Genomic DNA, 57,671 nt, shown 5'->3' on the forward strand with positions numbered 1-57,671 from the left:
GCTCGTCGGCGGCACGATTCTTGGCGCCTGCGGAGGCGGCTCGGGCGATAACGCCAATGCCGCGACCGGCCCAACCGATGCCGAGATTCTCAACTTCGCATTGAATCTCGAATATCTCGAAGCAACGTTCTATGCCTACGCAACGACCGGCGCAGGACTCCCCGCCAATCTCATGAGCGGCGTGGGCACGCCAGGCAAGGTCGTGGCCGGACAACAAGTCCAGTTCTCCGATCCCGTCGTCGCCGCTTATGCACGCGAGATTGCCAAGGATGAACTGGAGCACGTGGCGTTCCTTCGCACGGCGTTGGGCGCATCCGCCGTGGCCATGCCCGCGCTCGATGTCGGCGGTGTCGATCCGAATGGGGCCTTCTCGCTCGCGGCCCAAGCGGCGGGCCTGGCTCCGGCTGGCACGGCGTTCAACCCTTATCTGAACGACAACAACTTCCTCCTCGGCGCCTATATCTTCGAGGACGTGGGCGTGACCGCTTATAAGGGCGCGTCGCCGCTCATTACGAACAAGACCTATCTGGAAGCGGCAGCGGGCATTCTCGCGGCCGAGGCCTATCACGCGGGTCTCGTTCGCACGGTGCTCTATACGAAGGGAATTCAGACACCGAGCCTCGTGACCGCGACACAAGCCATTTCCGATGCGCGCGATTCGCTCGATTCATCCAGCGATGTCGATCAGGGTATTGCGGGCGCGTCGTCGCAAATCTCGAACATCGTCCCGCTCGATAGCAACGGCATCGCGTTCAGCCGCTCGTATGACGATGTGCTCAACATCGTTTATCTGAGCAAGGCGGCAGTGAACAAAGGCGGCTTTTTCCCGGCAGGCGTCAATGGCAGTCTGAACATGAGCAGTGCCTTCGTGTAAGTCTTCGCATCACGGGTAGGTTCATCGCGCGGCTCGCTTGCATGGGAGTCGCGCGGAATTGCTTTTACCGCTCAAAGGAGCGCCGAATCATGGGTGACACATCGGTCGAAGACTGGAGAATGCGCGTGCGGCTCAGCGTCGTCGTGTGTTTTCTCGCTGGCGGTGCGCTGTTGCAATGCATGGCGTCGCTGCACTTGTTGCGAGGCGGCTTTTAGCAGATTCGCGCGCCTTCTCGCAAGTTCAGGCGCCGAGCATGGCGCGTACGCGATCAAGCAGCGCCTCCGTCGAAAACGGCTTGGTGAGCATCTGCATGCCTGTATCCAGCGAGTTGTTCGCGGTCGCCGCTTGCGCATAGCCCGTGATGAACAACACCGGCAACGCGGGATGATGCATACGGGCGGCATCGGCCATCTGTCTGCCGTTTAGGCCAGGCAGGCCCACGTCCGTAATCAGCAAGTCGACCGGCGTCTTGCTCTGCAAGACAGCGAGCCCCGAGGGACCGTCGTGCGCGGTCATTGTCCTGTAGCCCAGGCGCTCGAATAAATCCTGGAGCACCTGGCGAACGGTTTCGTCGTCATCGACGATGAGGATGGTTTCGCCCGCGCCCGTGCCGATCTCCTTGCGGTGGACCGACGCGTCCGGTGCAGCGTCCGCCTGTTCCATCTCTTCAGGAAGAAACAGTCGCACCACGGTGCCGACGCCGACGCTGCTATCGATGGTCACGAAGCCGCCGGACTGGCCGACGAAGCCATAGACCATCGACAGTCCGAGGCCCGTGCCCTGCCCGAGCGGCTTGGTCGTAAAAAACGGCTCGAACGCCTGATTGACGACGTATTGCGGCATGCCGGAGCCGGTGTCCTTGACCGCGATGCAAACGTACTGTCCGGGGCGCGCATCCTTGTGCATGCGTGCCTCTTTCTCGCTGATCGTCTTGCGCGATGTCTCGATGGACAACGACCCGCCGTCGGGCATGGCGTCGCACGCGTTGATCGCGAGATTGAGCAAGGCGCTTTCGAGCTGGTTCGTATCGCAGAGCACGAAGCACGGCTCGGCATCCGCGACGACGGAAAGCGCGATGGTCTCCTTCGCCATCTGCTGAATCAGGTCTTCGAGCGATACGACGAGCTCGCGAATATCCACCGACTTCGGCGCGAGCGGCTGCCTGCGCGAAAACGCAGCAGACGATGCGTGAGCCCCGCCGCGCGCTTGGCCGAAGAGATCGCCATCTCGATGAAGCGATCGAGGCCAGCGGTATTGCCCTTCGTGACGAGATGCCGGATGAGTTCGAGCGGTCCGATCACGCCTTGCAGCATGTTGTTGAAGTCGTGCGCGATGCCGCCGGTCAGATGCCCGACCGCTTCCATTTTCTGACTCTGGCGCAGCTGCTGTTCGAGGTCCCGCTGCGAAGTCATGTCGATGCCGACGCCCGTGCGCCGCACCGGCACGCCTGCGTCGTTGAAATGCGTATTGCCGCGCGACAAGACCCAACGGGTAGAACCGTCGGGATGACGAATGCGGTACTCGAGTTCGAGATCGCCGCTGCGCACGAGGCCGCCCGACATCGTGGACTGCAACGCGGCGCGGTCGTCCGGATGGACATTCGCGAGAAATCCCTCGCGCCTGATGCCGCGCGCGGCTTCCTTGGCGTCGATGCCGTAGAGCTCCGACACGGCTGCATCGCAGAAGAAGCAGTCGCTTGCGACCTCATACGTCCACGCGCCCACGCCGCTGACCGCCGACAGCGCAAGCCGCGCGAAGTCTCGAGAATCGTTCAGTGCGATCTCGCGCTCGCGCAGTTCCGTGATGTCGCGCGCCACGATGAAAATGCGTCCGCGCATGCGATCCACTCGACCGTCCAGCAGACGATAACTGCCCGAAGCCGTGCGCATGCGACTTTTGAATTCAGCGGTGGAACCGTCGCGATCGAGCTTTTGCAGTGCATCCAGCGTTTCCTCGCGATCTTCCTCATGCACGAACTCGCCGAGATTCTGGCCGATGATTTCGTCGAGCGACCAGCCGAGATTGCGCGTCCACGCGGGATTGACGTTCGCGAGCGAGCCTTGTTCGTCGGCGACGGCCAATAGATCGCGACTGAGTTGCCACAGCACTTGTTCGTGCGCGTTGTCGCGTGAATTCAGTTGCGCACGCAAGGACTCGATTTCGGCCTGAAGCGCCGCAACGTCCTGATGCGAGGAAGATTCGTCTGTCATCGACTAAAGGCTAAAGGCTTTCAAAAGAAACTCTGCGTGCCGAATGCAAGCGATTCGCCGACGATAATACCGTTTTGTCGGCAACGTGAAGGCGTGCGTCGCGGCAACCGACGAGTTTAAGCGGATATGGGTTTTCGCGCGGGATTCGGCCGGCGCGTGGCGCGACTTACCGTCGCATGCAATCGATGTCATACGGCGCGTTCGCGTCGAATACGCGGCGGCGGTCAGCAGAATTCAAGGCGCGGTTGATACCATGCACGCCATTCACACTCGCACTCTCGCCTGTCTTCTTATGTCGCTCATCAGTTTGCTCGAACCGTGGGAGCCGTCGTACGCGCTGGTTGCCGTGTTTATCGTCGTGGCCGGGCTGTTTGCGCGCGGCGCGCGAAAGGCGCGCATGAGCGTGGCGCGGCGCATCGCGTTCTGGACCGGACTCGTCCTCTTCTACATCGCGCTGCACACGAAAGTGGACTACTACGCCGAGCATCAGTTCTTCGTGCATCGGCTGCAGCATCTCGTGCTGCATCATCTGGCGCCGCTCGTTCTCATGGCTTCGTATCCGGGCGCCGCGCTGCGTGTGGGCCTGCCGTTCGCCTGGCGGCCCCTGCTACGGAACTGGCAACGCAGTCGCGGCGCGCGTCTGCTCGGAGCGGTACTGCTGAATCCTACGGTCATCGGCATGGCGTTCATCGTGTCGGTGCTCGTGTGGCTGCTGCCTTCAATCCAATTCGTGTCGATGCTCGACTGGCGCATTTATCGCTTCATGAACTGGTCCGTCGCGATCAGCGGACTCATGTACTGGTGGATGATCCTCGATCATCGCCCGAGCCCGCCGAGCCGCGCGCGGCCTGGCTTGCGCGTGCTGTCGCCCGTCATCACCATGACGCCGCAAATTCTGGCGGGTGCGTTGATCACCTTCAGCTCGCGCGATCTCTACCCAGTGTTCGAAGTTTGCGGTCGCGCGTTCACGTCCGTTCCGCCCGCGCTCGATCAGAGCCTCGGCGGACTCATCATGTGGGTGCCAGCCGCCGTACTGGAAACCGTCGGCGCGATGATGGCGCTGCGCTTGATGATGCGTCTGTCGAACTCGCCGCGCGAAAAGGCGCGTCAGGCATCGAGGAGAAGGTCGGCACGACAGGACCGCGTTCACCCGGTCACACGCTAGGCCGCGTGCCCGTGTTTGCAGAAAAGCGCGACGCCACGAAGGCCGGGATGTTTTCGGGCGTGACCACCACGACCGACGACGACAGCGCCACGCCCGAAGCAGGAAGCAGCTTGTGAAACTGCATCACGTGCTGACAGGCCGAACGCATGTCTTGCCGAAGATCGTGGTGCAGCACAGCGGAGATCGCGCCCTCGCGCAGCAGATGCGTGTTCTCCCGGTCCAGATCGTGCGCGACGAAACACTTCGGCCGAAGCCCCAATGCTTCGAGCGCTCGGAGTATCGCGACATTGCCACCGCCGATCGAATAGACCGCCGCGATTTTTTGGCCACCGCCGACAGCCTGCCTCACGCGTTCTTCCGTCGCCGCGTCGAGACCGTGGCCACCGCTGGCATCGATCAAGGCGAGCCGCGGGTTGCGCGCGCGTAGTGCCTGCCGGAAGCTCAGTTCGCGTTCCTCTTCGCCGCGAAAACGTTCGTGGCTCAACGTGACGAGCACATTGCCCGGCCGCCGACCCAGCCACTGTCCGATGAGATACGCCGCCGTGGCGCCTGCCGCGCGGTTATCGAGGCCCGCGTAGGTGATTCGGCCGGACGACGGGATGTCGGTGAAAACCGTCACCACCGGAATGCCACACGACTGAAGCTCGGCAATCGCGCTCGAAATCTCCGGCACATCGCGCGCTTTCAGGAAGACGCCGTGACTGCCCCGGCGCGCAATGTCGCGCAGCGCCTGAACCACCTCGGACGCAACCATGCTTTCGCGCATGAGATAGCGCATACGGAACACGGCGGGATGCAGGCCCGGCACTTCGGCTTCCAGCGCCTCGCGAATCTCGTCGGCGAATCGGCGCGGCGCTTCCACGACGACATCGACGACGATCTTGCGGCCCGTCGTCGCCAACTGGAATTGCTGCTGTTCCAGTTCCCTGATCGCCTGTTCGATACGCCGCCGCGTATGTTCGCGCACGTGCGCCCGCCCGTTCAGCGCGCGGTCCACGGTGGCGGTGCCGACACCCGCCTGAAGCGCGATTTCCTTGATCAGAAACGGGTGAGACATGGCTTCGCGTCCCGGCGTTTTGATGTGTTTTTGATGTTTCGATGATAACGCAGCCCGCGTCGATAAGACTAAGCTTGTCGCCAGAGTGGAGGAGACACCATGACGTCGGCACAGCGGTCGGGCTGGTATCGGGAAGAGGATTGTTCGGTGAGCGACTTCGTGGCGCAGGTCGAAGCCGCGGATGACATTGAAGCGCTCGAGTACTGCGCCGAAGTGCGCGAGCGCATCCCTGTTTATGCGTGCTCCGAACTCGAGGACGTGCTCGGCGATGCCGCGCGTCGCCGGTCCTTGCTCGCGGAATGGGCGCACGTGCTGTCGAAGGGCGCCGGTGTTTTCGTGCTTCGGGAAGCGTATGCGGATACCGCGCCCATCGACGAAGCTACCGAAGTCTTCGAGGCAATCATTCGCGAGGAACGCGCTGCGGGCGGCGGCAAGGCGGACCACTTCGCCAAGGCCGGAGCGAACGACCGCATCTGGAACGCGCAGGAAAAGCTCTGCCTGAAAGCGCCAGCCGTCTTCGCTCGATACTTCGCCAACCCCGTCATCGCGGCTGCATCGGAAGCGTGGCTGGGGCCGGGTTATCAGATGACATCGCAAGTCAATGTCGTGCGGCCGGGCGGTGCGGCGCAGCAAGCGCATCGCGACTTCCACCTCGGTTTCCTCACGGTCGACGAGGCGCAGCGCGTTCCCGCGCACGTTCACGCAATGTCGCCGTTTCTCACTTTGCAAGGCGCGGTCGCGCATGGCGACATGCCGGTTGAAAGCGGTCCCACCAAGCTGCTGCCCTGTTCGCAGCGCTATGTCGAAGGCTACGTCGCGTGGCGGCGGCAAGACTTCCGCGACTACTTCGAAGCGAACTTCGTGCAGTTGCCGCTGAAAAAGGGCGATGCAATCTTCTTCAGCCCCGCGCTATTTCATGCGGCCGGCTCGAACCGGACCACGGACGTTCAGCGCATGGCGAATCTGCTACAGGTGTCGTCGGCGTATGGACGTGCGATGGAGTCGCTCGACCGCAACCGCATGTGCGCCGCGCTTTATTCCGTGCTGCGCGAGATGCGTGCCGAAGGACGCATCACGAATACGGAAACGCGGACGATCATCGCTTCCTGCGCGGAAGGCTACGCGTTCCCGACGAACCTCGATCTCAATCCGCCGCTCAACGGTCTTGCGCCGGCCACACAGCAGGATCTGTTCAACCAGGCAATCGAAGAAGCCTGGTCCGCGCAACGGTTCGATGACGCGCTCACCCACTACGCGTCGCTCGGGCGCACCGCTTGACCTTCCAACGGGACTCGACAATGACGATCGACATCATCGGACGGCGCATCCGTCTTGGACTCGTAGGCGGCGGACCGGGCTCGATAATCGGCGAGACGCATAGGATCGCGGCGCGGCTCGATGGTCAATACGAGGTTGTCGCGTGTGCGCTGACTTCGGACGCCGTGCGCTCGCGCGAGGCGGGCATTGCGCTTGGCATCGTTGCAGAACGCGCGTATGGCTCGTGGCAGGAGATGCTGCAAGCCGAAGCTCAACGTCCCGACCGGATGGACGTGGTCGCCGTCATGACGCCCAACGACTCGCACTACGACATCTGCATGCAGGCGCTGGATCGCGGATTTCATATCATCTGCGACAAGCCGCTCGCGCACGGGCTCGCCGCCGCGCGGGACATTGCGCGCAAAGTCGCCGAGACACACGCCGAATTCTGCGTGACCTACTGCTATACCGGTTACCCGATGGTGCGACAAGCGCGCGACATGGTGGCGGCGGGCGAACTGGGCGAGATCAGGCAAGTGCATCTGCAATACATCCAGGGCTATTTCGCGGACCACGACTTGCCCTCGGGATGGCGCACCGAGGGCAAACGCGGTGGCGAGTCGCTCGTCCTCATGGATATCGGCACGCACGCGTTTCATCTTGGCGGCTTCGTCACGGGACTCGACGTCACGCAAATCTGCGCGGACCTCGGCTCGGCCATTCCCGGCCGCCAGGTGGACGACTATGTCGGCGCGTTGACGCACTACGGCAACGGCGCGCGTGGCTCGTTATACGTGACCAATGCGGCCGCGGGTTCCGAGCATGGCCTGAGCTTTCGAATTCATGGCGACGCGGGCGGCCTGGAATGGCATCAGGAAGAGCCGAACCGGTTGATCCATCGGCGCAAGGATGGCTTCGAACAGATCATCACGCGCAGACTCGGGCCCGCCACGAGCCAAGGCGCGCAGCAATCGACACGCATTGCGATAGGGCATCCCGAAGGTTACTTCGAGGCGTTTGCGAATCTGTACACCGAGTTCGCGAAGCGCGTCGCCAACCGATTGGCCGGGCGCGATGTCTCCGGCGAAGCGACGCTCTACCCGGGTGTCATCGACGGCGTGAAGGGCCTCGCTTTCGTCGCGGCGGCGGTGCAAAGCGCGAACGCCGGACGCTGGACGGATGTGGCCATCTAGAGCGTCTTATCCGGCACGACGATAAAGCCTCCGGCCTCGTCGCCGAAGGCGCGCGTGTTGCCTTCGACAAAGCGCTGCGCCGTGACCGCGCAGAGCGCTGCATCCACGAAGTCGATCGATTTCAGCCGCGTCGTTTCAAAGCCCAGGTCTTCGAGAAGGCGTCGGCGCTGCACGCGCTTCAGCTTCGCCGACGCGACTTCGCGCCCAAGGAGCGCACATGTCGTCGCGTGCGGAAACGTCTCGATGGCGACTGCCTTGCCCGAGTATCGATTCGTTTCGAGAATGGGATGAGTGTTCGCGAATGCATCGTACACACGCGCGCCGTTGATCATCCAGTCGAAGAACCCGCTCGGATTCGATTCCGCGCGTTCGAGCGTTGGCGTCGAGAAACAGGAGATGCGTTCGCGCGCCAGTTGCCGCTCGGCCGTGCGCCCAACGCCTTCCGCTCCCCAACGACAAGGGGCATCGATGGCGACGACAGCGACGCCGAAGCGCAGGCACTGCTCGTGTAATTCGAGCGGATGCGTGCTGGTCAAAACGCATTCGATCCCGCGGTCCCTCACGATGACCAGATGAAACCCCTTCTTCGTCCCGCCGACATCGATACCGGCCACGAATTTTTGATCGACAACGCTCAACTTGTTCCTCTACTCTTATCAGGAAGTACTGCCGCGTGCGCAAATGCGACCTGCTGGTGCCTGTTTGCGCGGTATGACGATTGCTACGGATTACGAATAAGCCTCGCCGCGAAATAAAGGCGAAGCTCAAGAGCCGACCTGAGAGACCGGCTCGGGATGTCAGACAAAGAGCGAAAGCCGCATTGAAATGCGAAGTTTTCGCCTATTCCGAGGACAGTGACATGCGTACCAATATCGGCCCGCCATCCGACATGGCTAATCGGGTGCGCTCGTCCGGAGGTCTTCAATGACCGGCGCCGCCACGTCCTCCAAAGACGCATCCGACGAAGTTTCGAGACATACCCCCGACTTCCAGACCGCGCGCCGGCGACTCATGGCCGCGCTCGTCACCTCCGTTACGGTTCCCCTGCTGTGCGCGGCATTGTACGGCTACGTTACGTACGATCGCGCCATTCACGAAAAGCAAATTGCGCTCGACCGTCTTGCGTGGATCGCCGAGTGCAAGCTCGTCAACCTTCTCGATCTGAATCGCGAACTTTTTGCACGTGTCGGAGAGGCAATCGGCTCGACCGACGAGGTAACGCTGCGCACCCAACAGGTGCAGTTGCACGACACGCTGAGTGCGCTCGTCACCAAGCTGCCGCACGTGGCGGCGCTTTCCGTGGTTGGACGAACCGGCCAGATACTCGCGACAAGTAAGCAGACGCCCGCGCCTGCCGTATCGATAGGCGACCGGGACGACTTTCTGGCCACGCGCGCCGCTCACGCACCGCTGTATGTGTCGATGCCGGTGCGCGGCCGGATGGCAGGCCTTGATATCGTGAACGAACTCGTTGCGCGGACCGCGAGCGACGGGCGCTTTATCGGCGCGGTGGTCGTTTCGCTCGACCGGAAATATCTGCTCGACTTCTATCGCCAGCTGCTCGTGGACAATCCTCGACTTACGCTCGGTCTGTATCGACAGGACGGCGGCATCCTCGTGCGTCTGCCGGCGCCGAAGCTCATGAATGCGCCGACGCATCATGTGCCGCTCGCCAACGCGTTCGCGCGCAAGGTGTCCATCGGCTCCCTGCGAGGCGACTCACCGCTCGATGGCGGCCAGAGCATGATGGCGTTTCGCGAGGCATCGAACTACCCGGTCTATGTATCGGCGAGTTATGCGATGAGCGACGTGATACACGACTGGTGGCACGACGACATGCTGGTGGCCGGACTTGCGCTCGTGCCATGCGTCTGCCTGTGGTTTCTCGTCGTATTCTCGCTGCGCCGCCTCAAGGCGGAAGAGGCGGCTTGGCTCAACTGGCGCCGCGAACTGGCGATGCGCCAGCGCGCCGAAGACGCGACGCGGCATCTGCAACGCATGGGCGCGCTCGGTAATCTCGTGGCGAGCGTGGCACACGACTTCAACAACCTGCTGATGGTCGTCACGGCCAACATGGAGCTCGTGCGGCGCAAGAACTATATCGGCGTCAGGAACGAGGTGAACGCGGTCGAGCGCGCGTCCATCAATGCGCGAGTCTTGGCTCGCCGGCTGATGAGCGTCGCACGCAAGCAGCCGTTGCAACAGCGCGTGCTCAATCTGAACCGCTGGCTCGAACAGGCGGAGCCGCTGCTCCATTCGGCCATGAGCAGCAAGATCACGGTGCAAATCAATGCGCCGGACGCGCTCTGGATGGTCAAGGTCGATCCTGTCGAGCTCACGTCCGCGCTCGTCAATCTTGCCGTCAATGCGAAAGACGCGATGCGTGGCGGCGGCCATTTCATCGTCACCGCGCGCAATACCTCGTTCAGCAGCCGGCGCTACAGCGTTCCGCCCGGCGATTACGTGGTGATCGAAAGCCGCGACACCGGAACCGGCATGAGCGACGAAGTGGCGCACCAGGCTTTCGAGCCGCTCTTCACCACGAAGGCAGCGGGCGCGGGCACGGGCCTCGGACTCGCTCAGGTACTGGCCATGGCCGAGCAAGCCGGAGGCACGGCGCGACTGGAGACGACATGGGGAAAAGGCACGACCGTTTTCATCTACCTTCCACGCTGGACGGGCGCCGCGCCGCTCGAAGCAGACGAAGCGGAACCGGTCAGCGTGCCTTTGATCGACAATGAGACGTCCGTGCTGCTGGTCGAGGACAACGAGGAAGTGGCTGCGGGACTCGTCGCGGTGCTGGACGTGCTCGGCTGGCACGCGCGCCACGAGTCGGACGGAGACGCGGCCATGCGCGTATTAAAGGAGGGAAACCGATTCACTCTGGTACTGTCCGACATTCAGATGCCGGGCTGCGACGGAATTTGCCTGGCCGAATGGATAAGAAAACATTTGCCCCGGCAAGCGGTCGTGCTTATGACAGGTTACGCTGATCATCTCGCCGAGGCGCGTCGCCTGGGTGTAACCGTTCTGGCGAAACCGTTTAATACCGACGACCTCAGGGCGCTCCTTACCGGAGTACCGATGACTTACCCGGAATGAGCGCCGGCACATATGCTTTACTACACAGATACGCCCCTGTGATAACAATTTTTAGGCGAATAACGCAAGTCGAGGATGGCCGCTATGTCACAAGTCGAACATGAAATTCAATCCGCATTCTTGGATGCCCTGATAGCCGAACGAAAAACCGTCTGGGTTTTTCTCGTGAACGGTATAAAACTCACCGGCGTCATCGAGTCTTTCGATCAGTACGTCATTGCCGTGCAGTCGCCGGTAGGCTCGCAGGCCATTTACAAGAACGCGATCTCCACGGTGTGCGAGCCGCATACGCTGCCGCCGAGAAGGACGGACGAACGTACGCCGATGGCGCGCGTGCAGCGTCCGCGACGCGCGTAACCAACAACGCGTTGCGCAATTTATCCGTGAAGACCGGCTCCCTGTTTGTTTTACTGTGGTTGTGGGCCGGCGCGGTCCGGGCCGACGTGGCGTGCTATCCGGTCGGCACGGCAATCACGCTTTTCGGCACCGCCGTGCGTGAAGACGTGGAATCGAGCGATGGCTCCGTCAGGACCGCCTGGATGCTCGCAATGGACCCGCCCCTGTGCGTCGTGGACAGGCGGTTTTCGCAGGACGCGCTGGGACGGCTCATGGTCCCGCGCATACAGCTCATTGGCGTGCCGCCGCCTCCGGTGCGGGTTCCTATCGCCGTTACTGGCACGCTCTCCACGCGCAATGCGCCGCAGTATTTCATCGTGCCGAGCGCCATGTGGGTAACGCCACCCCGGCCACCCCGGCCACCCCAGCCGCCCGTATCGCGATAAAACCGCCAAAGCCGCATCCAGCGGTCGTTTCAGGGCCTGTGGGATAATATTGGGATTGCCCGCGGCGAAGCTCAAAAGGTCGTTCGCACGGGCGCATGTCCGGCCGCTCATCCCCTGGCCCGCATTCTTCCCCGCGACTCCTCGAAATTACAATGCCCGCATACCGTTCCAAAACCTCCACCGCCGGCCGCAACATGGCGGGAGCGCGCTCGCTGTGGCGCGCCACCGGCATGAAAGACGAAGACTTTTCGAAGCCGATCATCGCCGTCGTCAATTCGTTCACGCAGTTCGTTCCCGGACATGTTCACCTGAAAGATCTTGGTCAGCTCGTCGCGCGCGAGATCGAGGCGGCGGGCGGCGTCGCCAAGGAATTCAACACCATTGCGGTCGATGACGGCATCGCCATGGGTCACGACGGCATGCTGTATTCGCTGCCGAGCCGTGAAATCATCGCGGATTCGGTCGAGTACATGGTCAACGCGCACTGCGCCGACGCCATGGTCTGCATTTCCAATTGCGACAAAATCACGCCGGGCATGTTGATGGCCGCCATGCGCCTCAACATTCCGGTTGTCTTCGTGTCCGGCGGACCGATGGAAGCCGGCAAGACGCATCTTGCCAATCCGAAGACCAAGGCAATCGAGTTCAAGAAGCTCGATCTGGTCGATGCCATGGTGATCGCCGCCGACGCCTCCTACTCCGACGCCGATGTCGCCGAGGTCGAACGCTCCGCGTGCCCGACGTGCGGTTCGTGCTCGGGCATGTTCACGGCCAACTCGATGAACTGCCTGACCGAAGCGCTCGGTCTGTCGCTGCCGGGCAACGGCACGGTGGTCGCCACGCACGCGGATCGCGAGCAGCTTTTCAAGCGCGCGGGGCGCCGTATCGTCGGTCTGGCGCGGCAGTATTACGAGCACGAGGAAGACCGCGTGCTGCCACGCTCGGTCGGCTTCAAGGCGTTCGAAAACGCGATGACGCTCGACATCGCCATGGGCGGCTCGACCAACACGATCCTGCACTTGCTGGCCATTGCGCGCGAGGCGGAAATCGACTTCACCATGACGGACATCGACCGCCTTTCGCGCGTCGTGCCGCAACTGTGCAAGGTCGCGCCGAACACGAACAAGTATCACATCGAGGACGTGCATCGCGCGGGCGGCATCATGGCTATCCTCGGCGAACTGGATCGAGCGGGCAAGCTGCATACCGACGTGCCGACGGTCCACGCGCACACGCTCAAGGACGCGCTCGACGAGTGGGACATCAAGCGCAATCCCGACGATGCCGTGAAGACCTTCTACATGGCCGGTCCCGCAGGCGTGCCGACGCAAGTGGCGTTCAGCCAGAACACGCGTTGGCCGAGTCTCGATACGGATCGCGCCGAAGGTTGCATCCGCTCGTATGAACACGCGTTCTCGCGCGAAGGCGGACTGGCGGTGCTCACGGGCAATATCGCGCTGGACGGCTGCGTGGTGAAAACGGCTGGCGTGGACGAGAGCATTCTGGTGTTCGAAGGCACGGCTCATGTCACCGAATCGCAGGACGAGGCGGTCGAAAACATTCTGAACGACAAGGTCAAGGCGGGCGACGTGGTGATCGTGCGCTACGAAGGTCCGAAGGGCGGACCCGGCATGCAGGAGATGCTTTATCCGACGAGCTACATCAAGTCCAAGGGTCTCGGCAAGTCGTGCGCGCTTCTCACGGACGGGCGTTTTTCGGGCGGCACGTCGGGGCTGTCCATCGGTCATTGCTCGCCCGAAGCGGCGGCGGGCGGCGCTATCGGCCTCGTGCGCAATGGCGACAAGATTCGCATCGACATTCCGAATCGCACCATCGACGTGCTGCTGTCGGATGACGAGCTCGCGCGCCGCCGCGAAGAGCAGAACGCCCGAGGCTGGAAGCCGGCCGCGCCGCGTCCGCGCAAGGTATCGACCGCGCTCAAGGCTTACGCCAAGCTCGTGATGTCGGCGGATAAGGGCGCGGTGCGGGACCCTTCGCTGCTGGACGATTGAGGTCGTCGCGGGCTTCGGCGGCGGCGTGCGGTGCTGCCGCGCGAAGCCCGCGATGTATCAAGGCGTGATCCCGTCGACGCCATTGGCCGGTTGCTCCGGCCGTGCGACCGCGCGGGCCGCGTAGGATTCGACCGCCCGGTACGCCACCGTCGAACCCGCAATGCCGAGCGCAGCCGGAATCAGAAAGTCCTGGCTGAAACGCGTGAATTCGATCATCAGCACGATGGCCGTCAACGGCATCTGCATCGATGCCCCCAGGAACGCCGCCGCCCCCACCACAGCGAACGCGCCAAGCGACGTTCCCGGCCAGAGCACATTCCACACGCTACCGAGAATCACGGCCAGCAGCGCGCCATTCGTAAGCCCCGGCGTGAGCAGACCGCCCTCCGCGCCCGCGCGCAACGTACTCACTTCGACCATCACCTTGAGCACGAGCAGCACGGCGGCGAGCCCGAGCGTCATCTGATTGTCGAACGACAGGCCCGCCGGCCCCTTGCCGTTGCCGACGAGTTGCGGGAAATACATGGCGAGCGCGCCGATCATCGCGAAGTTGATGAGTGCGAGCACCGGCAATGCATTGCCGCGCGGTGCGGCGTTGCGCGCCGCCGATGTCAGCCGCACGAACACCCAGGCAGCGACGCCGAAAAGCGGTCCCGTGACCACGGCCCACACGACGATCTGCGCATTGAAGGCGAGCGCGGGCAACCGATACTGATGTTCATCGCCGAGACCGACCCACGCCACCAGCGCGCCGATTGCCGAGGTCGCGAACGCCGCCGCGACGATGGACCATTCGAAGGTGCCGAGCAGCACTTCGAGCACGAACACCGCGCCGCCGAGCGGCACGTTATAGACCGCCGCGAGCCCCGCACCCGCGCCGCACGCCACCATGATGCGCGACTGCGCGGGCGTGAGTCCCGCGTAATGCGCGAGCCATCCCGCCCACAGCGAACCGATCTCGCGCGGCGCGACTTCACGGCCGAGCGGCGAACCCATGGCTACCGTGACAATCTGCAGCACCGTATGCGCCAGCGTGCTGATCACCGGCATACGCGGATCGTCCGATTTGACGGCCTTGCGGATACTCACGAGCGGCTTGCCGAAGCGATACACGCACCACCAGCCGATTCCCGCCACGAGACCGCACAACGTAAGCACGACGAGCCGGCGCTCGGGTGGCGCGGCCGTCACGCCTTCGAGAAAGCTCTCCCGGCTGATGACCGCATCGAGGCTATAGCCGAACGCGATGTGCTGGATGGCGTGCAGCAACAACGCGAGCAACATGCCGCCGATGCCCGCGCCCACACCCACGAGCACGGTCACGACGATAAACCTGCTGGCCGAAGCCAAGCCGTTGCCAGGCGAAGTCGGTGTCATCTCGGTCACGTTGAGCGCAAAAACCATAGAGTATCGCGCCTGACTTGCAGGCTCTCCGAACCAAGCGCGTTGTTTTTCTATTCGCACGGCTTTGCGCGATTCACTGACGTGTTGGCGAGAGACCGTTAGTAGCTATTTTGGGATGAAGAAAAGCCGGGCCACGATGAATGGACCCGGCTTGCATCACTTCGCTTCGAACAATCTCGCGATAGGCAAGGTATGCGCGTAGACCGCGCCCGCACGCAGAATGATCGCGACCGCGTAGGCTTCTTCGAGCGCCTCGGATGTGACGCCTGCTTCGATGGCAAGCGCGTGCAGCGACCGCCGCAACGGCTCGTGATTTTGCGTTTGCGCGACAGCGGCGGCGGTCACGAGGCGCAATTCACGCGGCAAGGTATCGTCGCGAAAGACGGTGCTTGCGAACGTATCGCGGCCCGCGCCGATAGCCGTGCCGTTGATCACCGACTCGCGTTCTTCGAACGTGAAGGCGGCATCGATCTTCACTTCACCGCGCCCGAAAGTCTCTAGCGCCGCAGCGATATACGAAGCGGCAAGCAACTCATCGAGCGACGCACCCAGGCGCTTCGCGATCTCCGCGTGATGCTCGATACAGTACTCGCAGCGCGTCACCTGTCCCACCGCCACAGCGACCAAATGTTTGTCGCGGCTCGACAGACGACCGTCGCTCCAATGCGCCTGCGAGAGACGGCGAAACGCCCCAGCATGCGCGTTACGTGATTCGAGCGCGGCGAGCGCGCGGACATCGGCTTGATGAGTCATGTGCGATCCGTTCGATATGAAAGCCAGGCGAGACACGAAACGTACACCATTCTTCGTGGCCACGCAGCGCTCATCCACCGCACCGATGCGAAGCATGCCACGTCATATGCACAGCACTTTTTGTTGGTTCCTCACGTGGCGAGTCGTTGCTATCGTTCGCGATCCCGCAAGGTGCTCGCCCTGTCTTGCAGCGGCCATCTACCGCAACATCGAATCAACACTACGCAAATATCGCGCAACATCACAACAAGAGGAATCGCACGTGTCGACCAGCACAACACTCAGGCTCTGGCAGCGTTGGGCGCGCCCGCTCGCATTCGTGGCGCTCATCGCGGGATCGAGCCTGGCTCATGCAGAAACGCCCAAACGCGGCGGCACGCTCACCGTCATCTCGCAGCCCGAGCCTGTCATTCTGACGGCAGCACTGAGCACGTCCTCGCCGACGGGAACCTTCAGCACCAATGTCTTCGACGGCCTCATCGAATACGACAACGACTTTCATCTCAAGCCGGGACTCGCGGTCAAGTGGGCGCTTTCGACCGACGGCAAGACGCTCACGTTGAATCTGCGTCAGGGCGTGAAGTGGCACGACGGCAAACCCTTCACTTCCGCCGACGTGAAGTGGACGCTCGAAAACGTGTGGAAAAAATATCATCCGCGCAATCAGGCTCTTTTCGCCAACGCGGACCGCGTGGATACGCCGGACGATTACACCGTGATCATCCATTTTTCGAAGCCATCGCTTGCCGTGCTGAGTTCGCTCAACAGCAACGGCGCGCAAGTGTTGCCGAAGCATCTTTATGAAGGCACGGACGTCCTCAACAATCCGTATAACAACAAGCCAGTGGGCACGGGTCCATTCATTTTCCGCAAATGGGTGAAAGGCGACTACATTCTGCTCGAACGCAATCCGGACTACTGGGACAAGGGCAAGCCGTATCTCGACAAGGTGATCTATCGTGTGATTCCCGATGGCGGCGCACGCACCGCTGCGCTCGAAAAGGGCGAAGTGCAATACGCGCCGCTGAGCCCCGTACCCGCTCGCGACGCCCAACGTCTCGCGAAACTGCCGAACCTCAAGGTGGAAACGAAGGGTTATGAATGGCTCTCGCCGTGGCTCTTTCTCGACATCAACAACGATCGTCCTCAGTTGAAGGATGCGCGCGTGCGGCAGGCGCTTTATCTGGCCATCGATCGCAACGCGTATAACCGCGTGGTGTGGTCAGGCTTCGGCAAACCAGCGGTGAGCCCTGTCGTATCGACGCTCAAGGAGTTCTTCGAGCCCGACGTGCCGCAGTATCCCTACGACATTGCGAAGGCCAACGCGTTGCTCGATACGGCCGGTTACAAGGCAGGCCCCAACGGTACTCGCTTCAAGCTGACTATCGATTATCTGCCGTACGGTGACGAGTTTCTTCGCAGCGCGGAGTTCATCAAGCAAGCGTTCAAGAAAATCGGTATCGACGCGGATATCCGCAATCAGGACACGCCGACCTACACGCGCCGCATTTACGGCGACCGCGATTTCGACGTGACGATCCAGTGGTACGCAGGCTTCTCGGACCCGCAAGTGGGCGTGACGCGCGAGTATCAGTCGGACAGTATCGGCAAGAACATTCCCTTCACGAATGGTTCGGGCTATCGCAACGTCAAGGTCGATCAACTGATTCGCGATGCGCAAGCCTCCGGCGATCAAGCCGAACGCGTAACGCTTTTCAAAGCGTTCCAGCGTCAGGTGCAGACCGATCTGCCGTCGCTGCCGCTGCTCGAACTGCACTTCTTCACGGTGCAATCGGCCGACCTCAACGATACGGTAAGCGGCGTCGATCAGGTCTATGGCTCGTTCAAGAACGTGTGGTACACCGACCCTTCGAAGCATGAGTGAGCTCATCGCGACCGATACAAAGCGCACCGCGCGATGGCTCTCCATCGCGTTGCATCGGCTCGGGCAACTCGTGGGCGTCGTGCTCGGCATTGCGGTCGTCAACTTCTTCCTGCTTCGGCTCGCCCCCGGCGATGCCGTGCAGGTCATCGCGGGCGAATCCGGCGGCGCGTCGGCGCAATACGTCGCCGCGTTGCGTCAGCAGTTCGGGCTCGATCAACCGCTCTGGGTGCAGTTTGCAAAGTACCTTGAACATCTCGCGCGCTTCGATCTCGGCTACTCGTTCCGCGAAGGCATGCCCGTCGCGCAGCTCATCTGGAACCGCGTGCCCGCCACGCTTTTGCTGATGGGCGGCGCGGTGTTAATCGCGGCCATCGTCGGACTGCTGCTCGGCGCGCTCGCTGCATGGTACACGGGACGTTTCGTCGATGTCGTCATCTCCACGCTTTCGCTGCTTTGTTTCGCCACGCCGCTTTTCTGGACCGGGCTCATGCTGGTGGTCGTGTTTTCGGTGTGGCTCGACTGGCTGCCGGTCGGGGGCATGCAGACCATTTCCTCCGGGCTCACAGGCTGGGCGCATGTGCTGGATGTCGCACATCATCTTATTCTTCCCGCTGTCACGCTCGCGCTTTTCTACGTCGCCACGTATGCGCGTTTGATTCGCGCGACCGTCATCGAAGTACGTCGCGAGGATTATGTGCGCACCGCTATTGCGCGCGGCGTGCGGCCGTTGCGGCTCTTTCGCGTGCACGTGCTGCGCAATGCGCTCATTCCGTTCGTGACGATGCTCGGCATGCAGATCGGCTCGGTGATCGGCGGCGCGGTGGTAGTCGAAACGGTGTTCTCGTGGCCGGGGCTCGGGCGGCTCGCTTTCGATGCGCTCGTGCGGCGCGATCTCAACGTGCTGCTCGGCGTGCTGCTGTGCAGCTCGATTCTCGTCGTGCTCGTCAACTGGGCCACTGACGCCATCAACCGCTGGCTCGACCCGCGCATCTCCTGAGAACCGCACCATGTCCCAACTCTCCGCGCTGCAAAAGCCTCGCCGCTGGCATGCCGCTCTGCGCTTTCTGCGCGCACCTTCCGCGTTGATCGGCGGCGTGCTGCTCGCGGCGATCATCGCGGTCGCGCTCTGTGCGCAGTGGCTGCGTCCCGGAGATCCACTAGAACTCGTCACCGAACCATTTTTGCGTCCGGGTCAAGATGCGGCGTTTCCGCTCGGCACCGACATGCTGGGCCGCGATATCCTCTCGGGATTGTTGTATGGCGCACGCGCCTCGCTCGTGATCGCGGCGGCTTCGACGTTCATCAGCGTCGTCATCGGCGTGGTGGCGGGCCTTTTCGCCGGATACTTCGGCGGCTGGCTCGATCGTGAAATCAATCGCGTCACCGTGTTCTTTCAGACGGTGCCGCCGTTTCTGTTCGCGCTCGCCATCGTCGCCATCGTGCAGCCTTCGGTGATGACGATTGCGCTCGCTATCGGCGTGACTTCGTGGCCGAACCTCGCGCGGCTGGTGCGCGCGGAAACGCAAAAGCTGCGGCACGGCGAGATGGTGCAGGCAAGCATCGCGCTTGGGGCGAGCGACCTGCGCATCATCGTGTCGGATGTCTTGCCCAATACGATGACGCCCGTGCTCGTGTCATCGACATTGCTGGTTGCCACCGCCATTCTCACGGAGTCCGCGCTGGCGTTTCTCGGGCTTGGCGACCCAAACGTGGCGAGCTGGGGCAACATGGTCGGCGCGGGCCGCGAAGTGCTGCGCACGGACTGGTATATCGCGACCTTGCCGGGTCTTGCTATCGTCGTTACGGTGCTTGCGCTCAATCTGCTTGGCGATGGTCTTGCTTCCTTGTTCGGCTTGCATGCGGAGCGTTGAGCGCTTAACTGTTTATGCGGCGATGGAATCGCTGCCCGCACGCTGTCGCTGCCCCGCCACCGATGCAATGAGCGTGCGCGTGTAAGCGTGCCTGGGCGCGTCCCAGATCTCGTCGTGCCCGCCGCTCTCGACGATGCGTCCATCTTTCATCACCAGCACGCGATCCGCCATGTAGCGAACGACAGCGAGATCGTGCGAGATGAAGAGCATCGACAGACCGAATTCATCCTTCAGATCGCTGAGCAAATTCAGTATCTGCGCCTGAATGGAAACATCGAGCGCGGATACAGGCTCGTCGCAGATCAGAAGCGCCGGTTCGAGTATCAACGCCCGCGCAATGCCAATGCGTTGCCGCTGCCCGCCCGAAAACTCGTGCGCATAACGCCGCGCCGCGCCCGAAGGCAAACCGACTGCATCGAGCATCTTCATGATCCTGGCGTCGCGATCGCGGGTAGGAACGGTGCCCTGAACATCGAGCGCGAAATGCAGAATCTGCCCTACCGTCTTGCGCGGATTCAACGATGCATAAGGGTCCTGAAACACCATCTGCATCTTATGCCGATGCGGCGCCAGCTCACGCCGCGTCAGCCGCGCGATATCGACGCCATCGAGCACGATGCGTCCGGCATCCGGCGTCAGAAGCCGCATGATGGTGCGCGAAAGCGTGGACTTGCCGCAACCCGATTCGCCGACCAGACCCACCGTCTCGCCACGCGCGATATCGAAGGAAATATCGTGCAGCACATGACGCGTGCCACGCGCTGTCGCGTAAGCCGTGTCGACCTTGTCGAGCGAGAGCAGCGGTCTTGCATCGTGGTCGATGGGCCGTGCCGAATGCGCCGCGCGCGTCGGCACATGTAGCGTGAAATCCGTCGTGCCCGTGGCCGAAGCGAGCGCGCGAATTTCCGGCAAGCGCGCCTCGCGATAATGCTTGTCGGCCGAGAGATGCAGCGCCGCGCCGCGCAATCCACGTGAATAGGCATGACGCGGATGATCGAGCACGTCGCGCGCCGAACCCTGTTCGAGCGCCTCACCGCCATGCATCACGACTACGCGATCCGCCCAGTCGGACACGATACCCAGATCGTGCGTGATGAGCAGCAATGCCATCGAAAGATCGCGCCGCAAGTTATCGAGCAGACGCAGGATGCCGGCCTGCACGGTGACATCGAGCGCGGTGGTGGGTTCATCGGCGATAAGAAGCGCGGGCTCGCAAGCGATGGCTGCGGCGATCATCGCGCGCTGGCGTTGTCCGCCGGAAAGATGATGCGGATAGTCGTCCGCCCGGCGCGCGGGTTCGGGAATGCGTACGAGATCGAGCAGTTCGACGGCACGCTTGCGCGCAGCGGCACGCGACATCGATGTATGAAGAATCAGCGCCTCGGCGACTTGTGCACCAATAGTCAGCACGGGATTGAGCGAAGTCATCGGCTCCTGAAAGATCATCGACATGCGGCGGCCACGCAGGTCCGCGAGCTTGCGTTCCGGCGCCGACAAAAGATCGATGCTATCGAAGAGCGCCGCGCCGCCGGTCTTCGCATGCTTCGGCAGAAGACGCATGAGCGACATCGCCGTAGTGGACTTGCCGCAGCCCGATTCGCCGACGAGCGCCACCGCCTGCCCCGCCGCGATGTCGAACGACAGCTTGCGCACCGCGCGATGCGCGCCGTAGTCGACATCGAGGTGACGCACTTGAAGAAGCGGAGAAGTGGAGTTGCTGGGCATGAGACGCGGATGAAAGCCAAAGCCTCGAAAGTAGCGCAGCGCCGCCAAAAATAGAACCAAGCACTTCTGCTAAGAACATGCATGGCATTGCTAACCCGGCCCCATAAGCCGCGGTTGGGTCACTTGTGCAGAAGATGAAAGGCAGTGTTATGTTGCCGGCAAAGATGCTCGAAGATAAGCCCGTACTCACTCCTTATCCGGATCGAAAAACGCCATGCTGATGGAAGACTCGACGCTCGAACGCGCCACGCCCCTGACCGACGACAAAAACTCGTCGCTGCGTCAGTGGCTCGCGGTCGCCGCCGTGACGATTGGCGCGTTCGCGTTCGTCACCACCGAATTTCTACCCGTTGGATTGCTTCCTCACGTCGCGCACGACTTGAACATTCTCCCCGGCGTAGCGGGATTGATGGTGACCATTCCCGGCATCGTCGCGGCCATTTCCGCACCCGCTTTGATGCTCGGCGCGGGACGCATGGACCGGCGGCATGTGTTCCTGTTGCTCACCGCGTTGCTCTTGTGCTCGAACCTGCTGTCGGCGTTCGCACCGAATCTCGTTGTCATGCTGCTTGGCCGCGCGCTTCTGGGCGCCGCGCTCGGCGGCTTCTGGACGCTCGCGACATCGGCGGCGGGAAGGCTCGTCGAGGCGAAAGACAGTGCACGCGCAATGGCCGCCATTCTCACCGGTGTGACGTGCGCGACGGTCATTGGCGTGCCGCTCGGTACGTTCATCGCGAGCGTGGCGTCTTGGCGCGTGTCGTTTCTGGCGACGGGAGGGCTCGTTGCCGTCGCGCTCGTCGCGCAGTGGTTGCTCGTGCCTTCGTTGCCATCGGCTGCGGCTTTGCGCTTCGGCGATCTCACGGCGCTTCTCAAGCACTCGCATCCGCGCAGAAGTCTTTTGATGGTGGCGCTCGTCTTCGGCGCGCACTTTTCTTCCTACACGTATGTAACGCCCTTCTTGCTCGGCGATGCACACCTCGACATGGCGACGGTCACGTGGCTTCTGCTCGGCTTCGGCATCATCGGGTTCTTCTCGAATTTCGCGGCGTCGTCCGCCGTGCAGCGCAATTTCAAGGGCACGCTTCTCACGATGGTGTCGCTCCTCATGTTCGCGCTGCTGCTAATGCCGATCCTGCGGCATTCGTCGCTCGCGGTCAGCGCGGTTGTGCTGGCGTGGGGTATCGCATTTGGCGCGCTGCCGCTGTGCTTCAGCATGTGGATTCAGCGCGCGACGCCCGAGCATCCGGAGGCGGGATCGGCGCTTTTCGTGAGCATCATCCAAGTGGCGATTGCGATGGGTTCGTTCGTCGGCGGCGCGGTCGTCGATCGCGCGAGCATTCCGACGGACTTCATGGTGGGCGGTGCGCTGGCGTTGCTGGGACTTGCGACGCTTGCAGGCATTGGCGCGGAGGCACGGCCTGTTGCCGCGGCTTGCAACGTGCCGTGCGAGGAATGACATTCAACCCATGAGCCACGAGTCGCACGCGGGAAACATCGAAGCCGTCCCGCGTGCGAATCACATCACCCGCGCTTACTGACCTGTGCCAAAAGCCTGCTGCAAGCGCGTCCCCGCATACTGCTGCGCATCTTTCGCCTTCTGCACCACAGCCGCCGTGCCGAAGAACTCGTGCGTCACGCCGTCATAGACGCGACGATCGACCGGCCCGTTCACCGCTGCAATCGCCTTCTGCAACTGCGCGCCATCGTCACGCAAAGGATCGATACGGGCGTTGATGATGGTGACCGGCGGCAAGCCCGCGAGATTGGCGTGAACCAGGTCGAGACGCGTGTCCTGCTTGTCGGCCGGCGTGCGCAAGAGCTTGTCGAGGAACCACGCGATCATCGGCTTGTTGAGCGGCTTGGCCACTGCGTTCTCGATATACGACTCCGTGTTCATGCTGCCCGTTTGCGCCACCGGATATACGGCGATCACGGCAAGCGGCTTCGGCGCATTCGCATCGCGTGCGGCGATGGCCGTCGCGACCGCGAGATTGCCGCCCGCGCTTTCGCCCGCGAGCGCAAGCCTCTTCGGGTCGCCGCCAAGCGAAGCGGCGTGGCTTGCCACCCACTTGTACGACGCGAAGGCGTCATCCCATGCGGCGGGAAAGCGCGCCTCGGGCGCACGCCGGTAATCGACCGATACGACGATTGCATTGGCCGCCTTCGCAAGCCCACGCGCGCCGCCGTCATAGACCTTGCGGTCCGCGATCACCCAGCCGCCCCCATGAAAATACGTCACGACGGGAAACGGGCCATTGCCTGCGGGCTTGTACACCGTCGCGGGCAAGCTGCCGGCCGCGCCCTGCACGGTAATGTCGCGGCTCGTGACGCCCGGTACCAACGCTTGCGGCGAAGTGCTGCGACCCTGCGTCTTCAGCACGGAATTGACGGCATCGGCGATAGTAGGTTGAGCGCGCGCCGTCGGCACATCGACCTTCTCGATGGCCTTCGGATCGAGTGCCGCATAAGCGTCGAGCACGGTCTTCATGTCGTCATCCGCGCGCACGGCCGCGGTTGCATTGGCGACCGCGTTCGCCACGGGTGACGGCTTGTCCGGTGCGCTGTTGCATGCTGCAAGAGAGAACGACAAGCAAGCAGCCACACCGAATGCGGCACGACGCATGAGTTTCGGCGCGGGCGTTCGAAGGGTGGGTCGGACGTTATGATCGAGGTCGAGGTCACGCATAGGTGGGCTCCGTAGGCAGTCCGCGCGTGGGTTCGCGAGAATGTCTTCGCGAATGTGCAAGACGCGGCTAATGCTATTTTTGTGAGAGAAAGTGCTCGTCATGCGAAGGCTTTCAACAGTGCCTTAGCTCGTAAGCTAGAGCAGACGTTGTTCCCGGCAAAGCCATACGTGGAAGGTTTTAAACCGTCCACGTCTTGTCGAACGCGCGTTTGCTCTGGTCGCAGGACGATCAAAACCTAAAGGGAAGCGAGACATGGCACAGGGGCCGAACGCGCATCGCGTCACGCAGGAAGCAGCGCAAGATGGCGGACGCTGGCTTGCCATCGGCGGTCCGATCGTCTTTTTGCTTTTGTGGTCCGCGGGCTTTCCCGTCGCCAAGACCGGCCTGCACTACGCCTCGCCGCTCACGTTTCTCTCGATACGCTTTGCGCTCAGCATCGCGGTGCTCATAGGCGTATGCGTGTTCAGACGGCCGCTATGGCCAAGCGACATGCGAAGCTGGCGTTACCTGGTCGTCATGGGCCTGCTCGTGCAGGTGATGTACTTCGGCCTCAGCTATCTGTCGATGACAGCGGGCATTGCAACGTCATGGCTTGCGCTGATCGTTTCGTTGCAGCCGATACTGGTGAGCGTGCTTGCGCCATCGCTGACCGGTGAGCGTATCGGCGTGCGGCAATGGCTGGGCTTGATACTCGCGCTTGGCGGCTCGGCCGGCGTGATCCTGTCGCGCGGCACGCTGCACGCATCGGCACTCGGGCCGGTATTGCTCGCGGTGGGCGCGCTAATCGGCATCACGGCCGCGATGTTGTACGAGAAACGCGCGGGCACCGCGCAGGACCCGCTCACGTCGAACCTCGTTCAATATTCAGTGGGCTTCGCGTGCTGTGCGCCGATGGCGTTCTTCTTCGAGCGCACGGAAGTGCAGTGGAACCCGACACTCGCCGTCACGCTTGCTTATCTCGTGATCGGCAACTCGCTGATCGCGATCACGCTGCTGCTCGCATTGACACGCGCCGGAAAGGTGTCGCAAGTAGCGGCGCTGTTCTTCTTCGTGCCGCCCGGTGCGGCAATCATGTCGTACTTCATTCTCGGCGAAGTGTTGCCGACAATGGCCTGGTGGGCGATGGGCGTCGCCGTTCTAGGTGTGGCCATCGCGACGTGGAAAGGTCGGGGCGCCAAAAACTAGCGCGCCTCGAAGCGCACCACGCATCGGGAAGTCAGTTTCGTTTTGCAGCGACGACCGCGGCCGTATCCGTATCGCGTGTCGAACCCTTCGCCGGACGGCCAGCCCAATAACCCGCGAGCATCGAGCCCGAGAGGTTGTGCCACACGGAGAACAGGGCGCCGGGCAAGGCCGCTATCGGCGTGAAATAAAGCTTGCCGAGCGTAGCCGCGAGCCCCGAATTCTGCATGCCCACTTCGATAGCGAGCGTGCGGCACACGGCCTCGTCGAAGCCGAGCAAGCGGCCGCCCCAATAGCCGCTCAGGAGCCCGATGCCGTTATGCATCACCACGCCGAACGCGACCACGAGCCCGACCGACGCAATACTCTTCTGCGTCCCGCCGACCACGGCGGCAATGATGAGCAAAATAGACACCATCGACACGAGCGGCAGCAGCCATTCGATCTTGCGCACGAACTTCTCGAACAGATGATTCACGATAAGTCCGACCACGATAGGCAGCGCGACGATCAGCAGGATGCTCATCAACATGCCGTGGACATCGACCGAGATCGACGCATCGACATAAAGGCGCGTGAGCAGCGGCGTCGCGAACACGCCGACGAGTGTCGAGAGCGCGCTGATGGTCACCGACAAGGCGACGTCGCCGCGCGCCAGATAAATCATGACGTTGGACGCCGTGCCGCTCGCCACGCTGCCAACCAGCACCATGCCCGCCGTCAGATCGGGCGGCATGTGCAACGCCTTCGCGATAACCCACGCGGCAAGCGGCATGACGAGGTAATGCAGCACGATGCCCGCGATTACCGGCGCGGGGCGCGTGAAGACGCGCCGGAAGTCGTCGACGGAGAGCGTTACGCCCATCGACAGCATGATGATGGTCAGGAGCGTGGTGACATGCGGCGCAATGCCCGTGACGGACGAAGGCGAATAGTAGGCGGCAACGGAGACCAGAACGGCCCAGAGCGGAAACAGGCGGGTGATGCGGGCAAGCATGAAAGGCGGTCCTTGAATGTCGTGGCGTGTCGTGGTCTGTCGATGCGGGCGAAAAACGTCGAATTTTAACCGGCACGGGCTAAGGTCTTCTGAAAATGCTTAATTGGGCCAGACTTTTTCGAAAAACAGGTTTTAGGCTGTTTTTACTATTTACAGTCTAAAACTTGTTTTTTGCTTTAACAGGTCATAGACTGTAGAAACGCTTAACAGTCTTAAGACTGTAGGGATCTTCGTGGACTATCCGGTAAAGACGCTCAGCCAATTGCGGCCCATTCTCAAAGGCTTTCGCAAAGCCGCCGGGCTGACTCAGGCAAGCATGGCCGCGCAATTGGGCGTGACGCAGCAGACCTATGCGCAACTGGAAGCCAATCCCGCTGCGGCAAGCATGGAGCGCATGTTCAAAGTCTTGCGCGTGCTGGGCGTCGAGATGATGCTGACGGATGGCGTCATAGCGGACGAAGCCCCGCCCATCACGAAGAAAATCGCAGCGAAGGCAACGTCGGCGCGGGCCAGAGCCGCGAAAAAGCGGGAGAACTGGTAAGCATGGCGCGCCGCACCGACCCGAACCGGCTCGATCTGTGGATGAACGGACTGCCCGTCGGCCACTGGGAATCCAGCACTGGTGGCGAGCGCCTCGTCTATCGCGATGAGTGGATTGCCGACCCGCAAGGCCGTCCTCTCTCGCTGTCGCTGCCGTTCACGCCGGGCAACCAGCCGTATCGAGGGCAAGTGGTCGCGAACTTTTTCGACAACCTTCTGCCCGACAGCGAGCCAATCCGCCGTCGCATTGCCACGCGTTATCGAACGGGCGGCACGGCGCCGTTTCAGCTGCTCGCACAGTTGGGTCGCGACTGCGTCGGTGCCCTTCAAATGCTGCCGCCCGGAGAGACGCCGGTCGATCTCGAAAGCATAACGGGACGCGCGATGAGCGAATCGCAGATCGCCCGGCTGCTGCGCGAGACGACCGCCATGCCACAACTCGGACAACACGAACCGCTCGATGACCTGCGTCTCTCGATAGCAGGCGCGCAAGAAAAGACCGCCCTGCTTCGGCGCGGCAAGCAATGGCTACTGCCCGAGGGCAGCACGCCGACCACGCACATCTTTAAATTGCCGCTTGGGCTCGTCGGCAACATGCGAGCGGACATGCGGACATCGGTGGAGAACGAATGGCTTTGCTCGAAGATCGTCGCGGCATTCGGGCTGGCTATCGCGCGGTGCGAGATCGAAGTCTTCGAAGATCAGAAAGTGCTCGTCGTCGAACGGTTCGATCGCCGTCTGTCGAGCGACAAGCGCTGGATTTTGCGGCTCCCGCAAGAGGATATGTGTCAGGCCACCGGCACGCCCGCGCTACAAAAGTACGAAGCGGATGGCGGACCGGGAATCGGCCATGTCATGGAAGTGCTGTCGGGCTCGGGTCGCGCGGCCAACGACCGGCGCGACTTCTTCATGACGCAGATGGTTTTCTGGCTGCTCGCCGCCACCGATGGTCACGCGAAGAACTTCAGCATCGCGCATCTGCCCGGCAATCGTTATGAATCGACGCCGCTTTATGACGTGCTGTCCGCGCATCCGATCATCGGACGGGGACGCAATCAGCTTGCCGCGCAGCGCGCGAAACTCGCCATGGCCGTGCATGGCAAGAATATTCATTACGTCATCGCCGAAATTTTGCCGCGTCACTGGATCGCGCAAGGGCGCACAGTCGGGTTCGCCGCGCCGGAAGTCGAAGCGCTGATCGCCGAAGTCACGGCGCGCACCCAACAAGTCGTCGATGAAGTCGCGAGCGTGCTGCCCCGCGACTTCCCGATGGACATTGCCGAAGCGATTTTCAACGGCATGCGGCGTCTCTGCAACAAGCTCGCAGGCTAGCCGCCCGCGCCCGTCACGCGCCACACGGTATTGCCGGCATCGTCCGCAAAGACGAGTCCGCCGTCCTTGTCCTGAGTCAGGCCGACAGGCGCGCCGCGCAGTTCCTTCTCATCATCGGAAACGAAGCCTGTTACCACGGGCTTGGGCGTGCCTACAGGCTTGCCGTTCTCGAACGCGATATACGTCACCGCATACCCCGACAGCGGCGAGCGATCCCAACTGCCATGCTCGCCGATAAACACGCCACCGCGATACTGCGCCGGCAAATTGCTGCCCGTATAGAACATCAGCCCAAGCGGCGCGACGTGCGAACCGATTGCGTAATCCGGCGGAATAGCCTTTGCGACGAGATCGGGACGCTGCTCCTTGACGCGCGTATCGACATGCTGGCCGTAGTAGCTATAAGGCCAGCCATAGAAAGCGCCATCCTTTACCGAAGTCAGATAGTCCGGCACGAGGTCCGCGCCAATCTCATCGCGTTCATTGGCCACGGTCCAGAGTTGCCCCGTCTTCGGTTCCCATTGCAAGCCGGTCGGGTTGCGAATGCCTGCCGCAAAGATACGGCTCGCGCCGGTCGCGACATCCACTTCGAGCACGTTCGCGCGCCGATACTCCACGTCGAGTCCGTTCTCGCCGACGTTGCTGTTCGACCCGACGCCCACATAAAGTTTCTTGCCATCGCGGCTTGCGAGCAGCGCCTTGGTCCAGTGATGGTTCACGCGATCAGGCAGATCGGCGAGCTCGACGCCTTCCGCCGAGATGCTCGTTTCGCCCGTCTTGTAGGGGAACTTGAGCAGCGCGTCCGTATCGGCGACATAGAGCGTGTCGCCTATCAGCTGCATGCCGAAGGGCGAATGCAGATGGTCGATGAACACGTGCTTTTCCCATTCCCCGCTGCCATCGCCCCGCTTTCTGAGCAACGTGATGCGGTTCGCGCCCTTCGATTCCTTTCCTGAACGGCTCTGGACCATGCCCGCGATCAACTGCTTCGGCGTGGTGACCGGCTCCGCGTTCGGACTGCCCGATTCGGCGACGAGAATGTCGCCATTCGGAAGCGCATACACCTGCCGCGGATGCTCGAGGCCGGACGCGATCTTCTCGATCTTCAGTCCGTCCGCGACCTTGGGCGTTTCGTTGTCTTTCCAGCCCGCGAACTTCGGGACTTGCATCGGCGGAGTAAAGAAGCTCTTGGCGGTAGGCAGTGGCGGATTCGCGCCAGCCTGATGCGCGCTGTCGTATTCGGCGTGCTCGTTGCATCCCGCGAAGAGTGCTGCAATAGAGAGCGCGATAACGCTCGTCAAAGTGGTTTGCTTAATCACGAGCCGCCTCCTGAAAGCCGAATTTGTCGAAGGCAAGCGCGATATGTCCAACGCTCAACAGCACCACGGTGATAACCGAAAGAATCACGCCGAGCGGCACGATTCCATAACCGTCGCGGCTATGCACGAACGCGTTGACGACCGCCGCGATGATGCCGAGCAGGTTGAGCCAGAAGTCGAGCTTCTCGGTGCGCGTGACGACGTGGCGTGAGCCGAACCACACATGCCCGAGATTGATGAAGCGCGGAATGATCGCGAGGATGAGCCCCGTCGTGACGAGCCACGCGGCGCCCTTCGCCCAAAAAACGTTGGCGGTGATGACGAAGATGATGTCGAAAATCAGCGTCCCGACGAAGAGTCCGTAGGGAATGGGATTGAGTAGATCGAAGAGGGCTGTCGCCGTCCGCGATCGATATCTCAGGCTGGTCGTGCTCATGAGTGAGTACCCCAAAAAAAATTAGGCAGTGGGCCGTGCATCGGTTGCGGAAGGCGGCGTGCATTGCCTTCTGACTCCGTATGAACAGCACATCACATGCCCGATTTTGGGGAACGCTTACATGATCGATTAGACAATGAGCACGCTCGCCACTTTGCAAGCGTGCCGTCAGGTGACAGTCGGCTATCGGTGTGTCACGGGTTCAGACGCCGCGCCCGAGATGCTTCAGTTCGAGCTGCGTAATGGTTCGCTGCAAGGCGCGTTCAGCGCAGCCGCTCAGGTCGATGAAGCGGCAACCGAGAATCGCGCGGCGCTCGCCGGTCTGCATGAGTTCGTAACGCGGCGCGGCGATCTCGAGGTCGACGCTCACTTCGCCGAATGGGCCCATCCGCAGGGTGACGCCTCGCCAGACTCCGCCACGTTCGGCGGTTTCGAAGCGGTCATCGGAGACACGCAAGGCCACGCCGCCGAGCGAAAGGTTCTTTACGTCGAAGTGGAAGGCATTGCCGGCTTCGTCACGCCCGTGCGCGACGAACGGATTAACGAGCGGCGTCTCGACCCGGTAATACTGCCGCCGCTGCACGTAATACAGCAGCGTGGGCATCGGCGCTTCGAACGCGGGACGGCCATCGAAAAGCACTTTCACGGCCGGCCCGGTCGTGAATTCCGTCTGGATGCCCGATGGCTGGCTGCGCAACGTCAGGGCGTCCGCGCGGGCAAGCGCGGCATTGCTGGAATCCGAGCAGCCGAGATCGAAGACAAAGCGCGCGCTGCGCGAATCGACGTCAAGGACCTGCGTCACGATCTGCCCGCCTTCGAATTCCACGGTGAGAAAGTCGCCGCGCGACAGAAGGCTGCGCAGGCAAAGCGCAATCTGCAACGGATGGCGCTGCGCATAGCATTCGTCGATAAGGGTCGCGGTACGGTCGGCGTCGAGACTCGGGAGGGTGGCGGCAATCATCTTGTTATCCGTGCGTTGTCTGGTTTTTATTAGCGCCAAGCCTCTCAGGTTGCTAGCGCTACGGTGCACACCGGACAATGCAGAGACCGTGCCAATTGCGGCGCACGGTCGCCGATCGCCTGCAAGCCGCGCCGGGCAAGGCTCGGGCGGCATGAGGAAACCAAAGCGATGGGCGCTTGCTACGTTACGCGGACCTCGCGTTACGGCCGCGCGCGGCGGATCACCGCACGCCGATATGCGGCGCGAGCGCGCGGAGCCAGAACGTCACCGCGACCGCGCCGCCATCGGGCGAACCCACGGCGCGCTCGCCCAGATAGCTTGCGCGACCCGCCCGAGGCGTCATGCTCGCCGTGGCCTGCGCGCCCTCTTCAGCGGCCGATAAAGCCGCTTCCCAGGCGTCTCGCGCGGACTTGCCTTCGTTCAATACCGCTTCGAATGTCGCCGATGCGGGGAACAGCGCGTCGAGCATGGTGCGGTCGCCCGCCTTCGCGCCGCCCAGGTCGCTGATGGCCTGCACCGCTTCCCTGAACGCGGCGGCCCAATCGGCCGGCTTCGGTTGCGCGACTCCCGCGAGATGGCGCGACGCGCGCAAGAGCGCCGTCGCGTAGAACGGGCCGGAGCTTCCCGCTATCGCCCGGCGCAAGGACGCCCCGAGCGCGGCAAGCGCGCCGTCCGGCGTGCCGAGCGCCGATCCCGGCACGCCGAGGATCGCGTCCGCCGCGCGTTTCATGCTCGCACCGAGATCGCCGTCGCCGGCGAGGGAATCGAGTTCGGTCAGGCGCGGTTCGTTGTCGATCAGCGCACGCGCCACCGACTGAAGCGCCGGCTCGATGACCCCCGCCCAGCCGCCGTCGCTTTCCCGCGCGATTCCGTGCCCCTCCGCGACGGTATCCGCCGCCATGGCGATACGGATTTCCCGTCCGACCGCGCCGCCGCCCGGCCACGCGCGCGATTCGGTCGCGGCATCGATCAGACCGAGCGTCGCGTCATCGACACGCAACAGCGAAACGGAGCAGCCCGGCATATTGAGCGCCGACAGCAGCGTGCCCGACCATGCGCGCTCGACGTGAATCTCGCGCCGCGACAGATTGTCGAAGGCGGCGCGCAACACGACATCCAGTTCCATTTGCGGCGTTGCGCCAAGGCCGTTCACGAGCAGTGCGACGCGCTCGCCGCTTTCCAGCGCGAGATCGTCGACGATATTCGTGAGCAGAACGTCGGTCAGTTGGTCGGCGGGCAGCGGCGCGGTGCGCTCCACGCCCTTTTCTCCGTGGATGCCGAGACCGAGTTCGATCTCGTCGTCGGCGAGCGTGAAGCTAGACTTTTCGACGCCCGGCAGCGTGCAGCCATCGAGCGCGACGCCCATGGTGCCGAGATTGGCCGCCGCATGGCGCGCGATCGCCGCGACCTCCTCGAGCGACGATCCGCGCGAGGCGGCCGCGCCCGTGACCTTGTGGACGAGCACGGTTCCCGCGATACCGCGCCGCTGATTGCGCGCGGCCTGTTTGCGCAGCGAGACATCGTCGGCCACGATGACCACTTCGACCGGAATGCCTTCCGCGCGCGCCAGTTCCGCCGCGAGACCGAAGTTGAGGCGGTCGCCCGTGTAGTTCTTCACGATCAGCACCGCGCCGCGCGGACCGGCACAAGCGCGGATCGCGGCGAGCACGGCATCCGTGGGCGGCGAGGTGAAGACTTCACCGCATACCGCCGCGCTCAGCATGCCCGCGCCGACATAGCCGCCGTGCGCGGGTTCGTGACCGCTGCCGCCGCCCGAGATGACGGCGACCTGCCGGTCCTTCGCTTCGTGCTGCGCGCGCTGCACGAGCACGTTTTCATTGCCGAGGATGGCTAAGTGCGGCGACTGCCGCGCGACGCCTTCGAGCATCTCGCGCACGACATCGGCGGGATTGTTGATGAGCTTCTTCATGGCAGTCTCCTTGACGCGTTCGAGCGATGGCGACCATGTTAAACGACCGCGCCGCGAACGCTCGCGCGCTCTCATTCTTCTCTAATTCAGCCGCTTTACGATGCCTTCATCTGCTCAACAACGAATCATCCGACTGAAGGAGAAACGAAAATGACACTGCAAATGATCGTTCATGGCACGCCGGTCTGGGTCTGGCTGCTGCTGGCTTATCTAATTTCGCGCGGCGTGAAGGCAATGAAAGGCGGTACCACGCCGCTGTCCAAGCTGGCGATCATCCCGCTGATCTTCGCGGGCTTCGGCCTCGTGCATTTGGCTCACAATCCGCACGCGAGCCTCTTTGCGGTGAGCGCATGGATCGTCGGGATTTTTGCGGGCATCGCGGCGGGCGTGTTCAACGCGACGCGCACGCGCTTTTCCGTCGATATGGTGGCGCGCACCGTCACGCTGCCGGGTTCGGTCGTGCCGCTCTTGCTGATCCTCGCCATCTTCGCCGCCAAGTTCTGGCTCGGATTCGAGATGGCAACGGTGACGGATGCGGCGCTCCTCGGAACCTATGCATCCATCGACGCACTCGTGTCGGGCGTCGTCGCCGGGATGTTCGCGGGACGCTTCATCACGTACTGGAAAGCGCTGCAGGCGCACCGCTTCTTGCACGCTTGAACGGCCGAGCCTCCTTCGTGTCGAGCAGGTTTTTACCCGACCTGCTAACCTCGGGCGACATTGAAAACTTGACGCGAAGGAGGCTGCAGCATGAGCGATTCACCCGAATACGTACCGCCCAAGGTCTGGACCTGGGACAAGGAAAGCGGCGGGCAGTTTGCAAGCATCAACCGTCCAATCGCGGGGCCGACGCATGACAAGGATCTACCGGTCGGCAAGCACCCGCTGCAGCTTTATTCGCTTGCCACGCCCAACGGCGTCAAGGTCACGGCGATGCTGGAGGAACTGCTCGCCGCGGGTCACAATGGCGCGGAATACGATGCCTGGCTCATCAAGATCGGCGACGGCGACCAGTTCGGCAGCGGCTTCGTCCAAGTCAATCCCAATTCGAAGATACCCGCGCTGATCGACCACAGCGGCCCCAAGCCCGTGCGCGTGTTCGAATCCGGCGCCATCCTCCTGTATCTCGCGGACAAGTTTGGCGCATTCGTGCCGACCAGCGCGGCGGAACGCGCCGAGTGTCTCTCGTGGCTTTTCTGGCAGATGGGCAGCGCGCCGTATCTTGGCGGCGGCTTCGGTCACTTCTATGCTTATGCGCCGAGCAAGATGGAGTATCCGATCAACCGCTTCGCCATGGAGGTGAAGCGTCAGCTCGACGTGCTCGACCGGAGGCTTGCGGAGAGCAAGTACATTGCGGGCGACGAATACACCATCGCTGATATCGCCATCTTTCCGTGGTACGGCGGTCTCGTGAATGGCTGGATTTACAGTGCCGCCGAGTTTCTCGCCGTGCATGAATACGAGCATGTGCGACGTTGGGCCGATGCGATCGGCGCGCGTCCCGCCGTGCAACGCGGCCGCATGGTAAACCGGACCTTCGGCGAGCTTTCGAGCCAGTTGCATGAGCGGCATGATGCTGGCGACTTTGAAACGAAGACGCAAGACAAGCTCGCGGTTAAGTAGATTTTTGGTCAAGTGCTTGCGCACGCTTGAAAGGCTGTTACGTCGTTGGCGCGCTTCCTGCGTGCACGGAAATAAACCGCACAGGAAGCCGCCAATGAACCGCTATCTCATTCCCGCAACCGTAGCTGCAAGCCTGCTCTTGGGCGTGACCAATACCTTGCAAGCAGCCGGAAGCGCTGCAATATCTTCCATCGAACAGTACACATGGCATAAGCGTCTGCTCGTCGTTTTCGCCGATGACGTCAGTTCCGCCGCACTCGCGAAGCAACGCGCATCGGTTCAGGATGCGAGCGATGGCTACACGCAACGCGACCTGCAAGTGATCGAAGTAATCGGCAACGACGTGCAAGGCGCAAGCGATTCCGCCGATGCATTGCGTCGACGATACGGCGTCAAACCCGGCGCGTTTCGCGCGGTGCTCGTTGGCAAGGACGGCGGCGTGAAGCTCGAATCGCGCGAGCCGATTGCATCGCGCGAATTGTTCACGACCATCGACGGCATGCCGATGCGTAAGCAAGAGGCAGCGGGTAACGCGCCGAAGTCGTGATCGCCGTATGATCCATGCATGTTGAAGTCTTCTTACGCTTCGTGACCTGATCCCAGCGAAGTCGTCATTCTTTGTCCGGCAACGCGACGCCGATCTTCTGCGCGGCGGCAAGCGCGCCGGGCGGCAACGGTGGTGGCGTCCGCCCCGGCGATACAGATGCTTGCTTCGCCGCGCCTGACATGAAGATGCGCTCAGGCAGGGCGAAGTGCCGTAGCACAAGCACATCCAGCGGTCCAGCGCCCGTCTCCGCGCGAAGTTGAACCGACAGCGGCGGCGTAAGACTCTGATCCGGCGTCCACGAGAGCAGATAACGCGCGTTATCTTGTTGCGAGACCTTCGCACGTTCGAGCAGACGAATCAGCGCGAAACGCCCTTGTGCGTACATGGTCGAGCGCAAACCGCCTGCCTCCGTTTGCCATTGAAGTTGTGCGGTGTTGTCCAGGGCTTGCCCCGGCCATTCGAACGGCTCCCATTGCTCCATCTGATTGAAGTAGTGCAACTGTTGACCCGATGTCACCAGCGTCAAATCAGTGATGCCCGGCGTCGGCACGCCGCGTAGTTCATACCGCGCCCGCGCATCGCCAGAGGGAAACACGACCCTTGCTACGCGCGAGAGCTTGTTGAGCGCGACGAGAAACGCCGGATCAAGCATGAGCGTGCCTTGATTCACGCCTTGCGTGGCGACCCAGTGGTCGCCCTGACGTTCGATCACGCCCGCAAGCTGCGTCGTGACGAACTGCGCTATCACGCCGTTGTCCATGCGCATGAAGTGCGCCATATCGGGCAGCGATGCATCGTTGTCGGAGTCCGCAAACGGATAGCGGCCGCCGAAGCTGTGATTCCAGTCAGCAAGGATGGATGTGCGCCAGACTTCGTTCAGACTGGACGATGCCGGTTGCACGACCACTTGCCACGTCTGGTCAAGCGGGGCTTCGAAAAGCCGGCCGAAACCCGACCATTGTTCGCCCAAGCTCGCAGAGAGACGGCTCGCATAATCGCGACTATCGGCGATATCGGACGTTCTACCCTGTAGCACGGCTTGAGCGGCGACGCGCGACATGCCGTCGGGGTCGGGACTGGCCATCATTTGTTGCGTCTTAAGACGCATTGCGGTGACACGCTCAAGATAGCGAGCCAAGCTCAGATCGCTCACGAGTTGCAGCGTGGTTCTGGTGTTGGCGGGTGCGTTGCTTGCGAACTCGCTGCCAGTCAGACGCAGAATAGGACCGAACGCGCTTGCCAGCGGCAAAAGTGATGGCTGCATCTGCTTGGACGGGTCCTTTTCGTCCTTGCCTACAAGATGTTGCGCCTTCGAAATCAGAGCGTCCGATATTGATTGCGTCGATGCGTCCGCACTTGCCTGAAAAACGAGAGCGTTCATTAGTGCGACCAGCGGCGAGCGTTGCGGGTCGCCGAGCAGCGTCAATTGATCGACCGTGCCAGATAACGACGAAGCGTTTTGCCAGCGAATGCTGTTCAAAAACTGCTGCCACGCGCGCGCGTAGTCATCGAAGTAACGTTGACGGAGTTCGGTTTTGAGCGTTGACGGCGCGGTGTTATCAAGTTTCGCGTCAGACAGCACCCAGTCGCCCGTCACCGCGCGCTGTTCGCTCGCCTCATCGATCGCCTTTGGGATGCGTTCGTCCCACGCGGCACGCGTAAAAACGCCCGGAACAGTCGCGCTCGTGTTGAACAAGCCTCGGCTTGGGTGATCGCCGAGCAAGGTTGCCAACGTCATCGGCGGATATTTCGGTTTCGTCTCGTCGATGATCTGCTGATAGATCGCGTCTGTCGAATTCTGGATGCCGCGCACGCCGATGATCGTCTGCCGCGTCGCCGCGACAAGCGTGATGTCAGGCGCGATGGCTGACGCCGATCCGCGCTTAAGGTGCCTCGCGTAAAACCAGACGGCCTGTTGGCGCAAGTCTTCCCAAGTGCCCGCCGTCACTGACGCATTCTGCGGACGCGCTGGCGCATTCGTCGTCAGCAACTGTGTGGCGATAAACGACGCGTCGGCATGCTCGGGATGGGCGAGCATCAAATACGCCTTGAGCGTGTCGTACGCGGCCTGGACCTGTGTGTTGCCACCGCTGGCGATTTCGGCATCGGACAGGGAAGCGAGTTGCTGAAGGCGAGATTCGAGTCTTGCCTTGATCGGATCGATCAGTACGCGCGAGGCGACGCTTTGATAAACCGGGGAAAGCGCTTCATAAAGAGCGGCGTCACGGTTCAGGCCGAAACGAGCGAGCCACGGAGCGCCGAGCTGGCGGTGTATTTCAAGCGTGTCGAGTTGTTTGTCAAGAGCATCCAGGGCGAGCAAGGCTTGCGTCTGGTCGCGCGGCGAAGAAACCTTGCTCAACGTCGACGCAACGTCCCGCATGGTTGCGCGGTTCGACATGCCGGAAATTATCGAGCCGATAAACCATAGTACGGCGACAGCGCTGACGAGATATGCGGCAACACTCGACGACGAGAGGCCCACGCGCCTGCCGTAAGCTTTGCGACTGTGGTTCGCGATGGTTTGCCATAGCGTTCGATTCGACGCTTCGGGCACACCGGCGTGGTGGCGCGCGGCCTCGCGCGGATACTCTGTCGGTCCCGCGGGTATGTCCAACGGTGTGAAGAAAAGCCCGCGAATAGCATCGTGCGACCGTGAAGCGCCTGTCAGGAGATGCTTCAGCGATTCCCGTGCTGTGCTTATGTGCTGCGACAATTCCGCCAGATATCGATCTGCAGGGTTTTTCGACAGACGCATCACCCCGGCGTTTGCCAATTCGCCGGTGAGGTCATGTAGTGCCGAGCCGACGAAATCGGAAGCCATACGCGGGTGCGACCAGGTAAGCCCGACCGGCGGCTCATCTGTATGAGACGGACTCGCCTGCAATGGCTCCGCATTCAGCAAATACACCGGAGCAGACCAGCGAAGCACGCGCGCGACACGTGCCAGCGCTTGCGAGACGCTTTGAACATCGAACATATCGTGGCCCGTCGCACGGGCGACGGTTAGCGCAACGACCGCGTCCACTGGACGGCGGCGGCGCAATCGGCGCAACGCGGCAAGATGCTGCACATCCGGGGCACTGTCTGTCTGCTTCGCGTAAAGAAGAACCGCGCCTCCCGCGCTGGCATACCCGAACTTGAAGAGCGTAGGCGCCACGCGCCGAACTACTTCCCCGTCGCCGACAACCAGGATCCAACGCTCGCGCCAACGCCAGCGCCAGCCGTGCTGCTCGACTAGCCATTGCCTGAGATCGCTGAAATCACCAACGTCTAGCTTCGTGGCCCCCTGCGCGGCGTCATCGGAAGCACCGCCGTGTTTGAGCATCCAGTCTTTCACCGCGCGATAAGCCACGGCCGCACGCGACGCTTCGCTATAACTGAGCACGAGCCATAGCACGATGAAAATAGCGCACAGTGCTGCTATGACAGCTCCACGACTGTCAGCTGAGATCCCGACCCACTGAGGCCGTACCCAGACCAGCATGCCGGGCAAGATCACGAGGGATAGCGTGGCTAAAAAGTCTAGCTTGAATTTACGAGTCATTCGTCTTTCTGCTTATTACGGCTGTTTTGCACCACAGCCATGTGAAAGTGTTCGCCGGCGCTACGGGCGACGAGTTGCGGCGCGCTCAACCGGTCCGCTCTGTTCGCCCCGCACGCTACGGCGAGCCAGTCGGCCGATCTCCCCGTTCGTCCCACCGTGCCGTCGAGATTGAATTCCGTCAGCGGATCTTCGCCTGCCTCACGCACGCCAACGTGGCTCAGGGATGAGTGCAAAGGCCCGACCGATTCGCCGTCGAATCCGGTCATCCAGACCGACTCCAACGACGGCGCGTCGGCTTTTGCCCATTGCAGCGCATGTGTGAGCGCGCTGTCGAGATGGGTCCGCGCCGAATTCAACGGGCGATGCATGTGCGCGACGGGCATGAGTCGATGCTCGGCCGCTAATCCATGCGAGGCCACGAGAAGCGCGACGCCCGCCTCGGCCTCGCCTGCGTTGGGCGCTCCATCCAACATGGTTTGAAGCGATACCGAAATCAGCAGGACCGCGTAGAGATGCAAGGCGCCACTCGTATCGTCGAGCCATTGATCGACCGTCATCAGATCAACGGGCACTAGCGTGTACGTCGTTTCCGCCTGACGCAACTCATGACGCGCCCATATGCCTTCGCAGGTCGTTTTTGCGTCTGCCTCCCCGATATAGCCCCCGATATCGAGAAGGACGCGCAGCGGAAAATCATCCGGAAGCGACCCGAGGCGGTCCGCAAGTTCGCCGATAAGTTGGTCGAAGAGCCAGGACAACAGCAGGCCGTGGCGCTCCTTATCGTCGACGGCAAAGAGCGCGTCGTCTGGTTGGAGCCACCGCGCCGTTACCGATGCGTCCTCCATGAGCTCCGATGCCTGAGCCTCGAGTGTCAACGCGTTTTCTTCTATCTTTGTCACGAGTTTCGCTGTCTCGTCATCCGTTACGCGGATGGCCGTGGCGAGCACGGCCATCGGAATGCTTTCGCGTGCGAACAACTTCTCGTTGTACCGCTTTCGTGCCTCATTCCAGTCCCGCGCATCGAGACACTGCCTCTCGTGAATGCTGAACCGACGTGAAACGACAAACGCGGCGAGGCCCGTTGGATACAGCACAAGGCAAGTCCAGAACAAGGGCGTCTGCATTGGTTCTGCGCGCGGCCACAACGCCATCACGCCAAAGATTCCGGCGATCGTCAGGACGAAGAAGACCACCGTCCAGACGAACCTCGATGGCGGCTCGTCAGGTTCGGCGCGTTCCGGTGGAAGGTTATCCAGGTCCAGCGCCATGCTTAGCTTTTGCCGCTATTTGGAAGTGACGAGATCAGACGACAACCGCATTCGCAGCGGTCGTTGTGTTGCGCGATCTCCAAACCGTTATCGAAAGCCCCTGAGGTTGCCGAAGCAATACGGTTGTCACCGTGGCGGGGACACGTGACACGATCGTGCAGGCGCGCAACCGCGCGTCCCATGAAAACGCAGGTTGCTGAACCTTGCGTGACGGCGCCGTCGCCGGTATGGCGGTCGCCTATGCGAATAATTCCTGGCATGTCTGGTCCGAGGAGAAAATAATCAAGTGGTCATGGCTTACGCAAAACATGGCCATGGCCGCCACGTTCAAACACGGGCGGGAGGTCGCGGCGCGGGGTTCATGCCACGGTTGATCTGCGACGCGCGGCTTGCGTTCTCTTCCGTACGCTTGCGCGCTTTCTCCTCGGCCTCGTAGTCGGTCGAGCCGAACGTATCGACTCCGCGCAACCGGAAATAAAGCGAGGAAGACAGCACATGGTCCTGCCAGCTCGTGAGCATGGTGTCGTGCACGAGAAGATCGAACAGCGCCATGACCTTGGGCGGAAGCGGGTTCTTGCCCGACAGCCCCATCTTCCACGCCTGAACCAGGCTTTGCTGCTCGGCGCTGATCATCGCGTCCATGTGTTCCTCGATGATCGATGCGCCAAACTCCGGGTCCGCGTCATAAGGCTGTTCGCCGATCTGTACACCGGTGCGCGCTTGATTCACCGCGCGGCGCATGCCGGCCAAAGCGGTGTCGCGTTGGATCATGTCCGTCGACTCCGCCTGGATACGCTCCCACACACCGACCGACGGTCTCGCTTTCTCGGCGCTGGCGTCGCGCAACGCCTCCATTTCAGCGCTCCTTGCCGCCTCCATGCGGTTCTGCGCCTTGCCTAAGGTGATCGAATCCGGCACCGGAAATTGCTTGCGCAAGGCGAGATAGGCAGCAGTCGCGTCGTTGCGTTCTTTCAGAATGGCTTCATGCTTTGCAGCCAGCGCGTCGAACTGGTTGGTGACGGTGGCACGAAATTCGGACGACGTATAGCGAACCGCCATCCAGCGTAAAAAGACCTGCATGTGATCGACAAAATTCAGACGCGCGACGTAGGGCACCATCTCACGGTAGGCCTTCATCAGTTCCCAGATCTTGTACGTGTTCCGGCCGTCAGTGATGGGGTTTGCCAAGGTGAATTTTTGGAATGTCTTAGGTTTAAACTTTGCCAAATCCTCCATGCAGTCCAATGCCCCGCCATAAGAAATTGCCTCGTTCAGCATGTCGCGCAAGACGACTCGCTGAAGCTCCGCGCGCGCGCCGAGCGATCCCGGCGGTGCGCCGCCAGTAATGTCTTCGCTCGTGCCGGGATAAAGATATTGCAGGCCGCGTGTATTTTCCAGGCTGTCGAGCCGTTGATAGAAGCGTAGTTCGTGCGCGGCGGCAAAGTGAACGCAGCGCTGAACTGCCTGCGGCACGCCAAGCATTTGGTCGCCGTAATTCTGTTTGATTGCCCCGATCAAGGGCACCATGCTGATCAGCGCATTCTCCTGGACCAACGACGACACCGCGTCGAGCAAACCGACGAACACGATCTCGATAGGAATGGTGGCGCCGTTCGGGTCCTTTGGAATCTTGTATTCCAGTATGGCTTCGCTCGGATGTTTGTATGTCGCGCTCAGGTCATTCAGCAAGGCCCTCGCAAGGACGCAACCGCGATCCGCGCCGAACACAGACACCTTGACGTGCTGGACCTTGGGCATCCTTGCCCTCGCGTCCTCAATCGCTTTCTCAAACTGGGTCTTGGCCGCCTGAAGGCGCGGCTCGACCCCGGTGCCCAAAAGCCGCGCGACCACTGAGTTGTCCCTGAGAACAGGAACCACGTCGAACGAACATTTGAACAGCTCGCCCGCCACTGCCCAGCCAACCTTCAACGGATTCTTCCTGAGATCAAAAAGGATCTGACGGCCGCTTTTCATCGCGTCCTTGGCGAGGATGCGCCCGGCCGCGCGGCCACGGTCGAGCACGGCGCCGGTTTTGAAGAAGCGCAAGACGCGTCCGGCATTGGTACGCAACGCCTTCGCCTCTTTGACGAGTCCATCGTATGCATCCACGACAGGGCGATAGGAATGCTCCTCCAAACCCTTTTTGAATCCGTCGGTAATGGCGCTCTTCGGATCGAGCTGGAGACGGTCGATACCGGTGATTTTTTCGCCAATCTTCTTTGCGTTCGATACCTGACCTTGAGCCGCACTCACGACCTTGCTCGTCAGCGCGGATACGATTTCGCCGTCTTTGGCTTCTTTGTTGAGGTCCGTGCCCAGGCCGGAGTAGTAGAGTCGGTACCAAAACTGATTGGGGGTCTTTTCGCGGCGCCGATCCTCGTTTTCCCGATGTGCCTCCCAGAGCCGGCAGATGTTCGAATATCGCGACGTCGATACGTCATCGTGATCACGGTGTCGACCGAATCCATCAAAAAAGAATCCGATGTGAATTACCGCACCGCATGGGATGCAGTCATCGGAAGGGTAAGCCTTCGTGTTGGCGCCAATCGCGTCCAGCACTCCAAGAGGCGTGCGATCTGCAGCATCGATTTTGTTCGTATTAGCCATTCTTATTTCCACCTGCGGCATGGATAAACTTGTTGCTCTTAATCTCGCGCACAACATCTACAGGCAGCTTCTGCATTGCAAGACCAAACGCTCCGGGCTTGCCCTTCGACTCCATGACGATGCGCTGCACCGCCGGGTGTTCGTCAAACCTCGGATTGACGAGCAACGTGTAGTACACGTACTGCTCAAGGTCGACAGTGTCGGTGAAGCGGTACTTCATCCAGCCTTGAACAGCCACACGCGTGGTTCGACGGTAGGCGGCAGCCCAGTCAAGATCGTCTGGGTTTGCAGCCTTGCCGTATTTCGTTTGAAACCACTCATCGACCTTTCCATATTCGAATCGAGAGCCGCTAAAGTCATTGCGAAACTCGAATTCAACATGGTCGTCTGGATAGAAGTGCACAGCCAAGACGTCGTTGCCGGCTCGGTCAGACCTCTTCACAGGATCAAGATGAACCGTGGTCACTTTTTTGATCTCTTTTATGGGTGCATACAGGTCCTTTACGGCCTCGTCTGCGTCATAGATTTGCCACTCGACCGTGAACTCCGTGCCTTTGAGCTTGTAGCAGCAACTCAAACTTCCGGCCCCAGACCCTGGCGGCAGATCCCCGCCTCCACTGGCTCGATTCCCATATTTGTCACGGACCACAAACTCCGTCAGGTTGTACGGCGTGTAGTTCATACCCTCCGCGCTCAACCCGCCATACACTGGCTCAGAAGAAAAGAAGTCGCAGCCCGCGAGAGAGACGGTTGCCACAAGCAAAACAAAGATGTGTTTCATCAAACTTGAAATGTTCATTCGTATGCCGTAACAGCGCCGTCGACGCTGTTGAAGTGCATGTCCTTCGCCGCGGACAGCTCCATGCCGCCTGTGCGCGCATGAACCACGATGTCCTGCTTGGCAGCGGTCAGCCGCATGCCCTGAGACTGCGCAAAGAGTGACACCTGGCGACCTGCTGCCACCGTGAAATTGCGCATTACGCCGATATCGGCGTTGCCACCGGCAGTAGCAATCAAGTTTTGGTCTGCATTCAACTGCAGGTGTTCACCCGACGTGATGCCGATGCCCGAAGGGCCGCTCATGAGCACGACGGACTGTTTGAGCCCGTCGAGTGCGTCGCTAAAGAGCGCTTTCTGCTTCTGCAGGTCAGCGACTACGGCTTCGGCCGACTGCACAGCCTGGTTCAGCAACTCGATGCGCTCGATCGCGCGCTTCAACTGCTCTTGCGCCGCAGCCATGTCGAGTTGCGCGCCCGTAGCTTTCCTTTGCACTTCGGCCGTCAGCAGCAGACCCTTTCCGCCTCTCACCGATATATGCTCATCCGAGCGTAACTCTCCGCCGCGACCGCGCTCCTTGCGCCCTTCGTCGACCATATGCCCGAGATTGAGCTCGCTGGTCTGATACGGCGTGGTCAGGTGGATATGCTCGACCCCCGCCTTGTCCTCCATGCGCAACTCGTTCTCCGCAGCCGAGCGGATAATATTTCGCGTGTGATTGAGGTTATTGACGAGGTCCGGATTGAGGCTGTCATGCAACGCGCCTACGATGATTGGTCTGTTTGGATCTTGTGCCGTAAAAACCAGCGCCACCTCGGTTCCGTCGATCAGCGGCATGTGATGACCGTAGTTAGGTCCCGCATACGGCCGTGCCATCCGGATAGGGCGACTGCGTCCACCCGGACTCCACTCGTCCAAATCGAACGGCATCTTCGTGACGTACAGGCCCTTCTCCGTTAGATAGCTGTACTTGTACTTGCCTGGAGAATCTATCCGCGCGGGAAGAGTTCCTGCGATCTTCGGTCGCTCGATCTTGTCGATGCTCGTGCGCCATCTCCGATCCGCGGGAATCGCCCGGAAAGCGCACCAATACGACGTACCGCGTCCACCTCCGCAGCGTACCGACGTGACAAAGAGACCATGCGGCGCGTCCTTCGGATTCACGTCCAGACGCATTACCTCACCTGCCTCGAGGGAGAACGGATTGCCTCGGCCTGAATAGCTGATCTGCTCCGCCAGATGCGCCTCATGACGAATCAGCGCAATCGTCTTGCCTTCTTCTTGCGTCTCATAGTGTTCGCCCCAATGGTTGTCCACGCCATCAGTGGTTTTATCGGCAGGCGCGGCATTGGACTCGACTAGCAATGAGACATCCGCTTGCCGATGGTTGTAATCGTCGAGCTGAATTGCTTCGGGCACGCGCCGGGTGATCGTTTTGAGCGAACGAAGCGATTCCGCACCCGCGCTTTCCAAACCGGAATGAAGACGATAAGGAACGACGCGCTGTTTGCGCGCGTAGGCATCCAGATCGTCGCCGAAAATCATGGCGGTACCATTGGACTTTTGCTCGAAGCGAAACCACAGCCCTTCCTCTGCGCAAAGTCGCTGAATGAAGGCGAACGTCGTCTCGTGATATTGAGTCACGTACTCGCGGCGCTTGTATTTGCCGCGAAGCTTCATAAAATCGAAATCCACGCCAAAGCGATAGCCGTAGTGGCGCAATGTATCGGTGATGATTTCCACGACGGATTGCATCTGGAACAGCCTGCTTTTGCGGGCGCGGGCGAGATCCGCGATCCTGGGTACGAGCACGACGCGGTAACGCGTCTCGTCGGCGGACATTCCGAGTTGCTCAAAGCGGCAGATCATCCCGTGCGTGACGTACGACTTCGGCATCTTGCTAAAGTCCTTCCAGCGCTCACCGAACATTCTTTGCAGATACCCTTGATCGGGATCAACAGGATCGATGGTGAATGTCGCTGGTCGGCCGACGACTTGGTCCATTGGAATATCGGCTACCGGGCTCGTGAAATCTATTTGATATTCATAGAGCTCACTGACGCTCGCTTTGCCGGAAAATCTAAGCACGGAGACGGGAAAGGACTGCGGCTTGAGTTGTAGCGTATAGGCCTGACTTGGTAATACCATCGACATCTAAATACATCTCCTATGAATCTCTTTTGATGCGCACGACATTTCGATCCGGCGTTTCGGCATCCTGATCGCACTGCGTAGTTCTTTGCCCTGAGATCGACGAATTGCTAGTCGAACTCAATTCAGGCCAGTAAGGAATTGTTGCCGAAAAAATCGCTGCTCGTGCGCAGGCAATCTCTCCGCAATGCGATGCTCGACTATAAGAATTTCTGCAGATTCATCGACTTAACAAGCCATTCGGATATCGATGCAGTATTCTATTTTTAGGAGTTTTCTGATGACCCAAAGGGCTTTCTCGCTGATACATCGGCCACATCTTTACCGAGGCTGCAGTCAGTCACGCGCCCAAAGAAGGCCGCCGTCAAAGCTTCCACCGACGGCGGTCATGTGACTTCCTAACGCGATCCTCGCACGCGCGCCATAACAGGCAAAACTCGTCTCACAACTTCGTCACCTGCAACATCGCATCAGCAAACTCCCTCGGCGCTTCCTGCGGAATGTTGTGTCCGACACCCCCGCCCAGCGTGCGATGCACATACTTGCCCGTGAACTTCTTCGCATACGCAGCAGGTTCGGGATGCGGCGCGCCGTTGGCATCGCCTTCCAACGTGATGGTGGACACGGAGATGGTCGGTCCTGCCGCAAGACGCTGTTCGAGCGCGTCGTATTGCGCTTCGCCCTGTATAAGCCCGAGCCGCCAGCGATAGTTATGAATGACCACCGCGACATGGTCCGGGTTCTGGAACGATGCGGCCGAGCGTTCGTACGTGGCATCGTCGAAATTCCACTTCGGTGACGCAAGCTGCCAGATCAGCTTGTTGAAGGCATCGCGATTGGCCGCATAACCCAGCGCGCCACGCTCCGTCGAGAAATAGTACTGATACCACCACTGGAACTCCGCCTTGGGCGGCAGCGGCCTCTTGTTCGCCTCCTGACTGCCGATGAGATACCCGCTCACCGACACCAGCGCCTTCACGCGCTCCGGCCACAATGCAGCGATGCAATCTGCCGTGCGCGCACCCCAGTCGTAACCACCGAAGATGGCCTGCTCGATCTTGAGCGCATCCATGAGCGCGACGATATCCACCGCTGTCACGACCTGTTGACCGTTGCGCACGGTATCGGCGGAAAGGAAGCGCGTGGAGCCATAGCCACGCAGATACGGCACGATCACGCGATAACCGGCCGCGGCCAGAATAGGCGCAACCTCGGCATAGCTGTGGATGTCGTAAGGCCAGCCATGCAGCAGAAACACGACCGTGCCATTGGCGGGCCCGAGTTCCGCATAGCCGACGTTGAGCTTGCCCGCATCGATCTGCCTGATCGGGCCAAACGACGCGCCCGCGCTCGTCGCTCTAACAGTGGACGATTGCGCCTTCGCGAACGTGCTGAAGCCGAAGTCCGCAAGGGCGACGCTTGCAAGCGTCGTCCCAAGCATAAGACGACGCCGTTGATTGACGGGTTTTGACATGACCAGACCTCCTTATCGATTGGTTCGGGAATTTTCGTGGGTTCACTTGAAGAGTGGCCTCGACGGTTTTATATCCCAGCCGATCAGGAGCGATGTATCTCAGTGTATCCGTCCATTCAATCTACACATCGCGATTCAAAAACGCGGAATACTCAGCGCTTTTTGTAGTTTGCAAACACCTCTTTGCGGATGGAGCCATGCACGCCCCAGTTCGCATCGACAACCTGCGTCACGCCGAAATCCGCCGCCACGGACATGAGCGCGATGGCCTCGTCTTCGCTCAGTCCATGAACCGTCATCAAGAAGCGCCGCAGTTTGCGAAAGGCATCGCGCATGGCACGGTCGAGGCTCGCGTGTTGCGCGACTTCGAGTTGCGCGTTGGCGCCGAGTTCGGCGAGATAGTTCGGAAACGTGAAGCCATACACAGACCATTGCTGATCCGTTTCGAGCAGCGGATGCGTCAGTCCTTCGAGCAACGTGCCTTCGAGATCCGCCTGCTTGTGCAGGATGAATTCGAAGTCACCCGTGAGCGACGTTTCAATGGCCGTGCCGCCGAGTTCGCTGTCGCCTTGCGCCGCGTGCGGATCGCCGACTGAAAACAGCGCGCCCGCAACGGCCACCGGGTAATACATCTTCGAACCCTTGCCAATACGCCAGTCGTCGATATTGCCGCCGGTATAGCTCGGAGGAATCGAGCTGACATAGTCCGCTTCGGCGGGCGCCACGCCCATGGTGCCGAAATGCAGCCGCGCCGGCACGCGTATGTCGGGCAGGATGTTCTCGCGCTTCTTCACCAGCCGATGATCCACCTGCACGCCAGGATAATCGATGGTCGCATGCACGATGCCGTCCGGGTCGGTCTGCGGCGTCCACACATAGTTGTAGACGGCGCGCGCATACGGCTCGCCGGAAGTATCGAGTTCGAAGATCGTCACGACTTCGCGCGGCTTCGGCTCCTCGATCAGATCGTGATACTGAAAGCCCCACGACGCCGCCACGTTCGAGCCGAAGCATTTGCCCGCATGACACGCGTTGCAACTCGGGCGCGGCCGTACATCGAGGATGCGCACTTCGAGTACATCGCCGGGTTCGGCGCCTTCTATCTCGACAGGCCCGGTCAGCAGATGCACGCCGACGCCTTCGCCATCGCCCAGTTTGAACGGACCTTCTGTAGGGCCAGCGCCGCGCCGCGATACGCCCTTGTGCTCGCGCGTCCATTCGAACACGCTCTGCGCGCCGGGGTCGCCCGCGACCATGCGCTCGTGGTCGTCGTTGGCATGATGCGTCAGCGTTTCGATGGTGGCGCGGTCGCCCGACTTCAGCGTGAGACGCGGCTCTACCCGTTTGCTGAAGTATCCCCAATGCACGGTGGATGATGAAACGGGCAGCGTGTAATGCTTCATTGAATCGTCCTCGGCTTTAGGGTTTTAATGCACCGTTTCGAGCGTGCTGCCCGCGCCCATCACGTTGAGAAAGCGCGCAGTCAGCGGATGATGCGGATGCGTCAACACCTGATGCGCCGGCCCTTCCTCGACCACCGTTCCGCCGCTCAAGAACACCACGCGGTCGGCCACTTCATCGGCGAAGCGCAACTGATGCGTCGAGATGATCATGGTGAGGCCGTCGTCGAGCGCGAGACGGCGGATCACTTCGAGCACTTCGCCGACCAGTTCGGGATCGAGCGCGGATGTCGGCTCGTCGAGCAGCAGCACGCGCGGGTTCGGCGCAAGCGCACGCGCTATGGCCACACGCTGTTGCTGGCCACCCGACAGATGACGCGGCAAGGCATCCGCGCGATGCACGAGGCCCACGCGTTCGAGCAAGGCATCGGCGCGACGGTTGGCATCGGCGAGCGTTGCGCCGTGCACCCATACGAGCGGCAAGGCAATGTTCTCGCGCGCCGTCAGATGACTGAACAGATTGAATTGCTGAAACACCATGGCGACGCCGAGACTCGCACGTTCTCGCGCCAGCTCGCGTGGATTCATTCGCCGCCCGTCATCGCGAAAGCCGAGACGCCGGCCGCCCACGCGTATCTCGCCTTCGCTCCATTGCTCCAGATGGTTGATGCAGCGAAGCAGCGTGCTCTTGCCCGAACCGCTCGGCCCGAGCAACGCGACGACTTCGCCGGAGCGGATGTCGAGGTCGAAGCCATTCAGCACGGCCTGTTCGCCGTAACGCTTGTGAACGCCACTGATCTGCACGGCCACGCCGTTGCGGGCCAGCGTGTCGTAGCGGCGCGCGCGTTCGGCGGGCGTGATCGGCGCGAAGACGGGCGGCAAGTCGCCGGGACTCGCGGGTTTCGGCGCGGGAGCGGGTTTGCGTCGTCCCCAGAAACCGCCGCCCGTGCTCGCGCGATCCAGATCGAGCGCTCGTTCGATCATCAACTGAATGGCTGCAATAGCGCCCGTGAGACACAGATACAAAAGCCCCGACGCGAAGAAGATCGAAAAGAAGTCGAACGTGGAAGATGCAAGCTGCGTGCTACGCAAGGTCAGTTCGCCGACCGAGATCACCGACGCCAGCGACGAGTTCTTCAGTGCGCTGACCGTTTCGTTGCCAAGCGCGGGGATCATCGAACGAATCGCCTGTGGCGCGATGATTCTGCGCATCAACACGCCCGGCGTCATGCCGAGCGCCTGCCCCGCGAGTGTTTGTCCGCGATCCACGCCGAGCACGCCCGAGCGGAATATCTCGGCGATGAACGGCGCTTCGTTCGCGGCGAGCGCGAGGCCCGCCGCGCCGATCGCGCTCAGTTTGATGCCGATATGCGGCAAGGCATCGTAGGCGAACACCAGTTGCAGAATCAGCGGCGTGCCGCGAAAGATCACCGTGTAGCCGCGCGCGATCGCCGCGAGCGGCCCGATACGGCTCAGTTGCATGGCCGCGAGCACGAGTCCCAGCACGAGGCCGCCCGCGAGTCCTAGCAAGGTCACGGCGATCGTGAAGCGGATGCCGTCGAGAAGATACGGCAGGCCGAGATAGTGAAGGAACAGGTCCATGAGCCGATGCTTCCCGTGCTTACTTCGCGACGATCAATTGCGGCGCGGCTAGGTTCTCCACGCCGAGGCCCCACTTCTTGAGCAAGTCCGACTGCGCGCCGCTCTTCTGAATGGCGACGAGCGCGGCCATCACGGCATCGCGGAAATCAGGCTTGTCTTTCGGCACGCCGATACCCACGAAATACGGCAAGGTCACCGCCGTCGCTTTTTCGAGCTTGTCCGGATACGCCTTGACGGCCTGATCGACCGTGTTCACGTCGTTGATATACGTATCTGCGCGGCCGGCGAGAATGGCCTGGATGCAGTTGGCGTTGTTGTCGTAAAGCTGCACGGTGGCTTCCGGCTTGCCTGCCGCCTTGCATTGCGGCGCGAGCGCCTGAACCAGCGGCACTTCCACGTAGCCGGTGTTTTCAGCGGCGGTCGTGCCGCACATCGACGTGTTGATGCCGGTAATTTTCTTGGGGTTGCCCTTCGCGACGAGCACGCCGTCGAACACCTTCGAATACGTGATGAAATCGGCGGCCTTGGCGCGTTCCTCGGTTGCGTAGATGTCGGAGATGACGATGTCGGCCTGACCGCTCTGCAGCGTCGTGAGCAACGCGGCGAAGGTGACGGGCTTGTACGCCATCGTGAAGCCGAGACACTGCGCGATCATCTCGCCCAAGTCGATATCGAAGCCGACGTACTTGCTCGGATCGTTCGGATCAAGCGCTTCATAGCCCGGCGTGTGCGGATTGATCGCATTGGTGAGCGTCTTGCCCTTGAACTGTGGATACTTCGCCTGCAACGCGCTGCATTCGGCGGGCGATGCGGCGTGTGCTTGCCCCGCGAACGCGAACAGCGACGCGCACAAAGCGCCGAGCCACACGCGAGCTAAACGGCCCATGAGATTCCTTTGCATCGATACGCTCCTGGCGGCTCTTGACCGCTGATGACGATTGACTTGCGATGCCCCGAGCGTAGGTGACCGAAATCCCGCTAACTTGTCTGGCTGCGCACAACTGCTGGTCCTCACGTGCACGCTCGTCCAAGAACCGCTTTCGCCGGTACCGCCGTGTCGCGAGCGAGTGCATGCATGCGCCGCGATGGCGCATGCATGCACTGTGGTTCGGCACGCCTTGCATCGCGTCGCCGCATGGCCGCGATGGCGCGGGAGTTGCTTTTCGAAAGCGCGTCTTTGCTGCTATTCGTGGAGTTTTAGCTTGAACCTGTCGCGCTTCACCACCGAGTCGTATCCCGAGTTCGAACGTCGACATGAATGGAAAGCGGCGCTCGCGCGCCTGGGGTGGCACGGCAAGATAGAAGGCGGCGAACGCGGTCTTCAAGGCACGCTGACATCGCGTGTATCGGCGGGCGGCATCGAGTTCACGACGATCGCCTCGGCCGCGCAGACGCTCGAACTGAGCGCCGATCAAAGCGGCAGTCTCATGCTCGTATTGCTGATCGATGGCGACGCCACGCTCGTCGCCGACGGCCTGCGCGAACGCGTGAGCCCGCATGACATCGTGTATGCGGCATCGGGACAAAGCGCGTCGCTGATCTTGGCGGGGCGCTTTCGCGCCTTTATCGTGCGTGCGCCGAAGAGCGCGATCAACGCGCGCTTGCTCTCGCCGCTTTCGTTGCGCGTGGCGCTGCTGCCGGGCGCAACGGGCATGGGCCATATCTTTTCGGGCTTCTTGCGCTCGGTGGTCGAGAGCCTCGAGACCTTGAGCGCCGATGAATTGCGTCCCACCGAACTCGCGCTCGCGGAAATGCTCGTCGCGTGTCTTGCGGGACAGGAACGCAAGGGCTCGTTCAACGGACTCACGCCGTCGCAGGCGGCGCTGTTCTCGCGGCTATGCCGCTTCATCGAAGCGAATCTCGCCGAATCGACCTTGAGCGTCGCCACGCTTGCAAAAGACGAGCGCGTGTCGCCACGCTATGTGCAGAAGCTTTTCGAACTCGCCGGACAGAGCTTTTCGACCTATGTGCGCTCACGCCGTCTTGAACGATGCCGCGCGGAACTGGCCGATCCGCTCTCCGAGAAAGTATCGATTTCGGACATCTGTTTTCGCTGGGGCTTCAACGATCCCGCGCATTTCAGCCGCGTGTTTCGCGAACGTTACGGCGCGTCGCCGCGCACCTTCAGGCACGAGGCGAGCCTTGAAATAGCGCGTCATCTGGTGCGAAGTCTCTCGCGCGGCTTGCCGGTCAATGCGGCGAGCCTGATCGCGCAGGCGCGTCAGGATCATGCGGGCGATACGCTCGTCGCCGTGCGTGAAGAACTCGATGCCGTGCATATCGAACCTCGGCTCGGACGCGACAAGCCGCGCCATCATCTGCTGCGCGCAACGGCAAATACCGTGCATTGGGGTTATTTCAGCCACGATCTGAAGCCCGTGCTCGAAGTACAAAGTGGCGACACCGTGACCGTGGAAGCGCTCACGCAACATGCCGCGGATGATTGGGATCGTATGATCGCGGGCGATCCCGGCGCCGAGAGCGTGTTCCACTGGACCGCCGAGCGCAAGAACGTGGACCGGCGCGGCGCGGGACCGATGAACGCATCGATCTACGGACGCGGCGCGGGCGAAGGGTTCGGCGTGCATATCTGCACGGGACCGATTGCCGTCACGGGCGCGGAGGCGGGGGACGTGCTCGAAGTGCGGATCGTCGATATTCATCCGCGCCGCTGCGCGAACCCGAAATATCATGGCCGCGCATTTGGCAGCAACGCCGCCGCGTGGTGGGGCTTTCACTATCGCGAGCTCTTGACCGAGCCCAAGCCTCGCGAAGTCGTGACCATTTACGAGCTTCATACGGATACCGAACGCGTCGACGAAAGCGCCTATGCGCGCGCCGTCTACAACTATCGCTGGACGCCGCAACGCGATCCGTTCGGCGTGATGCATCCGATCATCGATTATCCCGGCGTGCCTGTCGATCATTCGACCGTCGTCGAAAATCACAACGTGCTGAAGAACGTCACCATTCCGGTGCGGCCGCATTTCGGCGTGATCGGCGTCGCGCCTCGACAGAACGGTCTGATCGATTCGATCCCGCCTTCGGCCTTCGGCGGCAATCTCGACAACTGGCGTGTGGGACCGGGTGCGAGCGTGTTTCTGCCGGTGGGCGTGGCGGGCGCGCTGCTTTCCATTGGCGACCCGCATGCGTCGCAAGGAGACTCCGAGTTGTGCGGCACGGCTATCGAATGCTCGCTTACGGGCGACTTCGAACTGATCCTGCACAAGAAGCACACGCTCGCCTCACAGCCCTTTGCGGACCTCACGTATCCGCTTGTCGAAACCGCCGACGAATGGGTGCTGCACGGCTTCAGCCACGCCGACTATCTCGCGGAATTCGGCACCAGCGCGCAGAGCGAGGTCTATCAGAAGTCCACGCTCGATCAGGCCATGCGCGACGCCTTCATCAAGACGCGCCGCTTTCTCATGTCGACCAAGGGACTGAGCGAAGACGAAGCGATCTCGTTGATGTCGGTGGCCGTGGACTTCGGCGTGACGCAAGTGGTCGATGGCAACTGGGGCGTGCACGCGATCATCCGCAAGGCGCTTTTCACGGATTAGCGCTTATATATGGAGCGCCATCGTTACTGAACCGCCTCGGGCTCCTCGATCGCCCGCGTCAACAATTCGACGAACGCCACCACCGCTTGCGGCAAGGTGCGTCCCGCCATCGTCTGAATCTGCAAGGTGCGCTGATGCAGTTCGGGATTGCTGATGGGCACGGCCGCCATATCGTCACGCTGCAAACGGCTGCGCACGGTGAGGTAGCCGGTCAGCGTGATGGCGTCGGTGCGTTGCACGAAACTCTGCAAGGCCATGTGATAGTTCGCGATGAACACCGGCTCGAAGACGAGCCCTTCGAGACTGCACGAGATATCGAATAACTGACGCAGCGTCACGCCCTGATTGTGCATGGCCATCGGCCATTCGTGGAGATCGGCGAGCGAAACCGACTCGCGTTTCGCCAGCGGATGACCACCGCGCATCAATGCGAACACCGGCGCGCGCTGCGCATAATGCACGTGCACGTCCTTCTCGGGCGCGACGCTGAAGCACACCGCGACATCGTGCGTGCCTTCTCGCACGCGCTGTGTGGCGACCGATGGCGGCGAGACATCGAGTTGAAACTGCGCACGCGGATGCGTCTCCAGAAACCGCGCAAAGGCTTGCGGCAAGAAATCCGGCGCCACGCCTTCGGACGCGGCGACGCGTATCGTCACGCGGCCGCCCGCGCTCAAATCGCGTATTTCATCGATCACGCGCTCGTTTTCCAGATGACTGCGGCGCGCATGATTGGCGAGCAAGCGCCCGGCATCGGTCAAGACCATGCCGCGCGGACGCCGTTCGAATAGCGGTGTGCCCATCTGCTCTTCGAGCTTCGCCATCTGCCTGCTCAATGCCGATACCGCCACGAACAGCCGCTCCGATGCCTTGCTAAGCGAGCCGCTTCGCGCGATTTCGAGGAAGTAACGCAACGCCGTCTCGTCCATTTCCGCCTTCTCGTTCCGCTTCGGGATAACCCTCGATTTGCCTTTTGGGCAAGGGTTCTTGAGAAATATTGTAATTGTCCAGAAATATCGGCGGCGGCAGCATGGGTCACGATTAAAGGGAGAACGACGTGACCCGCGATACCGCCATCCAGCTTGCCACTCAGTGTTATGAGTCCGGCGCGTTCCTCGAAGACCTGCAGCGACGCGTCGGTCGGCGCACCGATAGTCAGGAAGCCGACAGCGGCGCTCGCCTCTTCGCTTACCTCGAAGAAGAACTTTCGCCCACGCTCGAGGAATGGGGCTTCGCGTGCCGCATCGTCGAGAATCCGGTGGCGGGCGCGGGGCCGTTCCTCATCGCGCATCGCCATGAAGCCGCGGACTTGCCGACGGTGCTCGGCTACGGTCACGGCGATGTCGTACGCGGCTACGACGCGCAATGGTCCGAAGGCCGGTCGCCGTGGCGCGTGACGGTGGAAGGCGAACGCTGGTACGGCCGCGGCACCGCCGACAACAAGGGCCAGCACAGCATCAATCTCGCGGCGCTGAAGGCCGTGCTCGACGCGCGCGAGGGCAAGCTCGGCTTCAATCTGAAGCTGCTGTTCGAGACCGGCGAGGAAGTCGGTTCACCCGGCCTGCATGCGGTGTGTCTCAAGTTGCGCGATGAACTCGCGGCGGACGTGTTGATTGCATCCGACGGACCGCGCCTCGCCGCCAACCGCCCGACGCTCTTTCTCGGATCGCGCGGCGTCATCAATTTCCGTCTCGATGTGAAGCTGCGCGATGGCGCGCATCATTCGGGCAACTGGGGCGGCCTCTTGCGCAATCCGGCCGTGGTGCTGGCAAACGCCATTGCATCCATGGTCGATGAGAACGGCAAGATCGTCATCGAAGGATTGCGGCCGCCGCCGGTGCCGGAATCGGTGCGGCGCGCGCTGGAGGGGATCGTCGTGGGTGGCAATCCCGGCGAACCGGAAGTCGATGCCGACTATGGCGAGCCGGGTCTCACGCCCGCCGAGCGCGTGTTCGGCTGGAACAATATCGAAGTGCTGGCGTTTCGCGCGGGCAATCCCGAGAAGCCCGTCAACGCCATTCCGCCGCATGCGTTCGCGCACATGCAGATTCGCTTCGTCGTCGGCACGAACTGGCGCGAGCTTGCCAGAATCGTGCGTGACCACCTCGATGCGCACGGTTTCACCATGGTCGACATCGAAGTGGAACGCGGCATGCCCGCCACGCGCGTCGATCCTGACAACGCGTGGGTGCAGTGGTCGATCCGTTCGCTGACGCAGACGACTGGCAGCGCGCCCGTGCTCTTGCCGAACCTCGGCGGCACGCTCCCCAACGATGTATTCGCCGATGTGCTTGGCATGCCGACCATCTGGGTGCCGCATTCGTATCCCGGATGCTCGCAGCATGCGCCGGACGAACACATGCTCGCGCCGGTGGTGCGCGAAGGCTTGCGCATCATGGCGGGTCTTTACTGGGACCTCGGCGCGCGCGATGGCAACGTAGCGCCTCGGTCGAACGGAGAAGCACGCCATGAGCACTGATTCCGTCACGATATCCCCCGCGCGCGATGAGCCGGCGAAGCATCGCAACGTGGCGCGTCTGATCGTCGCCACGTCTATCGGCAATGCGCTCGAGTTTTACGATCTCGTCGTCTATGGCTACTTCGCAGGCGTATTGTCGAAGCTGTTTTTTCCCACGCAGGATCACACCGTCTCGCTGCTGCTCACCCTCGGCACCTTCGCGCTGTCGTATCTCGCGCGGCCCGTCGGTGCGCTCGTGCTCGGCTCGTATAGCGACCGGCATGGCCGCAAGGCATCGCTTACGCTGTCCATCGCGATGATGACCGTCGGCACGGCCATGGTCGCGCTCATGCCTTCGTATGCAAGCATCGGCATTGCGGCGCCCATTCTGATCTTCTTGTCGCGTTTGTTGCAGGGCTTTTCGGCGGGCGGCGAGTTCGGCAGTTCGACGGCATTTCTCGTCGAACATGCGCCCGAGCGCAGCGGCTTCATGTCGAGCTGGCAGTTTTCGAGTCAAGGCGCGAGCACGCTGCTCGCGTCGCTCTTTGGTGCCGTGCTGACGAGCACGCTCACGCCTGCGCAGCTCGAAGGCTGGGGATGGCGCATTCCGTTTCTCTTCGGCGTGTTGATCGGACCGATCGGGCTGTATATTCGCCGACGCATGGACGAAACGCCGGAGTTCGAGCAGGCCGAGAAAGTGGCGTCGCCCGTGCGCGAGTTGCTCAAGACGCAGAAGGAACGCTTGCTCATCTCCATTGGCTCGCTCGTGCTCACGACCACGGCCAACTACATGCTGCTTTATATGCCGACGTACGCGACGCGGCAGTTGGGCTTGTCGCCGTCGTCGGGCTTCATCGCCACGTTGACGGCGGGCTTCATCATGATGGTGCTCGTGCCGGTCGTGGGACACCTGTCGGACAAGTTCGGGCGCATTCGCATCATGCAGGTGACTGGCGTCGTGTTCTTTCTGACGGTTTATCCGGCGTTCATGCTCATGAATGCGCATCCTTCGCTCCCGACCTTGCTCGCCGCGGTGATCTGGGTCGCGTTACTCAAGGCCACCTACTTCGCGCCGATTCCGGCATTGATGGCCGAGCTCTTTCCGACCGCCACGCGCACCACGGGCATGGCCTTCGGCTACAACATCGGCACGACCATTTTCGGCGGCTTCACGCCGCTCGCGGTGGCTTCGTTGATCGCGGTCACGGGCAACAACCTTGCGCCGGGACTGTATCTGATGATCGCTGCGGTCGTGAGCCTCTTTACGCTCGTGTGGGCGCGCATGCGGATCAAGTTGCGCTAAAGCCTTTGCCAGGAACTTTGAAAATGAACGAGACATTGAAGCGTGCGATTCAGTTTTCCATCGATCATGAATCGAAGTGGGACCGGAACGTCGATGGCAACTGGGGCGTGCATATCAACGATCCCGCGCCGTGGAACAAGCTGCTTGGACCCGTACACGATCGCGGTCCGGTGTCGGGCGCGATTGCGCTCGATGGCCGCGTGATCACCACGTGGGGCGAGCCGGATCGCGCGGACCTTACCTTCAGCATTGCGAAGACGTACCTCGCCTTGCTTGCGGGCGTGGCGCACGACCGCGGCTTGCTGCCCGATGTCGATGAACCCGTGCGCGAGCGCGTGCCCGGTATCGGCTTCGACGACGCGCATAACGCCCCGGTTACGTGGGCGCAACTGCTGCAGCAGACGAGCGAATGGCAAGGTGCGTGCTTCGGGCTTTCGGATCAGGCGGATCATTATCGCGCGGTGACATTTGGCGAGCCGCCCGCGGGCAAGAAAGGCGACTTGCGGCCGTTGCAGATGCCTGGCACCTTTTGGGAATACAACGACGTGCGGATCAACCAGTTATCGCTTGCGTTAATGCATCTGTTTCGTCGGCCACTCCCCGAAGTGTTTCGTGAAGCGATTGCCGAGCCCTGCGGCATGAGCGATGGTTGGCAATGGGTGGGTTACGACCATGCGTGG

The 57,671-nt window shown here is 61.7% G+C and carries 46 protein-coding genes and 1 pseudogene (2 of these 47 only partly in view); 23 read left to right on the top strand and 24 right to left on the bottom strand.

The window, feature by feature from the left end:
- Positions 1-874: the 3' portion of a ferritin-like domain-containing protein gene (locus LDZ28_RS27495; protein WP_244831796.1), read on the top strand. It extends 101 nt beyond the left edge of the window; only the last 874 of its 975 coding nucleotides appear in the window; its start codon lies beyond the left edge, outside the window; the stop codon is at positions 872-874.
- Between the two features lie 89 nt (positions 875-963).
- On the top strand, positions 964-1,089 hold the full coding sequence (locus tag LDZ28_RS32750) for a hypothetical protein (RefSeq protein ID WP_255784982.1): 126 nt from the start codon (positions 964-966) through the stop codon (positions 1,087-1,089).
- A gap of 25 nt (positions 1,090-1,114) precedes the next feature.
- Here the strand turns inward: LDZ28_RS32750 and LDZ28_RS27500 are convergent, their stop codons facing one another.
- Both LDZ28_RS27500 and LDZ28_RS27505 read right to left on the bottom strand, forming a co-directional pair.
- A complete protein-coding gene (locus tag LDZ28_RS27500) occupies positions 1,115-2,014 on the bottom strand; it encodes a response regulator (protein ID WP_244831797.1) in 900 nt (299 codons plus the stop codon).
- Positions 1,975-3,084 (bottom strand): PAS domain-containing protein, encoded by a 1,110-nt coding sequence (locus LDZ28_RS27505; RefSeq protein ID WP_244831798.1) that lies wholly within the window; start codon positions 3,082-3,084, stop codon positions 1,975-1,977. The genes LDZ28_RS27500 and LDZ28_RS27505 overlap by 40 nt, the downstream gene beginning before the upstream one ends.
- Before the next feature lie 292 nt (positions 3,085-3,376).
- On the opposite strand from LDZ28_RS27505, the gene LDZ28_RS27510 reads away from it, so the two are divergent.
- A complete protein-coding gene (locus LDZ28_RS27510) occupies positions 3,377-4,249 on the top strand; it encodes a cytochrome c oxidase assembly protein (RefSeq protein ID WP_244831799.1) in 873 nt (290 codons plus the stop codon).
- On the opposite strand, the gene LDZ28_RS27515 is transcribed toward LDZ28_RS27510, so the two are convergent.
- A complete protein-coding gene (locus LDZ28_RS27515; RefSeq protein WP_244831800.1) occupies positions 4,239-5,306 on the bottom strand; it encodes a LacI family DNA-binding transcriptional regulator in 1,068 nt (355 codons plus the stop codon). The genes LDZ28_RS27510 and LDZ28_RS27515 overlap by 11 nt on opposite strands.
- 99 nt (positions 5,307-5,405) lie before the next feature.
- Here LDZ28_RS27515 and LDZ28_RS27520 point away from each other — a divergent pair, with 99 nt between their 5' ends.
- Both LDZ28_RS27520 and LDZ28_RS27525 read left to right on the top strand, forming a co-directional pair.
- Positions 5,406-6,584 (top strand): phytanoyl-CoA dioxygenase family protein, encoded by a 1,179-nt coding sequence (locus LDZ28_RS27520; RefSeq protein ID WP_244831801.1) that lies wholly within the window; start codon positions 5,406-5,408, stop codon positions 6,582-6,584.
- A 20-nt stretch (positions 6,585-6,604) separates the two neighbouring features.
- Positions 6,605-7,756 (top strand): Gfo/Idh/MocA family protein, encoded by a 1,152-nt coding sequence (locus LDZ28_RS27525; protein WP_244831802.1) that lies wholly within the window; start codon positions 6,605-6,607, stop codon positions 7,754-7,756.
- Here LDZ28_RS27525 and LDZ28_RS27530 read toward each other — a convergent pair.
- Positions 7,753-8,394, bottom strand: coding sequence for a DUF429 domain-containing protein (locus LDZ28_RS27530; protein ID WP_244831803.1), 642 nt, complete (start codon positions 8,392-8,394; stop codon positions 7,753-7,755). The two genes, LDZ28_RS27525 and LDZ28_RS27530, sit on opposite strands and share 4 nt — an antisense overlap.
- A 286-nt stretch (positions 8,395-8,680) precedes the next feature.
- Between LDZ28_RS27530 and LDZ28_RS27535 the strand changes: the two genes are divergently transcribed.
- The 4 genes from LDZ28_RS27535 to ilvD all read left to right on the top strand — a co-directional run bounded on the left by LDZ28_RS27535 (position 8,681) and on the right by ilvD (position 13,652).
- Positions 8,681-10,858, top strand: coding sequence for a hybrid sensor histidine kinase/response regulator (locus tag LDZ28_RS27535; protein WP_244831804.1), 2,178 nt, complete (start codon positions 8,681-8,683; stop codon positions 10,856-10,858).
- 84 nt (positions 10,859-10,942) lie between these two features.
- Positions 10,943-11,215: an RNA chaperone Hfq gene (hfq, locus tag LDZ28_RS27540; RefSeq protein WP_244831805.1), complete on the top strand. Its 273-nt coding sequence runs from the start codon at positions 10,943-10,945 to the stop codon at positions 11,213-11,215.
- 11 nt (positions 11,216-11,226) lie between these two features.
- The gene (locus LDZ28_RS27545) at positions 11,227-11,640 is read left to right on the top strand and encodes a hypothetical protein (RefSeq protein ID WP_244831806.1); all 414 of its coding nucleotides are present in this window, start codon (positions 11,227-11,229) and stop codon (positions 11,638-11,640) included.
- A 152-nt stretch (positions 11,641-11,792) separates the two neighbouring features.
- Positions 11,793-13,652, top strand: coding sequence for a dihydroxy-acid dehydratase (gene ilvD / locus LDZ28_RS27550; RefSeq protein ID WP_244831807.1), 1,860 nt, complete (start codon positions 11,793-11,795; stop codon positions 13,650-13,652).
- A 57-nt stretch (positions 13,653-13,709) separates the two neighbouring features.
- Here the strand turns inward: ilvD and LDZ28_RS27555 are convergent, their stop codons facing one another.
- Both LDZ28_RS27555 and LDZ28_RS27560 read right to left on the bottom strand, forming a co-directional pair.
- The gene (locus tag LDZ28_RS27555) at positions 13,710-15,029 is read right to left on the bottom strand and encodes a chloride channel protein (RefSeq protein WP_244831808.1); all 1,320 of its coding nucleotides are present in this window, start codon (positions 15,027-15,029) and stop codon (positions 13,710-13,712) included.
- A 183-nt stretch (positions 15,030-15,212) separates the two neighbouring features.
- Complete coding sequence (locus LDZ28_RS27560) at positions 15,213-15,809, bottom strand: carboxymuconolactone decarboxylase family protein (RefSeq protein ID WP_244831809.1); 597 nt, start codon at positions 15,807-15,809, stop codon at positions 15,213-15,215.
- Positions 15,810-16,071: 262 nt separating this feature from the next.
- Here LDZ28_RS27560 and LDZ28_RS27565 point away from each other — a divergent pair, with 262 nt between their 5' ends.
- From LDZ28_RS27565 to LDZ28_RS27575, 3 genes are read left to right on the top strand one after another with little or no spacing between them, the layout of a single operon-like run.
- Entirely contained in the window at positions 16,072-17,694 is a 1,623-nt protein-coding gene (locus LDZ28_RS27565; RefSeq protein WP_244831810.1) for an ABC transporter substrate-binding protein, read from the top strand.
- Positions 17,687-18,691 (top strand): ABC transporter permease, encoded by a 1,005-nt coding sequence (locus LDZ28_RS27570; protein ID WP_244831811.1) that lies wholly within the window; start codon positions 17,687-17,689, stop codon positions 18,689-18,691. Before LDZ28_RS27565 ends, LDZ28_RS27570 begins: the two co-directional genes overlap by 8 nt.
- Positions 18,692-18,701: 10 nt before the next feature.
- Positions 18,702-19,565, top strand: a complete 864-nt coding sequence (locus tag LDZ28_RS27575; RefSeq protein WP_244831812.1) for an ABC transporter permease — start codon at positions 18,702-18,704, stop codon at positions 19,563-19,565.
- A gap of 12 nt (positions 19,566-19,577) precedes the next feature.
- Here LDZ28_RS27575 and LDZ28_RS27580 read toward each other — a convergent pair whose 3' ends face one another.
- Positions 19,578-21,290, bottom strand: coding sequence for an ABC transporter ATP-binding protein (locus LDZ28_RS27580; RefSeq protein WP_244831813.1), 1,713 nt, complete (start codon positions 21,288-21,290; stop codon positions 19,578-19,580).
- A 214-nt stretch (positions 21,291-21,504) separates the two neighbouring features.
- On the opposite strand from LDZ28_RS27580, the gene LDZ28_RS27585 reads away from it, so the two are divergent.
- Positions 21,505-22,746, top strand: coding sequence for an MFS transporter (locus LDZ28_RS27585; protein ID WP_244831814.1), 1,242 nt, complete (start codon positions 21,505-21,507; stop codon positions 22,744-22,746).
- 75 nt (positions 22,747-22,821) lie between these two features.
- On the opposite strand, the gene LDZ28_RS27590 is transcribed toward LDZ28_RS27585, so the two are convergent.
- Positions 22,822-23,976 carry an alpha/beta hydrolase gene (locus tag LDZ28_RS27590; RefSeq protein ID WP_244831815.1) on the bottom strand — a complete coding sequence of 385 codons (1,155 nt, stop codon included), beginning with the start codon at positions 23,974-23,976 and terminating at the stop codon, positions 22,822-22,824.
- 253 nt (positions 23,977-24,229) lie between these two features.
- Here LDZ28_RS27590 and LDZ28_RS27595 point away from each other — a divergent pair, with 253 nt between their 5' ends.
- Complete coding sequence (locus LDZ28_RS27595; RefSeq protein WP_244831816.1) at positions 24,230-25,162, top strand: DMT family transporter; 933 nt, start codon at positions 24,230-24,232, stop codon at positions 25,160-25,162.
- Between the two features lie 31 nt (positions 25,163-25,193).
- On the opposite strand, the gene LDZ28_RS27600 is transcribed toward LDZ28_RS27595, so the two are convergent.
- Positions 25,194-26,156: a bile acid:sodium symporter family protein gene (locus tag LDZ28_RS27600; protein ID WP_244831817.1), complete on the bottom strand. Its 963-nt coding sequence runs from the start codon at positions 26,154-26,156 to the stop codon at positions 25,194-25,196.
- Positions 26,157-26,388: 232 nt separating this feature from the next.
- On the opposite strand from LDZ28_RS27600, the pseudogene LDZ28_RS32920 reads away from it, so the two are divergent.
- Both LDZ28_RS32920 and LDZ28_RS27610 read left to right on the top strand, forming a co-directional pair.
- Positions 26,389-26,578: pseudogene (locus tag LDZ28_RS32920) on the top strand (helix-turn-helix transcriptional regulator); the annotation flags it as partial.
- A gap of 121 nt (positions 26,579-26,699) precedes the next feature.
- On the top strand, positions 26,700-28,028 hold the full coding sequence (locus LDZ28_RS27610) for a type II toxin-antitoxin system HipA family toxin (RefSeq protein ID WP_244831819.1): 1,329 nt from the start codon (positions 26,700-26,702) through the stop codon (positions 28,026-28,028).
- On the opposite strand, the gene LDZ28_RS27615 is transcribed toward LDZ28_RS27610, so the two are convergent.
- The 4 genes from LDZ28_RS27615 to LDZ28_RS27630 form a co-directional block, all read right to left on the bottom strand.
- A complete protein-coding gene (locus LDZ28_RS27615; protein WP_244831961.1) occupies positions 28,025-29,344 on the bottom strand; it encodes a sorbosone dehydrogenase family protein in 1,320 nt (439 codons plus the stop codon). The genes LDZ28_RS27610 and LDZ28_RS27615 overlap by 4 nt on opposite strands.
- A complete protein-coding gene (locus LDZ28_RS27620) occupies positions 29,340-29,783 on the bottom strand; it encodes a DUF2231 domain-containing protein (protein ID WP_244831820.1) in 444 nt (147 codons plus the stop codon). The genes LDZ28_RS27615 and LDZ28_RS27620 overlap by 5 nt, the downstream gene beginning before the upstream one ends.
- Before the next feature lie 202 nt (positions 29,784-29,985).
- Positions 29,986-30,744, bottom strand: a complete 759-nt coding sequence (locus LDZ28_RS27625; RefSeq protein WP_244831821.1) for a flagellar brake protein — start codon at positions 30,742-30,744, stop codon at positions 29,986-29,988.
- A 220-nt stretch (positions 30,745-30,964) separates the two neighbouring features.
- Positions 30,965-32,674, bottom strand: coding sequence for a dihydroxyacetone kinase family protein (locus LDZ28_RS27630; RefSeq protein WP_244831822.1), 1,710 nt, complete (start codon positions 32,672-32,674; stop codon positions 30,965-30,967).
- 150 nt (positions 32,675-32,824) lie between these two features.
- Here LDZ28_RS27630 and LDZ28_RS27635 point away from each other — a divergent pair, with 150 nt between their 5' ends.
- The 3 genes from LDZ28_RS27635 (at position 32,825) to LDZ28_RS27645 (ending at position 34,844) form a co-directional block, all read left to right on the top strand.
- The gene (locus LDZ28_RS27635; protein ID WP_244831823.1) at positions 32,825-33,334 is read left to right on the top strand and encodes a DUF6622 family protein; all 510 of its coding nucleotides are present in this window, start codon (positions 32,825-32,827) and stop codon (positions 33,332-33,334) included.
- Positions 33,335-33,424: 90 nt separating this feature from the next.
- Positions 33,425-34,297: a glutathione-dependent disulfide-bond oxidoreductase gene (gene yghU, locus LDZ28_RS27640; RefSeq protein WP_244831824.1), complete on the top strand. Its 873-nt coding sequence runs from the start codon at positions 33,425-33,427 to the stop codon at positions 34,295-34,297.
- 94 nt (positions 34,298-34,391) lie between these two features.
- Positions 34,392-34,844: a DUF4174 domain-containing protein gene (locus tag LDZ28_RS27645; RefSeq protein WP_244831825.1), complete on the top strand. Its 453-nt coding sequence runs from the start codon at positions 34,392-34,394 to the stop codon at positions 34,842-34,844.
- Between the two features lie 64 nt (positions 34,845-34,908).
- On the opposite strand, the gene LDZ28_RS27650 is transcribed toward LDZ28_RS27645, so the two are convergent.
- From LDZ28_RS27650 to LDZ28_RS27700, 10 genes are all read right to left on the bottom strand, one after another.
- Positions 34,909-37,242 (bottom strand): ImcF-related family protein, encoded by a 2,334-nt coding sequence (locus tag LDZ28_RS27650; protein ID WP_244831826.1) that lies wholly within the window; start codon positions 37,240-37,242, stop codon positions 34,909-34,911.
- 1,142 nt (positions 37,243-38,384) lie between these two features.
- Positions 38,385-39,656, bottom strand: a complete 1,272-nt coding sequence (locus LDZ28_RS27655) for a hypothetical protein (protein WP_244831827.1) — start codon at positions 39,654-39,656, stop codon at positions 38,385-38,387.
- Positions 39,657-39,658: 2 nt separating this feature from the next.
- Positions 39,659-39,916 carry a PAAR domain-containing protein gene (locus tag LDZ28_RS27660; RefSeq protein ID WP_284503508.1) on the bottom strand — a complete coding sequence of 86 codons (258 nt, stop codon included), beginning with the start codon at positions 39,914-39,916 and terminating at the stop codon, positions 39,659-39,661.
- 67 nt (positions 39,917-39,983) lie between these two features.
- Positions 39,984-42,263, bottom strand: a complete 2,280-nt coding sequence (locus tag LDZ28_RS27665) for a DUF2235 domain-containing protein (protein ID WP_244831828.1) — start codon at positions 42,261-42,263, stop codon at positions 39,984-39,986.
- The gene (locus tag LDZ28_RS27670) at positions 42,256-43,062 is read right to left on the bottom strand and encodes a DUF3304 domain-containing protein (RefSeq protein WP_244831829.1); all 807 of its coding nucleotides are present in this window, start codon (positions 43,060-43,062) and stop codon (positions 42,256-42,258) included. The genes LDZ28_RS27665 and LDZ28_RS27670 overlap by 8 nt, the downstream gene beginning before the upstream one ends.
- Complete coding sequence (locus LDZ28_RS27675) at positions 43,059-45,194, bottom strand: type VI secretion system Vgr family protein (protein ID WP_370652287.1); 2,136 nt, start codon at positions 45,192-45,194, stop codon at positions 43,059-43,061. Before LDZ28_RS27675 ends, LDZ28_RS27670 begins: the two co-directional genes overlap by 4 nt.
- A gap of 439 nt (positions 45,195-45,633) precedes the next feature.
- Positions 45,634-46,665, bottom strand: coding sequence for an alpha/beta fold hydrolase (locus LDZ28_RS27680; protein WP_244831830.1), 1,032 nt, complete (start codon positions 46,663-46,665; stop codon positions 45,634-45,636).
- 152 nt (positions 46,666-46,817) lie between these two features.
- On the bottom strand, positions 46,818-48,068 hold the full coding sequence (locus tag LDZ28_RS27685) for an acetamidase/formamidase family protein (protein ID WP_244831831.1): 1,251 nt from the start codon (positions 48,066-48,068) through the stop codon (positions 46,818-46,820).
- Between the two features lie 24 nt (positions 48,069-48,092).
- The gene (locus tag LDZ28_RS32790; protein WP_305038191.1) at positions 48,093-49,667 is read right to left on the bottom strand and encodes an amino acid ABC transporter permease/ATP-binding protein; all 1,575 of its coding nucleotides are present in this window, start codon (positions 49,665-49,667) and stop codon (positions 48,093-48,095) included.
- Between the two features lie 19 nt (positions 49,668-49,686).
- The gene (locus tag LDZ28_RS27700) at positions 49,687-50,568 is read right to left on the bottom strand and encodes an ABC transporter substrate-binding protein (RefSeq protein ID WP_244831832.1); all 882 of its coding nucleotides are present in this window, start codon (positions 50,566-50,568) and stop codon (positions 49,687-49,689) included.
- 301 nt (positions 50,569-50,869) lie between these two features.
- Here LDZ28_RS27700 and LDZ28_RS27705 point away from each other — a divergent pair, with 301 nt between their 5' ends.
- Entirely contained in the window at positions 50,870-53,230 is a 2,361-nt protein-coding gene (locus LDZ28_RS27705) for an acetamidase/formamidase family protein (RefSeq protein WP_244831833.1), read from the top strand.
- A 23-nt stretch (positions 53,231-53,253) separates the two neighbouring features.
- On the opposite strand, the gene LDZ28_RS27710 is transcribed toward LDZ28_RS27705, so the two are convergent.
- Positions 53,254-54,159, bottom strand: coding sequence for a LysR family transcriptional regulator (locus LDZ28_RS27710; RefSeq protein WP_244831834.1), 906 nt, complete (start codon positions 54,157-54,159; stop codon positions 53,254-53,256).
- Between the two features lie 128 nt (positions 54,160-54,287).
- Between LDZ28_RS27710 and LDZ28_RS27715 the strand changes: the two genes are divergently transcribed.
- The 3 genes in view from LDZ28_RS27715 to LDZ28_RS27725 are tightly spaced (at most 23 nt apart) and all read left to right on the top strand, a layout consistent with a single transcriptional unit that may run on beyond the window.
- Complete coding sequence (locus LDZ28_RS27715; RefSeq protein ID WP_244831835.1) at positions 54,288-55,709, top strand: M20 family metallopeptidase; 1,422 nt, start codon at positions 54,288-54,290, stop codon at positions 55,707-55,709.
- Positions 55,699-56,991: an MFS transporter gene (locus LDZ28_RS27720; RefSeq protein WP_244831836.1), complete on the top strand. Its 1,293-nt coding sequence runs from the start codon at positions 55,699-55,701 to the stop codon at positions 56,989-56,991. The genes LDZ28_RS27715 and LDZ28_RS27720 overlap by 11 nt, the downstream gene beginning before the upstream one ends.
- 23 nt (positions 56,992-57,014) lie before the next feature.
- Positions 57,015-57,671: the 5' portion of a serine hydrolase gene (locus tag LDZ28_RS27725; RefSeq protein ID WP_244831837.1), read on the top strand. Its footprint extends 399 nt past the window's final position; the window shows 657 of its 1,056 coding nt (coding positions 1-657); its start codon is at positions 57,015-57,017; the stop codon falls past the right edge of the window.

The sequence above is a fragment of the Caballeronia sp. TF1N1 genome (genome assembly GCF_022878925.1).
GTDB lineage: Bacteria > Pseudomonadota > Gammaproteobacteria > Burkholderiales > Burkholderiaceae > Caballeronia.

What these genes read in the sequence shown, in the direction of transcription:
- LDZ28_RS32750 (WP_255784982.1), top strand. Translation starts at nt 964, where the DNA reads ATGGGTGACACATCGGTCGAAGACTGGAGAATGCGCGTGCGGCTCAGC.
- LDZ28_RS27505 (WP_244831798.1), bottom strand. Translation starts at nt 3,084, where the DNA reads ATGACAGACGAATCTTCCTCGCATCAGGACGTTGCGGCGCTTCAGGCC.
- LDZ28_RS27510 (WP_244831799.1), top strand. Translation starts at nt 3,377, where the DNA reads ATGTCGCTCATCAGTTTGCTCGAACCGTGGGAGCCGTCGTACGCGCTG.
- LDZ28_RS27515 (WP_244831800.1), bottom strand. Translation starts at nt 5,306, where the DNA reads ATGTCTCACCCGTTTCTGATCAAGGAAATCGCGCTTCAGGCGGGTGTC.
- LDZ28_RS27520 (WP_244831801.1), top strand. Translation starts at nt 5,406, where the DNA reads ATGACGTCGGCACAGCGGTCGGGCTGGTATCGGGAAGAGGATTGTTCG.
- LDZ28_RS27525 (WP_244831802.1), top strand. Translation starts at nt 6,605, where the DNA reads ATGACGATCGACATCATCGGACGGCGCATCCGTCTTGGACTCGTAGGC.
- LDZ28_RS27535 (WP_244831804.1), top strand. Translation starts at nt 8,681, where the DNA reads ATGACCGGCGCCGCCACGTCCTCCAAAGACGCATCCGACGAAGTTTCG.
- hfq (WP_244831805.1), top strand. Translation starts at nt 10,943, where the DNA reads ATGTCACAAGTCGAACATGAAATTCAATCCGCATTCTTGGATGCCCTG.
- ilvD (WP_244831807.1), top strand. Translation starts at nt 11,793, where the DNA reads ATGCCCGCATACCGTTCCAAAACCTCCACCGCCGGCCGCAACATGGCG.
- LDZ28_RS27555 (WP_244831808.1), bottom strand. Translation starts at nt 15,029, where the DNA reads ATGACACCGACTTCGCCTGGCAACGGCTTGGCTTCGGCCAGCAGGTTT.
- LDZ28_RS27560 (WP_244831809.1), bottom strand. Translation starts at nt 15,809, where the DNA reads ATGACTCATCAAGCCGATGTCCGCGCGCTCGCCGCGCTCGAATCACGT.
- LDZ28_RS27570 (WP_244831811.1), top strand. Translation starts at nt 17,687, where the DNA reads ATGAGTGAGCTCATCGCGACCGATACAAAGCGCACCGCGCGATGGCTC.
- LDZ28_RS27575 (WP_244831812.1), top strand. Translation starts at nt 18,702, where the DNA reads ATGTCCCAACTCTCCGCGCTGCAAAAGCCTCGCCGCTGGCATGCCGCT.
- LDZ28_RS27580 (WP_244831813.1), bottom strand. Translation starts at nt 21,290, where the DNA reads ATGCCCAGCAACTCCACTTCTCCGCTTCTTCAAGTGCGTCACCTCGAT.
- LDZ28_RS27585 (WP_244831814.1), top strand. Translation starts at nt 21,505, where the DNA reads ATGCTGATGGAAGACTCGACGCTCGAACGCGCCACGCCCCTGACCGAC.
- LDZ28_RS27590 (WP_244831815.1), bottom strand. Translation starts at nt 23,976, where the DNA reads ATGCGTGACCTCGACCTCGATCATAACGTCCGACCCACCCTTCGAACG.
- LDZ28_RS27595 (WP_244831816.1), top strand. Translation starts at nt 24,230, where the DNA reads ATGGCACAGGGGCCGAACGCGCATCGCGTCACGCAGGAAGCAGCGCAA.
- LDZ28_RS27600 (WP_244831817.1), bottom strand. Translation starts at nt 26,156, where the DNA reads ATGCTTGCCCGCATCACCCGCCTGTTTCCGCTCTGGGCCGTTCTGGTC.
- LDZ28_RS27610 (WP_244831819.1), top strand. Translation starts at nt 26,700, where the DNA reads ATGGCGCGCCGCACCGACCCGAACCGGCTCGATCTGTGGATGAACGGA.
- LDZ28_RS27620 (WP_244831820.1), bottom strand. Translation starts at nt 29,783, where the DNA reads ATGAGCACGACCAGCCTGAGATATCGATCGCGGACGGCGACAGCCCTC.
- LDZ28_RS27625 (WP_244831821.1), bottom strand. Translation starts at nt 30,744, where the DNA reads ATGATTGCCGCCACCCTCCCGAGTCTCGACGCCGACCGTACCGCGACC.
- LDZ28_RS27630 (WP_244831822.1), bottom strand. Translation starts at nt 32,674, where the DNA reads ATGAAGAAGCTCATCAACAATCCCGCCGATGTCGTGCGCGAGATGCTC.
- LDZ28_RS27635 (WP_244831823.1), top strand. Translation starts at nt 32,825, where the DNA reads ATGACACTGCAAATGATCGTTCATGGCACGCCGGTCTGGGTCTGGCTG.
- yghU (WP_244831824.1), top strand. Translation starts at nt 33,425, where the DNA reads ATGAGCGATTCACCCGAATACGTACCGCCCAAGGTCTGGACCTGGGAC.
- LDZ28_RS27645 (WP_244831825.1), top strand. Translation starts at nt 34,392, where the DNA reads ATGAACCGCTATCTCATTCCCGCAACCGTAGCTGCAAGCCTGCTCTTG.
- LDZ28_RS27650 (WP_244831826.1), bottom strand. Translation starts at nt 37,242, where the DNA reads ATGTCGAACCGCGCAACCATGCGGGACGTTGCGTCGACGTTGAGCAAG.
- LDZ28_RS27655 (WP_244831827.1), bottom strand. Translation starts at nt 39,656, where the DNA reads ATGGCGCTGGACCTGGATAACCTTCCACCGGAACGCGCCGAACCTGAC.
- LDZ28_RS27660 (WP_284503508.1), bottom strand. Translation starts at nt 39,916, where the DNA reads ATGCCAGGAATTATTCGCATAGGCGACCGCCATACCGGCGACGGCGCC.
- LDZ28_RS27665 (WP_244831828.1), bottom strand. Translation starts at nt 42,263, where the DNA reads ATGGCTAATACGAACAAAATCGATGCTGCAGATCGCACGCCTCTTGGA.
- LDZ28_RS27670 (WP_244831829.1), bottom strand. Translation starts at nt 43,062, where the DNA reads ATGAACATTTCAAGTTTGATGAAACACATCTTTGTTTTGCTTGTGGCA.
- LDZ28_RS27675 (WP_370652287.1), bottom strand. Translation starts at nt 45,194, where the DNA reads ATGTCGATGGTATTACCAAGTCAGGCCTATACGCTACAACTCAAGCCG.
- LDZ28_RS27680 (WP_244831830.1), bottom strand. Translation starts at nt 46,665, where the DNA reads ATGTCAAAACCCGTCAATCAACGGCGTCGTCTTATGCTTGGGACGACG.
- LDZ28_RS27685 (WP_244831831.1), bottom strand. Translation starts at nt 48,068, where the DNA reads ATGAAGCATTACACGCTGCCCGTTTCATCATCCACCGTGCATTGGGGA.
- LDZ28_RS32790 (WP_305038191.1), bottom strand. Translation starts at nt 49,667, where the DNA reads ATGGACCTGTTCCTTCACTATCTCGGCCTGCCGTATCTTCTCGACGGC.
- LDZ28_RS27700 (WP_244831832.1), bottom strand. Translation starts at nt 50,568, where the DNA reads ATGCAAAGGAATCTCATGGGCCGTTTAGCTCGCGTGTGGCTCGGCGCT.
- LDZ28_RS27710 (WP_244831834.1), bottom strand. Translation starts at nt 54,159, where the DNA reads ATGGACGAGACGGCGTTGCGTTACTTCCTCGAAATCGCGCGAAGCGGC.
- LDZ28_RS27720 (WP_244831836.1), top strand. Translation starts at nt 55,699, where the DNA reads ATGAGCACTGATTCCGTCACGATATCCCCCGCGCGCGATGAGCCGGCG.